We start from the raw sequence: 57,521 nt of genomic DNA on the forward strand, positions 1-57,521 counted from the left end.
ATGCGTATCATTCTGCTGGGCGCTCCGGGCGCCGGTAAGGGCACACAGGCACAGTTTATCATGGAGAAATACGGCATTCCGCAGATCTCCACCGGTGACATGCTGCGCGCTGCGGTGAAGGCAGGCAGTGAGCTGGGCAAACAGGCGAAGGCGATTATGGACGCCGGTAAGCTGGTGACCGATGAGCTGGTTATCGCGCTGGTCAAAGAGCGTATCGCTCAGGAAGATTGCCGCAGCGGTTTTCTGCTCGACGGTTTCCCGCGCACCATTCCGCAGGCGGACGCCATGAAAGAGGCCGGCATCAACGTCGATTACGTGCTGGAGTTTGCCGTACCGGACGAACTGATCGTCGATCGCATCATTGGCCGCCGCGTGCACCCGGGCTCCGGGCGTGTTTATCACGTTAAGTTCAACCCGCCGCAGGTTGAAGGTAAGGATGACGTGACCGGTGAAGATCTGATGACCCGTAAGGACGATCAGGAAGAGACCGTGCGTAAGCGTCTGGTGGAGTACCATCAGCAGACCGCGCCGCTGATTGGCTACTATGGCCAGGAAGCGCAGGCGGGCAACACCCGCTATGTGAAGATCGATGGCACACAGAGCGTCGATCGCGTGCGCGCCGAGCTGGAAAGCGTGCTGGGCTAATGTTGCCGGTGTCACGCGATGAAGCGGCCTGAGGGCCGCTTTTTTGTCGCCGCTATCCGGAGGGCTTGGCCGATGCCAGCGATTGGTGGGACGCCGCCGTTTATCCTTTACAATAGGGGCAAGCAAGTAGGGGAGCAAAGCGATGGTGGCAGAAAAAAATGGGGTACTGCTGGTGAATCTGGGCACGCCGTCGGCGGCGACGCCTGCGGCGGTCAAGGCCTATCTGGCGGAGTTTCTTAGCGATCGGCGGGTGGTGGATCTGCCGTCCTGGCAGTGGCAACCGCTGCTGCGTGGGCTTATCCTGCCGCGCAGGGCGCCGCGGGTCGCTCGCCTGTATCAGTCTATCTGGACGGCACAGGGGTCGCCGCTACTGTACTATAGTCAACGCCTGTGCGATGGGCTGCAGGCGCGCCTGGGTGGGGCGATCCCGGTCGCGCTGGGGATGAGCTACGGTGAGCCATCGCTGGATCGCGCGCTGTCTGCGCTGGCCGAGGCGGGGGTGACCCAGCTGACGGTGGTTCCGCTGTATCCACAGTACTCCTGTTCGACCAGCGCCGCCGTGTTTGACGGCGTGGCGGCCTGGCTGGCGCGCCAGCGGCGCATACCGGCGCTGCGCTTCGTGCGCGACTATGCGCAGCACCCGGCCTACATTGCCGCACTGTGCCAGCGCATCCGCCGCAGCGCCGCTGAACACGGACAGCCTGACACGCTGCTGTTTTCCTACCACGGCATCCCGCAGCGCTATGCCGATGAGGGGGATGACTATCCGCAGCGCTGTCTGGCGACCACGCAGGCGGTGGTTCAGGCGCTGGGGCTGACGCCGTCCCAGTATGCCGTCAGCTTTCAGTCACGCTTTGGCCGGGAGCCTTGGCTGACGCCCTATACCGATGAGACCGTGGTCGCCCTGGCTGCCGGTGGTACGCGCCATTTGCAGGTGATTTGTCCCGGTTTCGCCGCCGATTGCCTGGAGACGCTGGAGGAGATCGCGGTACAGAATCGTGAGGCCTTTTTGGCCGCCGGCGGCCGCCATTTTGCCTATATTCCGGCGCTGAACGATGATGACATGCAGGTAACGCTGCTGCAGCAGCTGGTCACGGTGCCTGCCGCGTAGGATGCCCGCTGACGCGGCCGGGGGGAGTGTGCTATTCTAGCCCGCTCCCTTTTCTTTTTGCCGATAACACAGATGAAATTCCCCGGTCAACGCAAGTCCAAACACTATTTCCCGGTTAATGCCCGCGATCCGCTGCTGCAAAAGACGCAGCATAATGAAATTGATAAAGCCTACGTCGTGGGTATCGATCAGACGCTGGTGGATATTGAGGCCAAGGTGGATGAGGCGTTTATCGCCCGCTATGGCCTGAGCCAAGGGCACTCGCTGGTGATCGAGGATAATGTCGCCGAAGCGCTGTACCAGGAGCTGTGTGACAGTAAGCTGATTACCCATGAGTTTGCCGGGGGCACGATCGGCAATACCCTGCACAACTACTCCGTGCTGGCCGACGATCGCTCGGTTCTGCTGGGGGTGATGTGCGAAAATGTCAAAATCGGCAGCTATGCCTACCGCTACCTGTGTAACACCTCAAGCCGCACCGATCTGGACCACTTGCAGGGCGTCGATGGCCCTATCGGGCGCTGTTTTACCCTGATCACCGATAACGGCGAACGTACCTTTGCCATCAGCCCGGGCATGATGAACCAGCTGCGTCCGGAAAGCATTCCCGAGGCGGTGATCGCCGGTGCCTCCGCGCTGGTGCTGACGGCCTACCTGGTGCGCTGTAAGCCGGGCGAACCGATGCGCGACGCGACCATGCAGGCGATCGCCTACGCCAAAAAGCACCATGTTCCGGTGGTGCTGACCCTGGGCACCAAGTATGTGATCGCCGACGATCCGCAGTTCTGGCGTGATTTCCTGCGCGATCACGTCACCATTGTGGCGATGAACGAAGAAGAGGCCCAGGAGTTGACCGGGCTGTCTGATCCGCTGGCGGCCTCGGACAGGGCGCTGGAGTGGGTGGATCTGGTGCTGTGCACCGCCGGTCCGGTCGGCCTGTATATGGCGGGCTATACCGAAGATGACGGCAAGCGCAAAACCCAGCATCCGCTGCTGCCGGGGGTGATCCCTGAGTTCAATCTGTACGAGTTCAGCCGGGCGATGCGGCGTGCCATGTGCGAAGCGCCGTGCCGGATCTACTCGCACATTGCGCCGTATATGGGAGGGCCGGAGAAGATCATGAACACCAACGGCGCCGGAGATGGCGCGCTCTCTGCGCTGCTGCACGATATCGCGGCTAATGAGTTTCACCGGACCAACGTGCCCAACTCCAGTAAGCATCAGCGTAGCTACCTGACTTACTCCTCCCTAGCGCAGGTGTGCAAATATGCCAACCGCGTCAGCTACCAGGTGCTCAATCAGCACTCGCCGCGTCTGACCCGCGGCCTACCCGAGCGGGAAGACAGCCTGGAAGAGTCCTACTGGGAGCGTTGAACAGCGCCTCTGTCTGCGGGCGGATGAGATGATCTTACGGAGATACGCCGGCGCAGCGCCGGCGTTTTCTTTGATCGGGTACGCTGTCATCTGCGCGGAGCCCGTGGCTAAATAGGACGCGAAAGGCTAGAAACGATCTCATTTACCCTAAGCGGAATACCCCTTTTCACTTTTTGCAAGCGTGCGTATAGAGCAATTTTCTTGATCGGCCGTAATATCATACAAATAAAAAATATGATGTAAAACAATGAATTGATTTCTTTTTTGCATTTGATCAAAATCTATTAAATTTAACTATCTTTAAAATTAATCAATCATTTATTTTTTATCAGTTTTATTGATTTTACTGTTTCCCATCGGACAATTAATCTTTGCGCAAGTTTTCAAATTAATAAAATAAATATTCCTGCTGTAATATCGGCAAGTGAATATATGCCCTGACAATATATTCTATATTGCAATTTGCATTGCGCCATATTAATAGCGCAGTGCCAATTTTTGCTATTTTAAATAAATCCTATTGCCTGTATTGGATTTATGTATTTCGGCATAAAGTCATCATGTTATGAGTTGTCGGGAATAATTTTTTCTCGCTGGCTCGCTATGCGAAATATATTCGCAGCCTCGTTCCGTGCCAACCTAGCGGTCGGATATTTTTAATTGATAAACGGAGTTATGATAATGAAGAAAATTTTACTGCCTGTTATGGCTCTGGCCGCTGCCGCTGTGAGTGGTCAGGCAAGCGCAGCTAACGGTAAAGTTGAGTTTACGGGTGAAATCGTTAATTCCACCTGTCAGGTAAGCAGCGACTCTCAAAATATCAACGTGTACTTGGGTAAATATCCGACCTCCGCGTTTAAAGCGGTTGGCGATAAGTCTGCATCCAAGGCTTTCCAGATCAACCTGGAGCAGTGTGAGCCGGGGAGCTACACCGTACGTTTCGATGGTAGCACCGTTGCCGGGCATCCTGACCTGCTGGCCGTCTCCAGCAGCGGCGCCACGGCGGCGGCGAAAGGCGTGGGTATCGAAATTACGGACGTTAATGGCAAACCGTTCCCGATCGCCGATCAGAGCCAGGGCGATGTGCCCACGGTGACGGTCGTTAGCGATAAGAAGGCGATATTTAACCTGCAGGCACGCTATCGCTCTTATGCCAACACCGTTACAGCCGGTCTGGCCAACGCGACCAGCCCGTTTACCATCGAATATAAATAATTATTCGTCGGAATATTCGGCCAGGGATGGTCCGTATAGAGGAATAAGATGAAACGAATCGTTGCCGCATTATTACTGGTGAGCGCTTTTGCTGCTCATGCAGGAATTCAGGTTGATGCTACTCGCGTTATTTATAATGGCGATGAAAAGTCAGCGTCACTGCCTATCCACAATGACAGCGCGGATGCCTATATGGTGCAGACCTGGCTGGATAAAGGGGATAGCACCAAGGTAGAGAGTAAGTTACCGATGGTGGTGGTGCCGCCGATTGTTAAGCTGGACGCGCAAAAATCGGCAATTTTACGCTTCATCTATTCCGGACAGGGTTTTCCGCAGGATCAGGAGACACTGCTGTGGGTGAACGTGCAGGAGATTCCGCCGACGCCCAAGCAAGAAAACGTATTACAGGTTGCCGTGCGTACGCGGATTAAGCTGTTTTATCGCCCGAGTTCGCTGCATACCACTCTGGATGAGCAGGTGCATAAGTTGCGCTGGCAGAAAGCGGGAAATCAACTGCTGGCCATCAACGACGGGCCGCTACACATCACCTTTGGCTCTGTACAGATGCAGGGCAGCAACGGCAAGCCCATCGCGGTCGATGCCAATATGGTTGACCCCCATAGCCGCCTGGCGATCGCCATTCCGGCGGGGGCTCGCGTCGGCAATACAGTCTCCTTCAGCTACATCAATGACTTTGGAGGCCGGACTGAGGTTAAGGACGCGGTAGTTCACTGACGGAGAGAAGCGGGATGGCGCAACAACAACGGACAGTATCACTGAAGACAGAGCCGACACGCTGGATGTGCCTGGCGTTTGCCGCCGGTAGCCTGTCCTTGGGGTGCAGCGCATCGGCCTGGGCCGAGTTTAACATGTCATTCGTTCACGGCAGCGAAAACGTCAACGCCGCTCAGGCGGTGGCTGAGGGCAACGCGCTGCCGCCCGGAGAGTATCCGTTTGCGATTTACCTGAACAAGCAGCAGGTCGACAACAAAGTTATCCGTTTCACGGCGAAAGAGGGCGCCGCCGCCCAGCCCTGCCTGACGGTGGAAGACCTGCTTAACTATGGGGTGAAGCTGCCCGATACGCTCACGCCGGGCAGCTGCGTTGACGTGGCCGCCGCCGTCAATGGCGCCACGCTCTCCTTCGATCCGGCGGTGCAGCAGCTCGACCTCTCTGTGCCGCAGGTCATGCTGGCGCAGCACGCGCGCGGCGCCATCCCGACGACCCTGTACGATCAGGGGATCAACGCCGCCTTTAGCAACTACAGCCTGAACTATAACCGCAACAGCAGCCAGCGTCAGAGCGGTCAAAACAGCGAATATACCTTTCTGTCCCTGAATAACGGTCTTAACCTGTGGAACTGGCGCCTGCGCAATAACATGACCATGAATAAAGTCAGCGGTCAGTCGGCACAGTGGGACAATATCGCGACCTGGGCGGAGACGGATATCGCGTCCTGGCGCAGCCGGCTGCAGCTGGGGCAGGCCAGCACCAATAATACCGTTTTTAATAGTATTCAGTTTCGCGGCGCCCAGCTTTCCAGCGTGGATGATATGCTGCCCGAAAGCCTGCGCGGCTATGCGCCGGTGGTGCGCGGCGTCGCCTCAACCAACGCCCGCGTCGACATTCGCCAGAACGGCTACGTGGTGTACAGCACCAACGTGGCGCCGGGGCCCTTTGAGATCCGCGATATCTATCCGCACTCCAACAGCGGCGACCTGCAGGTGACAGTCAATGAGGCTGACGGCACGCGTAAGCACTTTACTGTCTCTTACTCCTCCATCGCCAATATGCTGCGCGAAGGGATCTGGAACTACCAGCTGACAGCGGGTCGCTACCAGAACGGCGACACCCGCTATACACCCAACTTTATGCAGGGGACGCTGGCGCGCGGCATCGCCTATGGTCTGACGCCCTATGGCGGGCTAATCGTGGCGGATAACTATCGCGCCGCCGCGCTGGGCGTGGCCAAAAATATGGGCGAGTGGGGCGCCATCTCCATCGATGGCTCCTATTCTGATACGACGTTGGCCAACGGTGAGCGCGCCCGCGGACAGAGCTACCGTTTTCTCTACTCCAAGTCCTTGAACCAGATGGGCACCAACGTACAGCTGGCAGGCTACCGCTATGCGACGTCGGGCTATTATGACTTTGCCGATGCGGTAGAGGAGCGCAGCCGCTGGCGGCAGGGGATATACGAGAACAACTACTATAACCCGGGCGATGAGCAGACCGGGATCCCCGATCTGGACAATCGCAACCAGCATCGCGTGTATACCTCGCGCTATGCCAACAAGCGCGAGCGCGTGGATGTCTCCATTAACCAGCAGCTGTGGCAGGGGGCGACGCTGTATGCCAACGTCAGCAGCCAGAGCTACTGGGGCGGCGGTGGCCGGGATCGTACCGTCCAGCTGGGCTACAACGACGCCATTAAGCGCATTAGCTATGGCGTCTACCTGCAGGATACGCGCAGCCAGTACGGCTACGCCGATCGCAGCATCAACCTGTCGGTGTCGATCCCGCTGAACTGGGGACGCGACAACCATTCGGCCTCGCTGAACGTCAGCGGGACCCACAGCCGTCAGAGCGGAGATAGCTATAACACCGGCATCAGCGGAACGGCGCTGAGCGATCAGCGGCTGAACTACGCCCTGAGCACCGGGCATACCGAGTCGGCGGGGCAGAGCAGCGCGCTGAACCTGGGCTACCGAGGCGCCTATGGCAACCTGGACGGCAGCTATAGCTACAGCAACAGCTATAACCAGCTGGGGCTGGGGCTCTCCGGCGGCGTATTGCTTCACTCTGGCGGCGTGACGCTGTCGCAGCCGCTGCAGAATACGGTCATTCTGGTCGAGGCGAAGCACGCCAGCGGCGTTCGCCTGGATAACCAGAGCGGCGTGGCCATCGATCCCTTTGGCTATGCGGTCGTTCCCTCAGCGACGCCATACCGATTCAACGCGGTGGCGCTGCATACGCAGGACTTTGAGCCGGGCCTGGACGTGCCGGTGGCCAGCAAGCAGGTGGTACCGACGGAGAAGGCTATCGTGAAGGTGCGCTTCGATACGTTTTACGGCGTGAGCCTGCTGATCCATAGCCACCTCAACGACGGCGGCTATCCGGCGGTCGGCGCCAGCGTCTTTAACCAGCAGGGGCGTAACAGCGGAACTGTGGGACTTAACGGCGATCTGTATGTATCCGGGGCGCAGCCGGGCGAGAGGCTGACCCTGCGCTGGGGCAATCAGCCGGGCCAGCAGTGCGCGCTGGCGCTGCCGTCCGATCTGTCGATGCGGAATACCACGGCCGGCTACCAGGAACTCTCTCTCCCCTGTCAGACTCAATAAGGTGACGGATTAATGAAAAGCCTAAGTATAAAACAGGCGCTGGCATTCACGCTGCTGCTGCTGGGTCTCTGCGTCAGCCGCCCGGCGTCTGCGCTCTCCTGTCGGGAGGGCAGTAACGCATCGAGCTGGGTGCCCATCGGGAATATTTATCAGCGTATCGATATCGGGCGGCCGATTATCCTGTCCGCCGCCGACTTTACCGCCGGTAACCTGATTTGGCGTTCGCAGAACTTTACCACCACCTTTACCTGCTGGGATAACTGGAATACCGGAAGGGGAGAGCACGCCTACATTTACTGGAACCCGAAGGATGCGTTTGGGAGCCTGCACCGTTCACTGTCGGTTGGGGTCTCGATCAACGGGATCGACTATGATGCGATTAACCTCAAGCAGAGCGGCAGCCGGCCCAGCGGCCCCGATCTGGGCGAGGGGACATCAAACAGCGGCGGCGGTATTGCTAGACCGCGTACGCTCACCGTCAGCTATTCGGTGTACATCAAGGCCACCGGCATCAAGCCGCCGGCGGGTAACTTCCCGGCGCTGGGGCTACCGTCGCTGTTTCAGATTGACGGCGTGGGCGGCTTGGATGCGCGCCCCAACGGCAACTTTAACGCCTATATCTCCGGGTTGGATAAGATCCAGGTGATCCACTGCAACCCGCAGATCAGCGTGCTGGCGAATAACGGCAACAGCATCGACTTTGGTACGCTGAGCGCCGCTGGCGCCCGCCCGGGCGTTATCGCTCGCCAGATACCGTTCAGCATCAAGGCGACGCTGCTCGGTGGAGAGTGCGGCGGGCAGCAGCTACAGGCCAGCTTCAGCACTTTGAGGCCGGACGTCAGCGATCGATCGCTGATCCTGCCGGATACCAACCCAGGCGTCGGGATTTTCCTGACGAAGGCGGGGGATACCGGCGCGACGCCGATCCCGCTGCAGACCAATATCGATTTCGGCGGTCGGCTGCAGGATAAGCAGAATGAGGTGAGCGAGAACTTTACCGCCAATCTGAAATGGCTGACCAATCGGCCGACGGCGGGGCGCTTCCATGCGACGGCCAACATCGACGTCACCTTTAAATAGCCGGGTGCGCCCCCGTGGCGGGGAGCGCGAATCCGGGTCACCCCCGCGGCGGCTTTTCGGCCGCCGCCCGTCCGATCCTCTCCCTGTTTTAGCATGCGCTGCGTGCAACTCTAGAGCCTTTAATGCATTGTTAGGTGAGTTGCGTCACAATAACTGGCTGATTTACAACATAATCACCGCCTGATTCAGGGTAAGATAAGGGCGTTCGCCGCCGTGCCTTCCCCGTGGCTGGCATGAGCGGCGCGTTATTGTGACAAGGAGAGAGGGCAATGAAATTTACCTATCGGGGTGCCGCCTGCGCGATCGCGCTAACGCTGGCGCTGACGCCAGGCTGGTCGCTGGCCTGGGAAAAAGATAAAACCTATAACCTGACCATTCTGCATACCAACGATCACCACGGCCACTTCTGGCAGAGCGAGCAGGGCGAATATGGCCTGGCTGCCCAGAAAACGCTGGTGGATCGCCTGCGTGCCGAGATCGCCGCCGAGGGCGGCAGCGTGCTGCTGCTGTCGGGCGGCGATATCAATACCGGGGTGCCGGAGTCCGATCTGCAGGATGCCGAGCCCGATTTTCGCGGCATGAACCTGGTGGGCTACGATGCGATGGCCATCGGCAACCACGAGTTCGACAACCCGCTGAGCGTGCTGCGCCAGCAGCAGAAGTGGGCCGACTTCCCGCTGCTGTCGGCCAATATCTATGCGCAGGATAGCGGCAAGCGCCTGTTCCAGCCCTATCAGATATTCGATCGCCAGGGGATCCGCATTGCGGTGATCGGCCTGACCACCGACGATACGGCCAAAATAGGCAACCCTGAATACCTGAAGAACATCGAGTTCCGCCCCCCGGCGGCGGAGGCCAAGGGCGTGGTCGAGCAGCTGCGGGCCAGCGAGAAGCCTGACGTGGTGATCGCCGCGACGCACATGGGCCACTACGACAACGGCGAGCACGGCTCCAACGCTCCGGGCGATGTTGAAATGGCGCGCGCGCTGCCGGCGGGCTACCTCGATATGATCGTTGGCGGCCACTCGCAGGATCCGGTGTGCATGGCACAGGAAAACCGGAAACAGGCGAACTATGTCCCCGGTACGCCCTGTGCGCCGGATCGCCAGAACGGGACCTGGATCGTACAGGCCCATGAGTGGGGGAAATATGTCGGGCGGGCCGACTTTACCTTCCGTAACGGGGAGCTGACCCTGCAGCGCTACCAGCTGATCCCGGTGAACCTCAACCGACAGGAGAAGCAGGCCGACGGTTCGAAGACGCGGATCTACTACACCGAGGCGATCCCGCAGGATACGGCGATGCTGAAGCTGCTGACGCCGTTCCAGGATCAGGGGCAGGCCGCGCTGGCGGTGAAGATCGGCAGCGTAGAGGGGCGTCTGGAGGGGGACCGCAGCAAGGTCCGCTTTGAGCAGACCAACATGGGGCGCCTGCTGCTGGCGGCGCAGATGGAGCGAACCCATGCCGACCTGGGGGTGATGAGCGGCGGCGGGGTACGCGACTCGATGGACAGCGGCGACATCAGCTATAAGGATGTGCTTAAGGTGCAGCCGTTCGGCAACACCGTCGCCTATGTCGACATGAGCGGCGCGGAGCTGGAGAAATACCTGGGCGTCGTCGCCAATAAAAAGCCCAACTCCGGCGCCTATGCGCAGTTTGCCAACCTGAGCCTGACGGCGGACGGCAAGCAGGGCGTCAGCGGCGTGAAGATCGGCGGGAAACCGCTGCAGGCCGATCGGACCTATCGCGTGGCGCTGCTGAGCTTTAACGCCAGCGGCGGCGATGACTATCCCAATGTGACCCAGCATCCGGGCTACGTGAACACCGGTTTCGTCGATGCCGAAGTGCTGAAGGACTATATCCAGCGCCATTCGCCGATCAAGGCGGCGGACTATCAGCCGAACGGCGAGATCGTGTATCGCGATTAAGCGTCAGCGCCTACGCCGCACGTAGCGGTATTCACCTCTATAACGGCATGCGCGGCATGCCGTTCTTGATCGCCGCGAAGCCGGCCTCAGGCCGCGTCGCACTTGGCGATATCGGCAAAGCTTCCCTGCAGCAGGGCGGCGAGATCGGCGGCGGCCAGTTCAATGTCTAATCCGCGCTTGCCGCCGGAGACAAAGATGGTGTCGAACTGACGGGCGGGCGCATCAATCACCGTCGGCAGGCGCTTTTTTTGCCCCAGCGGACTGATGCCGCCGACCAGATAGCCGGTGACGCGCTGGGCCAGCGCAGGGTCGGCCATGTCGGCCTTCTTGGCGCCGAATGCCTTGGCGACCTTCTTGAGATCGAGCTGGGTGGCGACCGGTGTGACGGCGACGGCGAGCTTCTTGCTGTCGCCGTTCAGGGCGACCAGCAGCGTTTTATAGACCCGATCGGCGCTCAGACCCAGCTTGCGCACCACTTCGTCGCCGAAGTTGGTTTCATGGGGATCGTGCTCATAGGCGTGCAGGGAAAAAGCGATGTTATTTTTTTCCAGTAGCAGAACAGCTGGCGTCATTGGGAATACCTCATCATGCGTTTTGCCGCCAGTATATATCATACAAAAACGTTGACCAGCGCCGGACGACGGCATCGCGTGGATCGCGTGCCGCGGGAGAGCGTCAGGATCACTCGGTGGATAAGTTCCGGTGGATAACGGTTGCCAGCGCGGCGTGGCGATTGCTACCCTATACAGAAGACCGGGCCCCCCTGGGGGGACGCCCGGCATAATAATAATATCTGAAGTTCCTCTTTGACTGGCCAATAGCGATATTGGCCTTTTTTATGCGCCGCGCGGGCGGGATCAGGCAAACAGGCTGATGATCAGCACGATGATCAGGCCGACCACCGAGTTAACCAGCTCCAGCAGTCCCCAGGTCTTCAGCGTGTCCTTGACCGACAGATCAAAATATCCCTTAAACAGCCAGAATGAGGCATCGTTGATGTGCGTCAGGGTGTTGGAGCCCGCGGCGGTGGCCAGCACCAGCAGCGCCGGATTAACGCCGACCAGCTGACCCGTCGCCGGATCGAGTATGGCGGCGCTGATGATCCCGGCGGCGGTCATGGCAGAGACGACGCCCTGGCCGGTCGCCAGACGGATCAGCACGGTGATAAGCCAGGCCATGATATAGGGGGAGACATTGCCATGGGACATCAGCATACCGATGGTATCGCCGATGCCGGTATCGATAATCGTCTGCTTCAGCACGCCGCCTGCGCCGATAATCAGGATCACCATGGCAATGCTTTTTACGGCGTTCTCAAAGGCGTTCATCACCCACTGCATGTCGTGACCGCGTGCGGTGCCGAACAGCACAAAGGCGACCAGCATGGCGATAAACATGGCGATGGGCGACGAACCGATAAAGTTGACGACCTCCCAGGCAGGCGTCCCTTTGACCAGCCAGACGTTGGCAATGGTCGTTGAGATCATGATGATCGCCGGGATGAGAGGCACCAGAATCGAGATGCCGAAAGAGGGCAGGTTATCGCGATCGACCGGGACATCCTGCGTCAGAAAGGCCGGCGTCGGACGTTCAAGGTTGCCGAGAAACCTTGGCAGGATCAGACCGGCGCAGATGACGCTCGGAATGGTGACCAGAATACCGTAGATATAGACCATGCCCATATCTGCGCCGTAGGCGTTGACCAGGGCGACCGGCCCCGGCTGCGGCGGAAACAGTGAGTGCGCCGTTGTGGCGGCGGCGACGGCTGGGATTGCCAGCTTCAGGAAGGGGATTTTGGCCTCGGCGGCGATGACGATCACCAGCGGTGCCAGCATGATAAAGGCCACCTCATAGAACATCGCCAGGCCGAAAATCAGGCCAATGATGATCACGGAGAGCTGAACATAGCGCAGCCCCAGACGCGTCAGCAGCGTATGGGCTATCTGATGTGCGGCGCCGGAGTCGACCATCAGTTTACCGATCACGGCGCCAAACACCACGATGATCGCCAGCTCGCCCAGGGTACTGCCGAAGCCGGATTTCATGGTATGCAGCAGCGCCATGAGATCCATTCCGGCGAGCATGCCGACGGAGAGCGCTGCCAGCAGTAGCGCCACCATCGAGTTGATACGAAACTTGAGGTTCAGTACCAGCATCAGTCCGATGCCGAATACGACCCAGAGTATATTGAGAATATGCATAAAATCCCTGTCATTTGGTCAACCAATTTAAATTCGGCCGACATGTTATCTGTTTTTGGTTGACCAATGATGCGACGATTATCACACCACTTTATTTATTATTTAAGTGACTAATAGCTTGCTATATCTTTTGGCGCCGCCGTGGCGCAGTGATTTTTTCCTTTTTATTCAATTGATTGTGTTTTTATCGGGCTCATCAGGCGCGAGAGCTCCGCGATCGCCGTCATATTTTGGCGGGGAGACGACGCGCGGGACGGGATGCGGGCAGCTGAACCGATGTTATTTGATCCGCCTCGTTTTTCCGTGCGCCGCTGGCCACGCCGTCGGCGGGCGGTGGTATAGTTCGACGTTATATAATGGGAGCTGGCGAGTGCTATATGATGAAAGATCACAGGGTGCAACGGCGGCCCTATCAGGAGATCGGGGCGATGATCCGCGATCTGATCGCCCAGACGCCCTATCGTCCCGGTGAGCGCCTGCCGCCGGAGCGAGATATTGCCGAGAGGCTGGGCGTGACGCGTACCGTGGTGCGCGAGGCGCTGATCATGCTGGAGATTAATGGACTGGTTGAGGTGCGGCGCGGCGCCGGGATCTTTGTGCTGGAAGCGCCGGTGCAGAAGGAGAGCGTCTCGTGTAATGACGCCGGGCCCTTTGAGCTGCTGCAGGCCCGGCAGCTGCTGGAGAGCAATATCGCCGAGTTTGCCGCGCTGCAGGCGACGCGTGAGGATATTATCAAGATGCGTCATGCGCTGCAGCTTGAGGCGCTAGAGCTGGCCTCGACCGCGCCCGACGGGCCGGAGTGCGGCGATATGCAGTTCCACCTGGCCATTGCCGAAGCGACCCATAACAGCATGCTGGTGGATCTGTTCCGCCAGTCGTGGCAGTGGCGGGAGCACAATCCGATGTGGATCCAGCTACACCGTCATCTGGCGGATACGCACTATCGTACGGCCTGGCTGGCCGACCATCACCAGATTCTGGCCGCGCTGATCAAGAGGGATGCCCGGGCCGCCAAGCTGGCCATGTGGCAGCACCTGGAAAACGTGAAGCGGCGCCTGCTGGCATTTTCTGACGTCGATGATATCGACTTTGACGGCTACCTGTTCGACTCTTGGCCGCTGGACAGACTGACCCCCTGAGGGGCGGGCTCAGGCCGTTAGCGCATAGGGCGCCAGCAGATCCGGCAGCCCCTGCTCGCCAAACAGGTGCAGTGCGCCCACGGCCACCACATACTCTCCCGGCGGCAGGACGATCAGGCGCTGGCGCCAGGCGCGGTTACGCTGCACCATCAGCACGTCGGCCAGCGCCGGGCAAAAGGTCATCGGCAGCGGCGTCTGCAGCACCGGCGGGGGCGCTAGCCACCAGCCGATCAGCGTCTGCAGCAGGCGGGCATTGTTGTGCCAGTGCCGCAGGGTATCATCCAGCAGATCACGTCCCTGTTCGGGGAGCCGGTACAGCATTTCCAGCTGGGTATCGGCGCCCTCCAGCTCTACGATCGGCCGTTCTGCCCCATGGGCACAGTTCAGCAGCTGGCAGTCGATGCCAAATTCGCTGCACAGCCCCAGCTGTTGCGCTTGCTGCGCCTGCAGCAGCAGCGCGCAGCGCCACAGGGGAAAGTCATCCATGCGCTCGACGGCCAGGCCGGTTTCGCGGCAGCGTTGGCTGAGTGCGTCATAGCGCGCGGCGTCCAGGCGTGCCGACAGCGGCTGCGCCTGGGGCGGGCTGCTGATATCGCTGCCGGGGCGGGTGATATCGGCCTCGACGATCAGCGCCTGAGCCTGGCGCACGCGCTGAAGCAGGGGCGCCGGTAGCGGCGACATCGCGGCGTTGCCCATGTGAATGCTGGCGACCAGATGCAGCCGGGCGCCGTTGCGCAGGTTTACGTCAAGGGCCGGATAGGGGTAGCGTGGCGGCGGGAGCAGCCCGAGACGGGCGGCCAGGTGCCGTAGTCGGTTGAACATGATGCCTCCGGCAGGGCGCGCCGCCGGATTCAGGCAGCCGCCGTTACAGTGTGCGGTAATCTCTTCATGCTACCTGAGGACGAAAAAAAAGCACCGGCTTCCGGTGCTTTTTGTCTTCAGAGGTCGTTTAGTCCTTCGGGGTAAAACGCAGCAGGCGGTTGGCGTTGCTGACCACCGTGATGGAGGAGAGCGCCATGGCGGCGCCGGCGACCACCGGGCTGAGCAGGGTGCCGGTCAACGGGTAGAGTACCCCGGCGGCGATCGGAATACCCAGCGTGTTATAGACAAACGCGCCCAGCAGGTTCTGCTTCATATTGCGCAGCGTGGCCCGCGACAGCGCCACCGCATCAGCCACGCCGCTCAGGCTATGGCGCATTAGGGTGATGGCCGCCGTCTCGATGGCGATATCGCTGCCGCCGCCCATGGCGATGCCGACGTCCGCCTGCGCCAGCGCCGGGGCATCGTTAATACCATCGCCGACCATGGCGACCTTATGCCCTGCCTGCTGTAGCGATCTGATGGCCTCCGCCTTGCCCTCCGGCAGCACGCCGGCGATCACCTGATCTATTCCCGCTTCGCGCGCGATAGCCTGGGCGGTGAGTGGATTGTCCCCCGTCAGCATCACCAGCCGGTAGCCCATACCGTGCAGACGCTGCAGGGCGGCGACGCTGTCGCTGCGCAGCGGATCGCGAATCGACAGCAGCGCCGCGGCGCGACCGTCGACCGCCAGCAGCACCGGCGTGGCGCCCTGGCTGGCCTGCTGCGCCAGCAGCGTATCCAGGGCGTGGGTGTCGACCCCTTGCGCCGCCATCAGCGCCGCGTTGCCCAGCAGCAGGGTATGGCCCTCGGCTTCACCGCTGACTCCCAGCCCGCGCAGGGTGCGAAACTGGGTGACCGGCGGCAGCGTTTGCCCTTCGGCCCGGGCGCTGACGGCGCGCGCCAGTGGGTGGTTGGAGCCACTCTCCAGCGCGGCGGCCCAGCGGAGGGCCTGCGTTTCGTCGATGCCCTCCAGCGTATGGACGGCGATCACCTTGGGCATCCCTTCGGTCAGGGTGCCCGTTTTATCGAAGACCAGCGTATCCAGCTCGCTGGCGTGCTGCAGCGCATCGGCGTCGCGCACCAGCACCCCCAGCTCGGCGGCGCGGCCGACTCCGGAGATGATGGACATCGGCGTCGCTAGCCCCAGCGCGCAGGGACAGGCGATGATCAGCACCGTCGTGGCGACCACCAGGGTATAGACCAGCTGCGGCTGCGGGCCGAAGAAGAACCAGATCAGCCCGCTGATGACGGCGATGGCGACCACCGTCGGTACAAAGACGGCGGAGATGCGATCCGCCAGCTGGCCGATGGCCGGCTTACTGCTTTGGGCCTGGCGGACCAGCTTAATGATGCGCGCCAGCGTGGTCTGGCTGCCGATGGCGGCGGCGCGGAACAGCACGCTGCCATCGGTGACGACGGTGCCGGCGTGCACCCGATCGCCGGCGCCCTTTTGCTGCGCGATGGGTTCGCCGGTCAGCATGGCCTCATCCAGCCAGGCCTCGCCGGAGAGGATCTCACCGTCGACCGGTACCCGATCGCCGGTGACCAGACGCAGGGTCATTCCCAGCTGCACCTCGGCTAACGGCACGTTCTTCTCGCCCTCGTCCGTCACCAGGCGAGCGGTCGGCGGCGTCAGATCCAACAGTCGTTCCAGGGCGCTGGAGGAGCGTTGGCGCGCCCGCGCCTCCATCGCATGCCCCAGGTTGATCAGGCCGATGATCATCGCGCTGGCCTCATAGTAGAGGTGGCGCGCCTCCGGCGGAAAAATCTGTGGCCACAGGTTGACGCTGATGGAGTACAGCCAGGCGGCACCGGTGCCCAGTGCCACCAGCGTATCCATGGTGGCGCTGCCGTTGAGCAGGCTACGCCAGGCGTTGCGATAGAAGTGGCCGCCGGCACCGATCATCACTGCCAGGGTGGCGATCCCGACGATAAGCCAGGGGATCTGGCTGTGCTCGGTTAAGGTCATCGAACCGCCGAACAGCCCCCAGGCCATCAGCGGCAGACCGAGCCCCAGCGCCACGGCGGCCTGCCAGCGGAAGGCGCGCACGGCTTTCTGCGCGCTCTCATGCTGACGGGCGCGGCGCAGCGCCTCATCTTGGATTATCTCCGCGCCGTAGCCGGCCTTCTGCACGGCGCTGACCAGCGCCTGCGGATCGCCGTGGCCGCTGACCAGCGCGCTGCGTTCGGCTAGGTTGACCCGGGCATGCGCTACGCCGGGCACCGCCTGCAGAGCGTTTTGCACTTTCAGCACGCAGCTGGCGCAGCTCATGCCGTCGAGCAGCAGCTGCACGCTGTCGTCGTCATCGCCGGCGCGCGGTGCGGCGTCGGCGGACGCGGTGGCTGCCGGAGTGGGATCGAGAGCCGCTGCCTGGGTTTCCGGCATCGCAACATCAGTGCTGGGCAGCGGCTCAGATTTTGGGTATGCACCCTCCACGGCCTGCGCCTGGTAGCCTGCCTGCTGCACGGCGGCTACCAGCGCTGCGTTGTCCGCCTGGCCATAGATGTCGGCTTGGGTGAGGGTCACCATGGCGGCGTCAACGCCGGGCACGGCCTCCAGCGCCTGGGTGACGCTGGCGATGCAGTGGCCACAGCTCAGGTCGCTGAGGCTGAGGCGGACGTCGGCATCGCCGGCCGGCGCGGCCTGGTAACCCGCCTGCTCGACGCTGTGAATAATATCAGCGGCGCTGGCGCTGCCGATCACCCGGGCATAGCGCGGCGTATTGACGATGGCCTGCTCGACGTCGGGGCGGGCCTCCAGCGCATTTTTTACTTTTTTAGCGCAGTTCATGCAGGAAAGCCCCTGCAGGGCGAATAGCTGTGTCTGTGACATGATGAGACCTCTCTCGTAAATGGTTACGCTCAGGGTGCGGCGCGATAGCCTGCCGATTGGCGTCGTCCTCAATTACGGTTAAGCTTAAACCTTCCCGCAAGGTTAAGGTCAAGGGGGACGGGTGAATATTAGTGAAGTGGCGAAAAAAACCGGCCTGAGCAGCAAGGCCATTCGCTTTTATGAAGAGAAAGGGCTGGTGACGCCGCCGCTGCGCGGGGAGAACGGCTACCGCCACTATGCGGCGACCCAGCTGGAGGAGCTGACGCTGCTGCGTCAGGCGCGCCAGGTCGGTTTTACGCTGGAGGAGTGCCGGGAGCTGATGGCGCTGTTCCACGACGAGCACCGCCACAGCGCCGAGGTAAAACAGCGCACCCTGCAAAAGGTGGCGGAGATCGAGTCACACATCCGCGATCTGCAGGCGATGCGTGACCGGCTGGCGGCGCTGGCACAGGCCTGCCCCGGTGACGATAGCGCCGATTGCCCGATCATTAACGATCTGGCCGGCTGCTGTCGCGGGGCGGGGCACAGGGGATAACCTCCAGCGTGATGCCGCTGACGGCGCGCACCTGAACGCACTGTCCGGCGGGCAGATCCTGTGCACAGGTGACGCGCCAGCTGCTGTCACCGAGGCGCAGGCGCCCATGGCCGTTGACCAGGGGCTGCTCCAGGAGCGCCCGTTGACCGATCAGCTGGCGACCGCGCTGGTTGAGGACGCTGTCCGCGCCCTCTTCCGCGGCGCCGCGGCGCTGCCAGCGCCACCACAATAGGGCGCTGATCACCGTCAGCAGGGCGAACAGGGTGAGCTGAGCCTCCCAGCCAAACGGCCACAGCCAGTGCAGCAGGCCGACCAGCAGGGCGGCGCAGCCGCTCCACAGGGCATAGCCTCCGGCGCCGAGCAGCTCGGCGGCCAGCAACAGTCCCCCCAGCGTGAGCCACAGACCGTGAGGGTTCTGCAGCAGATAGGCCATCATGGCTGGCAATCCTTGCGGCTGTCTGAACGCAGCAGTTCGCTGATCCCGCCGACGGCGCCCAGCAGGCTGCTGGCCTCCAGCGGCATCATGATCACCTTGCTGTTATTCGACTCGCCGATACGCTGCAGCGCTTCGGTATACCTCTGTGCGACAAAATAGTTGATGGCCTGCATGTTCCCGGCGGCAATGGCCTCCGACACCATGGCGGTGGCCTGCGCTTCGGCCTGGGCGGCGCGCTCGCGCGCCTCGGCCTGCAGGAAGGCGGACTGACGCTCCCCCTCCGCCTTGAGGATCTGCGACTGTTTCTCCCCCTCCGCGCGCAGAATCGCGGCCTGACGCACCCCCTCGGCCTCCAGAATATCAGCGCGCTTGGTGCGCTCGGCCTTCATCTGGGCGTTCATGGAAGCGATCAGCTCGGCCGGTGGGCGTACGTCGCGGATTTCAATACGGGTCACTTTGATCCCCCAGGGGTTGGTGGCTTCATCGACGATCTGCAGCAGGCGGCTGTTGATCAGATCGCGCTGGGAGAGCATCTCATCCAGCTCCATGGAGCCGAGCACGGTACGGATGTTGGTCATCGTCAGATTGATGATCGCCAGATCGAGGTTGCTCACCTCATAGGCGGCACGTGCCGGATCGATCACCTGAATGAAGCAGACGGCATCGATGGTGACGTTGGCGTTGTCTTTGGAGATCACCTCCTGGGAAGGGATGTCCAGAACTTGTTCCATCATGTTGATTTTACGGCCAATGCGATCCATGAACGGGATCACCAGATTCAGCCCCGGCATCAGGGTGCGGGTGTAGCGGCCAAAACGTTCAACGGTCCACTGATAGCCCTGAGGGACGATCTTTATCGCCGACCAGACGATAACCAGGGCGACGATCACCAGTACCGGAAAGACTGTGAGCATGTGTTTCTCCTTGAGTTGGCGGGCTGAGGGCGCGGCGGAGGGCCGCGCGGCTTAGTCCGGGAACGCCGTCAGTTCAAAAACGCCCAGCTGGCCGTGGCCGCGAATATCCACGCTGTGTGTCTGCGGGCAGGGCGTTTGCAGGATGGCGCTGTCATAGCGCGCCAGCTGCAGCGATGCCGTGGCGCCGAGCGGCGTCAGCGACAGGTCGCCCTGGCGGCAAAACAGCAGGATCGTGCTGGCGTGACAGCGCAGCGGGGGCATGGTGGGGCGAATATCCAGCCACTGCAAACGCGCGCCGTAGTGGCGCGGGTCGTAAATCAGGTTGAGATCGCGCACCGGGCCATCGCTCAGGTGACCGCTGACCCGGCTATCGCCGGAGAAGCGCACGATGTCATTGCCGCATAGCGGCGGCTGGGTTGAGCCGTCAATGGTCAGCGTCAGCCCTGACCCCTCGAGCAGCGATAGGATCCGCTGATAGCCGCCGTAGGCGGAGAAGGGGGCATCGCGGGTGACATCGGCCATTGAGAGTCGCCAGCGAAAGCGGGAGCCGCTGGCGTTGTCCTCCCGCATGATTTCACGCGTGGTGCCCTGACCGTTGTGCCAGGGCATGCTTTGGTAGTCGCTTAACCGGTGAATCTGCCACGGGGTCATCGCTGTCTGTCCTGTAAACGGGCCGCACGGCGGCATAACTGTAGTCTGTGGAGCGCCCTCGGCGCCCATCCATGCCCATCTATAATGTATAGCTATTTTGTGGGCAATGGCACGCGACAGGTCAAATAGTTGTGTCCGATAGCTGCGTTTATCGCGGCCGATGAGGCGGCGGCGGTTTGGCGTGCGCGGGGAAATCTGCCACAATGCCGCCCGTCCGAGGCGTCCTCAAACAAGGCAGAACACGATGCAGTATCCGATCAATGAAGTATTTCAGAGTTTACAGGGCGAAGGTTTTTATACCGGCGTTCCGGCGATTTTTATTCGTCTGCAGGGGTGCCCGGTCGGCTGCAGCTGGTGCGATAGTCAGCACACCTGGCATCAGCGCCCGGAGTGTCAAGCCGATCTGGCGCAGATCGTTGAAAAGACGGCGGAGAGCGAAGCCTGGGCCAGCGCCGATGCGGCGGCGCTGGTTGCGCTGTTACGGCAGCGGGGCTATCAGGCCCGCCACGTAGTGATCACCGGCGGCGAGCCCTGTATGTACGATCTGCTGCCGTTGACCACGGCGCTGGAGCAGGGCGGCTATCGCTGCCAGATAGAGACCAGCGGAACCCACCCGGTGCGCTGCAGCGCACAGACCTGGGTGACCGTATCCCCCAAGGTGGGGATGCGCGGAGGGATGGAGGTGCTTACCGACGCGCTACGCCGCGCCAACGAGATAAAACACCCGGTTGCGCGGGCGCGCGATATCGAGGCGCTGGATGCGCTGCTGGCGCGTTTGGACGGTGAGTTGCCGCCGGTGGTGGCGCTACAGCCGATCTCCTGTAAGGAAGAGGCGACCCGCCTGTGTATTGAAACGTGCCTGGCGCGCAACTGGCGCCTGTCCATGCAGACTCATAAATACCTGAATATCGTCTGAGTAGCGCGCCCCGCCGGAGAGCGGCGGGGCGCGTTGGCACTAGCGTCGGGCCGCGGGCGCCGAGCGCCGCGGCGTGTGGAGACCGACCGGTTGGGTCGGCGACGTCGGTTGGCGCTCCGGCCTGAGATCCATCTCAATCATCCATAGCTGCTCATTGATCTCCTCCTTGCGGGCATCGATCTGACGATAGTCTGAGTGAGGGCTTTGCGTCACGGTATACGCTCCTGATGGATTATTTGCCGGCGCATCATAGCGCGTCGGCGCCAGAGAGAAAGCAGGTAATGTCTGAAAACCGTATGCGTTCTCATTTCTTCTCTTTTTCTGCGCCGTCGGGCGCGGCGATAACGTCGAATAATCGTTTGCCTGGGGCCCGGGGGATGGCTAAAGTAGGCGGCTATTTTCACTGTGGGCGGGAAGTCAGCGAGGCAATATGCGCTGGCAAGGAGAGGATATGCTGCCATCAGCGGGCTGGTTAGGGCTCAGTTACTTTACCTATTTTTTCTCATTCGGCGTCTTTCTTCCGTTCTGGAGCCTGTGGCTGCAGGGGCAGGGGATCTCGCCGGAGTCCATCGGCATTCTGCTGGGCGCCGGGATGGGCGCCCGCTTCGTCGGCAGCCTGTTCATTACCCCGGCGGTCAAGAGAACCTCGCAGCTGCTGGTGGCGCTGCGTCTGGTGACGCTGATCGCCCTGTTCTGCGGCGTCGCCTTCATGCTGGGCAGCGCCTGGGCCTGGCTGATGGCGGTGATGGTGGGGTTCAGCCTGTTCTATGGTCCGCTGGTGCCGCTGACCGATGCGCTGGCGGCGACCTGGCAGCGCCAGATTGGGCTGGACTACGGCAAGGTGCGCCTGTGGGGATCCCTGGCCTTTATCGTGGGCTCGGCGGCGACCGGCGAGCTGGTCAACGCCTTTGGCCATCAGGCTATTCTGTATAGCCTGCTGGGGGGACTGCTGGCGATGCTGCTGGGCATGCTACCGCGCCCGGCACAGCCGCCTCAGGATGGCCCCGCCCATCAGACGGCGCAGGTCACCCCCTGGTCTATTTTGCTGCGGGAGCGTTCGGTGTGGCGTTTTTTGCTGTGCTGCGCGCTGTTGCAGGGGGCCCACGCCGGCTATTACGCCTTTAGCACCCTTTTTTGGAGCCGGGCCGATTACTCTGCGTCGCTGGTAGGATACCTGTGGTCGCTGGGGGTGGTGGCCGAGGTGATTATCTTTGCCCTGAGCAATCGCCTGTTTCGCCGCTGGACGGTGTCTGGCCTGCTGCTGCTATCCTGCCTTTGCGCGCTGCTGCGCTGGGTAATGATGGGGGCGACGACGGCGCTGCCGTGGCTGGTGGTGATGCAGATCCTGCACGCCGGCACCTTCACCGTATGTCATCTGGCGGCGATGCGCTTTATCTCGGCGCGTCAGGGCGGCGATGTGATCCGCTTGCAGGCGGTCTATTCGGCGCTGGGCATGGGGGGAAGCGTGGCGGTGATGACGGTGCTGGCAGGGGTGGTATATCAATACAGCCCCAGTGGCATGTTTTATCTGATGGCGCTGCTGGTGACGCCGGTGCTGTTCCTGCGCCCCGGCGTCCGCTGATCACTGGCCGCGGTAGGTGCAGCCGGCGGTGCAGGTCTCTTTGACTCGCACCGCGCTCAGCAGCGGCAGGCTCGGCTTGAGCTGATCCCAAATCCAGCGGGCCAGCACCTCGCTGGTCGGGTTTTCCAGCCCGGCGATCTCATTGAGATAGTGGTGATCCAGCTGATCATAGATCGGTTGGAAGCGCGCTTTCAGATCGGCAAAGTCCATTACCCAACCGGTGTAGGGGTCGACCTCACCGGTGATCTCTATGCGCACCAGAAACGAGTGGCCGTGCAAACGGCCGCACTTGTGTCCCTGCGGTACGTGCGGCAAACGGTGGGCCGCTTCAAACTGAAACTCTTTAAACAGGGTGGTTGTCATGGTGACGCCTCATAACCAAAAGAAGCGCATGGTAGCGCAAAGCGGCGCAGGGGGGTAGTTTGCGCCGTAGATCGGCCCCGATTGTGTTATTTAGCCTGCATTGTTGTGTTTTTTATTTGTTAAATTGAGGCGACCAACACTATGCTGGACGGCACCCTATTCCGCCGTCACAGGAGTGATGCCATGCCCTTTTCTCGCCCCGTCCCACCGGCCGAGATGCTGCTGTCCCAGCTGCGCGCCATCGCAGGCCCCGCCCGAGTATTAAGCGATACGCGCAAAATGGCGCGCTACTGTAAAGGCTTCCGCTCCGGTCAGGGCAGCGCGCTGGCCGTGGTGTTTCCCGAGACGCTGCTGGCGATGTGGCGGATCTTCAAGGCCTGCGTCGAGGCCGATCGCATCATTCTGATGCAGGCGGCCAATACCGGCCTGACCGAAGGGTCGACCCCCAGCGGCGACGACTACGATCGCGAGCTGGTGATCATCAATACCCTGCGTCTGGGCGGCGCTCAGCTGTTGGACGAGGGGCGCCAGGTGGTGGTGCTGCCCGGTACCACCCTGTGGCAGCTTGAGCGGCTGCTGAAACCGCTGGAGCGGGAGCCCCACTCGGTGATCGGCTCCTCCTGCATCGGCGCTTCGGTGATCGGCGGCATCTGTAACAACTCCGGCGGCGCACTGGTGCAGCGTGGTCCGGCCTATACCGAAATGGCGCTGTATGGACGGGTCAATGAACAGGGAGAGGCGGAGCTGGTCAACCATCTGGGCATTGCGCTGGGCGAGACGCCGGAGGCCATATTGACGAATCTGGCCCAGCGACGCTACGGCGATGCGGATGTCCAGCATGATGCGCGCCGGGCCTCCGACCACCAGTATGCGCAGCGCGTCAGGGCGGTGGATGCTGCCACGCCGGCCCGCTTTAACGCCGACGAGCGGCGCCTGTTTGAGGCCTCCGGCTGTGCCGGAAAGCTGGCGGTGTTCGCCGTGCGTCTGGACACGTTTCCCGCCGAGCCGCACCAGCAGGTGTTTTATATCGGCACCGATCGACCTCAGGTGTTGACCGAGCTGCGGCGGCATATACTGAGCCACTTTACCCACCTGCCGGTGGCCGCGGAGTATATGCATCGCGATACGTTTGATATCGCCGAGCGCTATGGCAAAGATACCTTTTTGATGATCGAAAAGCTGGGGACGGATCGGATGCCGTTCTTCTTCAACCTGAAGGGGCGGATCGACGCATGGGCGGAGCGTGTGCCACTGCTGCCGTCCCACCCGGTCGATCGCGCGATGCAGGCGCTGAGTCGTCTGTGGCCGGGGCATCTGCCGCCGCGCATCAGGCAGTACCGCGATCGCTACTCGCACCACCTGCTGCTGAAGATGGCCGGTGACGGGATCGAGGAGGCACAGCGGTGGCTGAGCGACTATTTTTCCCAGGCCGACGGCGACTTTTTTACCTGCACGCCGGAGGAGGGGAGCAAGGCGTTTTTACACCGCTTCGCCGCCGCCGGGGCGGCGATACGCTATCAGGCGGTGCATGATCAGCAGGTCGAAGACATTCTGGCGCTGGATATCGCCCTGCGGCGCAACGACGCGGAGTGGTTTGAACAGCTGCCGCCGGAGCTGACGCAGGATCTGTCGCACTGCCTGTACTATGGTCACTTTATGTGTCACGTATTCCATCAGGACTATATCGTGCGCAAGGGGGCCGATGCGGCAGCGATTAAGGCGAAGATGCTGGCGCTGCTGGATGCGCGCGGCGCGGAGTATCCGGCGGAGCACAACGTGGGCCATCTCTACCGCGCTAAGCCGCAGCTGGAGGCCTTTTATCGCCATCAGGATCCCACCAATACTCTCAATCCCGGCATCGGCAAGACCAGCAAGTGCCGCGGCTGGGGCTGCGACGGCGGCCACTAGGATGCGCCTCGCGGCCGTGTGCGCCAGCGACGCCCAGGGCCCGTTACGGGGTACGCCCTAGGCCGGCTTTTCATCCGTCGGCGAGCAGTACAGGCGGTGCAGGGTTTCCAGCAGGGTCAGCGTGCGCGGATCGTCAATGCGGTAGACGATCTGTTTGCCTTCGCGTCGAGTGGTGACCAGCGTCAGGCGGCGCAGCACCCCAAGCTGCTGAGAGAGGGTCGGCTGTAGGATCCCCGTCGCCGCCTCCAGCTCGCCGACGGCCGCCTCGCCCTGACTGAGGCGGCACAGCAGCAGCAGGCGATCCGGATTGGCCAGCGCGCGCAGGATCCGCGATGTGTCTGCCGCCGCCCGCTGCATCTGCCGGTGCATTTGAGATGTCGCCATCGTGCACTTCCTCACCAACGCTTTCTTATTTAATATTATATATTATTGTATAATGATGAGGGGAAGCTGGCAACGCCGAGCCGGGTCGCTGCCGGTCTGATAATCGGATTCGATGAGGTGAGCAGATGAAAATCGTAATTGTCGGCGGGGTTGCCGGTGGCGCATCCGCCGCGGTCAGGGCCAGAAGGCTGTCTGAGACGGCGCAGATCATCGTGCTGGAGCGCGGGGAGTATGCATCGTTCGCCAACTGTGGCCTGCCCTATCATATCGGCGGTGAAATCCCGCAGCGCGATAGCCTGCTGTTGAGGACGCCGCAGGATTTTCGCCAACGTTTCAACGTTGAGGTACGGGTGCGTCACGAGGTACTGTCCATTGATCCCCAGGGAAAAACCGTGGAGGTGCGCGATAGCGCCAGCGGGAAAACCTACCGTGAATCCTACGATCGCCTGCTGCTGAGCAGCGGCGCAGCACCGCTGGTGCCGCCGCTGCCGGGGGCGACGAGCCCGGGGGTATTTACCCTGCGCAGCATTAACGATATGGATGCCATTCTGGCGCATATTGCGGCGCGAGCGCCGCAGCATGCCACCGTGGTCGGCGGGGGCTTCATTGGCCTGGAGGTGGCCGAGGCGCTGCGTCAGCGCGGACTGGCGGTCACCCTGTTGGAGATGGGGCCTCAGGTGATGATGCCGGTCGATGGCGAGATGGCGGTGCCGCTGCACCAGACGCTGCGCCGCCACGGGGTGGATCTACGCCTGCGGACGGCGCTGCAGGCGATCGCCGCCGACGGAGAGGGCATGGCCTTGACCCTGAGCGACGGCAGCGTACTGCAGAGCGGGCTGGTGATCATGGCGATCGGGGTGAGGCCGGAAAGTCGCCTGGCGCAGGACGCCGGCCTGGCACTGGGCGCCAGCGGCGGTATTTGGGTGGACAGCGCGATGCACACCTCCGCGGCGGATATCTACGCGGTAGGCGACGCCGTTGAGGCGCCGCCCTTTGACGACGCCATGCCGCCGCTGGTTCCGCTGGCCGGGCCGGCCAACCGCCAGGGGCGCATTGCGGCCGATACCATGCTGGGGCGTGACAGCCGCTACCGCGGTAGCCAGGCGGCGGCGGTGTGTAAGGTCTTTGATATGACCGTCGCCAGCGTGGGGCTGAGTGAGAAGCTGCTGCAGCGCCAGCAGAGGGGCTATGAGAAGGTGTATGTGCATGGGCCTAACCACGCCGGCTACTACCCCCACGCGACGCCCATCAGCCTGAAGCTGCTTTTCGATCCGACCGATGGCGCCATTCTGGGCGCCCAGGCGATAGGTCAGGAGGGGGTCGACAAGCGCATTGATGTGATCTCTGTTGCCCAGCGCGCCGGGCTGAAGGTGGAGGATCTGGAGCACCTGGAGCTGTGCTATGCGCCGCCCTATAACAGCGCCCGGGATCTGGTCAATCAGGCGGGGATGCTGGCGGCCAACGTATGCTGCGGCGATACCGCTATTTGCCATGTCGTCGACGTACTGCAGCGCGATCCGGCGCACCAGTGTTTGCTGGACATCCGCACGCCGCAGGAGCTGAAGGCGCATGGAAGCTATCCGCAGGCGCTGCACATCCCGCTGGATGCGCTGCGCGAACGTCTGAATGATCTACCGCGGGATAAGGAGATCCTGATCGGCTGCCAGTCGGGTCTGCGGGGTCACGTGGCCTACCGTATGCTGGTTCAGCACGGCTTCCGCGCGCGTAATCTGAGCGGGGGCTATATCACCTTTGCACGGACGCTGGCGGCGCAGGCATAGCGCAGCGCATCGGGATTGTCCGCCTGGCGGACGATCCCGGCTTAGCATCGGCGCAGGGCGAAGCAAAAAGCGTGTTTTTTCAATGAGTGTATTTACTCACAAAAATAACCCCTGTGCGTTCAGGTTAAGTTTTATTTATCGATCTATTCATGGCGTTAGCCTAGACGCAATCACCGTTCTTTCCTTTCAGGCTGACGCTGAACTTCATGACTTATTATTCTGCGTTATCCCCCTTGCGCCGCCGGAGCGAGATAAGTCATGCCTACACGCAGACAGTCCATTATTAATCTGGATCTGGATTTATTACGCACCTAGGTCGCGGTGGCAGAGACGGTATGTCGTACCCTGCCGGTGGTCAGTCTAACGATAGGACAGGAGCGTCTAGCGGGGGCAGTCCATTAACGGCTCTAAGGTGTCTAGGGGGGCCCCGTAAGGGTACCCGACGGTAACGCGGAGCCAAAAGCGCATAATCAAGGCGGAGGCTGGCCTATATTTAAGCCCGACAATGCAAAGCATCCACTCCTGGCACGCGTCTCATAGGGCTGGGGCCAATTTCCCCCATTACGGCGTTACTCATCACGGTGCATTTTGGTCTAAAACCTCGCTGCTCGGGCCTTGCCCTGGGCTAAAATGACCGTCAGCGACACTCACGGCCCGTAACGGGACACGCCCTAGACTCCCGGTGACGATTGAGAATGTCTGACAATTTCACCTATCCGTTCTAGCAGAATGGCTAATGTGAATATATTTATCTTAACCGTATTGATTGTATGGTTTTTGATTACTACAGTTTTATTATCACTGTAGATGGCTATAGTGATACTTAAGCTTATATAAAAGGAGTCATCGAGATGAGTATTTCTTCGGTTTTACAAAAACATGCGTCATGTATGTATGAAACAAGTAATCATATGACTTTTTCTTCAACGGGTGATTCTCTCGCGCAAGCGATTTTACCTGATGTATATAAGTCAAATGTTGTAATGGTTAATAGCTTGATTAGCAGTGTCTTAGATAGTAAATTACCGACATTGACATTGCCACCTAATAATTGGAGTGAGTTTTGCAAAACCTATATTGAGGCGCAGTCAGATGCATTAGTCTGGGTGAACCAAGTTGTAGCCCGACTTGATAATGTTCCTCAAGATGTGCAAAGTTATCATCAAGATATTACCAATTTATTTGATGATGCTATTAGCATGGTAAAATGTATGGTTAATAATCCAGAGCGCCGCTCTATATATGTATCACTGCTTAACCAAGATTTAACCATTATAGATAATAAATTAAATATGGTCTTTGGTTTTGTTAAAGGAACTGTGGATGCTTTAGTCAACTTTAAAAATATTTTGCCTGAAATGGCTCAGCGGTTACAAAACTTAGCTGATCTGGCGAGTCAAGAGGAGAAGGTTGATCAACAAAAAATCGCAGAATTAAAAAAAGCAATTGATGAATTGAATAATGACATTCGTGGACTAACTGCCAGCATTGTTGGCTTAGGAATTGCGGATGCTGCGGCAATTTCTCTAGGGACTCTTGCTACAATCGTTGCATTCCCCATTGGTTCTGTAGTATGGCTTTTTTGTGCGCCAGCAATAGCTGTTGCAACAACTTTTATTATTTTAGACTCTTTAAAGATCAAAGAGGATAAAGCAAAGATTGAAGCTAGCCAAAGAGAGATGGATCAACGAACACAAGATGTATCAACGTTACATTTATTGGCTCAGAATTATTCTGAGTTAGCTAAATCAGCTGAATCTGTTCAAGATAATCTAGAGCAGATTTTAGATAATTGGAGTGAGCTAACTGGTGATTTTTCTGAATCAATAAAAAATGTCCAAGAGGCGGCTTTAGATGCAAAAAACTGTAACGATAATGAAATTATTAATGATCTAACACTGGCTAATAGCTGTTGGCAACAGGCTTACAAAGATGCAGGTAGTCTGACAATTAAACTTAACCATTCTGATGCTGTAATTGAGATAGGTATGAGTCAGGACGATATTAAAAAAGAATACCAATCAAGTAATGTTGTGGATATGGTGACTTATTTTAATAAGTATTCACAAAAATAAAGTTGAGGTTGATTTGTGATGTTTTTTTATGAAGGATAGACGGATTATAAAGGCGTGCTGGAACAGAGTACGCCTTTTTTATATAGAGGTGGGCCGACTGACGAGTTCTATATAAGTGTTTTCTGCTATATTTAGTTGGCTTAATTAATTGACAATATTGATATTTGATCATTTTGACATTATATTTATAAAATCATTTCAATTTGTTAATATCCATGCTGTGGCGTGTCGCTGGATGAGTTTATATTCATCTCTATTATAATTGTTGATTTCAATGATGTAATTTTAACGCTATGAGTTTTATGTTTAAAATAGCATGCTATCATCCTGCCGCAGGCGTTCCATATGATTGGAGTAGCATATTGTGAATATTAATGCCCCCCAATTTATTCCTGCATCAAGACAGTATCTCGTATGCATCAATGCCGTTTAACACCTATCATTGTGGGGGTTTATCCCATATTTCCTCTCTCCTTGGCCTCTGCTTGTAATGCAGGCCGAAAAGATAACAGAAAGTTTAATAATGTGGGGGGAGGCATTTTGCTAGGCTGCCGGAGGGACGACATAACATAGGAGCCCAGTGATGAAAAAAATGCTTTTACTTACCGCGATGTTATCTGCGATCGGCGCGGCGGCACAGGCCGCCCCGGTGGGCACGCTGAGCGTGCATATCCTGAATCAGCAGACGGGAAAGCCGGCCCCCGGGGTGGCGGTGATGCTGGAGAGGCAGGATGGCAGCGCGTGGCGTGAGATCGCCCGCGCCGCGACGGATGACGATGGTCGCGTCCGCTCGCTGTACCCGGCGGCGGCCGATATGGACCCTGGCGTCTATCGGGTGACCTTTAAAACGGGCGCCTATTTCCATGAGCGGGGCCAGGATACCTTTTTCCCGGAGGTGCCGGTTTTATTCCGGGTAACGCAGCAGAATGAAAAGCTGCATGTGCCGCTGCTGCTGAGCCAGTATGGCTACGCCACGTACCGCGGCAGCTAGCGTCGCCCGCGCGGCGTTCCGCCGCGCATTTACAATCTCCGGCGTGAGTATTATCCTGCCGCTGGATTAACCATGGGTTAATTACAGTATTTTGATGAGTATATGACTCGGGGTGCCCTTCTACGTGAAGGCTGAGAAATACCCGTATTACCTGATCTGGATAATGCCAGCGTAGGGAAGTCACGGTGTCTGACCGCGCCGCCTTCTTCACGCCGGTTGAGAGAGACGCCATGTTGACGCAACCCACTCCCCTGCCTGATGCGCTGTGCGCCCAGGCGCTGATGACCTTACGCCAGCGTACGCCGCTGGTTCACTGCCTGACCAATGAAGTGGTGCAAAGCCTGACAGCCAACGTGCTGCTGGCGCTGGGCGCCGCCCCGGCGATGGTGGTGCAGACCGAGGAGGCCCGCCAGTTTGCGGCGCTGGCCGATGCGCTGCTGATCAATATCGGTACGCTGTATGACGCGCGCGCCGACAGTATGCTGGCGGCGATTGAGGCGGCCAATCTGGCAGGAACCCCCTGGGTACTGGATCCGGTGGCCGTCGGTGCGCTGTGCTATCGCAGCGATTTCGCCCATCGTCTGCTGCGGTTGCGCCCGGCGGTGATTCGCGGCAACGCCTCTGAAATCCTGGCGCTGGCCGGCGCCCCTTCGCGCGGGCGCGGCGTCGATAGTCAGGATGATGCGCTGGCGGCGCTGCCGGCGGCGGCTGCGCTGGCGCGCGATAGCGGTGCGGTGGTGGCGATTACCGGTGCCAGCGATTACGTGACCGATGGACAAAACAGCTACCGGATCGACGGCGGCGATCCGCTGATGACCCGGGTCGTCGGTACCGGCTGCGCACTGTCGGCGGTGGTGGCGGCCTTCAGCGTATTGGACGATCGCCTGACGGCGGTGGCTAGCGCCTGCCGGGTGATGGCGCTGGCGGGTGAGCGGGCGGCGGCGCAGGCCAGCGGTCCCGGCAGCTTCACGCCCCATTTCCTGGACGCCCTGTATAGCCTCCAGCCCGCCGTCATCGCGGGGGAGGCGGCATGAGCATGAGCGCAGAACGGATTAATGCCCTGACCATCGCCGGCACCGATCCCAGCGGCGGCGCCGGGATCCAGGCCGATCTCAAAGCCTTTTCCGCGCTGGGCGCCTATGGCACCAGCGTCATCACCGCGCTGGTAGCCCAGAATACCCGCGGCGTACAGTCGGTTTACCCTATCGACGCCGGGTTTGTCCGGGAGCAGCTGGACTCCGTGCTGAGCGATGTGCGCATCGACAGCGCGAAAATTGGCATGCTGGCGAGCGCCGATATCGTCGCCTGCGTCGCCCAGACGCTGACGCGCTACCCGCTGCCGTACGTCGTTCTGGATACGGTCATGGTGGCCAAAAGCGGCGATGCGCTGCTGGCGCCGCAGGCCGTCAGCGCGATTCGCGAGCAGCTGTTGCCGCAGGTCTCGCTGATCACCCCCAACCTGCCGGAGGCCGCCGCGCTGCTGGGGGGCTCGGTGGCGGAGGATGAGGCGGCGATGGTTGCCCAGGGCGAAGCGCTGTTGGCGCTGGGGTGTCAGGCGGTGCTGATGAAGGGGGGGCACCTACGGGGCGGGGAGAGCCCCGACTGGCTGCTGACCCGCGACGGCGCCGCCGAGCGCTTTAGCGCGGCGCGCGTGGCGACGCGCCATACTCACGGGACGGGCTGCACCCTGTCCGCGGCGCTGGCGGCGCTGCGCCCGCGTCATGAGGACTGGCGCGCTACCGTTGCCGCCGCGAAGGCGTATCTGCAGGGGGCGTTGATGGCCGCGGACTCCCTGCAGGTGGGACAGGGCATTGGCCCGGTGCACCACTTTTACCGCTGGTGGTAAGCGGGGCTAGGCGGCGTGCTGCGCCGCCAGCGCATTCAGCACGGCGAGCCGCTGCAGGTGCTCGGCGTCGAAACGGTTGAGGGTGAAAAACGGCATCTCCGCGTCCGGGCGCAGCGCCAGCGCCAGCGCCGGTTTATCCTCCGCGCCGGCCAGCCAGCCGATCAGATAGCTGGCCTGACGCTGCGGGCTTTTCCAGCTCAGCAGCAGCGAGGGCCACGGGTTGGATTCGCTGGCGGCCCGCGTGGCGATGAACAGGCCATCGTACCAGCGCCCGGCGTAGTCACCGTCGTGCTCCAAGGTGTGCGGATCGCGCTGGAGCCACTGGTGCAGGCTGTGGATCCCGTCGCAGCTCAGGCTGCGCTCCAGCGCCTGCCACTGCGGATAGCCATGGCTATGCTGCCAGCAGGCGATGCCCAGATAGTCATTGATCTCCGCCCACCAGCCCGTCATCTGCTCGCGTAGCGTGGCATCGCGCACGGCGCGGTAGGGGACCAGTCGCCGATCGCCGGCGGCCAGATCCTGCAGGGCAACCAGCGGCAGGGTTTTCGGTTTACTGCGCAGGGTGGCCCACAGCAGCAGCTTAGGAATGCGCGGCGTAATGGTCTGCACGCTGAAGCGATACGCGTCGCCGACGGAGAGGACAACGCCGCTGGAGGTGCCGCGTTTGTCCTGATAGTTACGGATGATGACCAGCGGATTGAACGCCATCCAGCCGGTCAGGTAGCTCTCCTGCGGGCGATCGGCGTGGCCAAATGCGTCGACCCGCTGGCGGATGGCGGAGCAGTCCAGCGCATCAAGCGCGCCGGCGCTGGCGGCATCGTAGCGCTCGCGTGCGAGGGCGGGCAGCGGGGGAAGGGTAATCATATCGCTCATAGTGTGGTATCCAGAAAAACGTGGGCGGGCCAAGCTTACCCTAAAGCCCGGCGGCGGGGCCGATGCCAAGGTACTTTTCTGCTATAGATCAACTTTTTCAGATTGAGAATGACTGATAAAAATAGTAAATATTTTATTTATGAAACAGCTGCGGCGTAAATAAATGACGGTGCCGCGACCTAACTGAAGGAGTTACCATGAAAACGATCGCCGGGGCGCTGGCCGCCCTTCTGTTGGCCTACGGAGCGCCGGTAATGGCCGATGAGGCTATTCCGCCCTCGTTATCTGAGCTGATGGCCCAGCCGTCGTATCAGCAGAGCTGGAAGCAGGCGCTGCAGGGCGAGAAGGATCTGCCGTTGTGGGTGCGCAGCGGACAGGGAACCTCTGCGCCGCCGCAGACGCTGACCTGGCAGGGTAAGGCGTATCAGGTCGGCATGGTCTGTCAGCCGCACAACTGCGGCAACCGGCAGCTGTTTATCGCCTTCAGCGCTGATCGACGCCAGGCCTGGGCGCTGCGTGTAACGCTGCCGGACAGCGATGCTGCGATGCTGCAGCCCGCCAAGTATGCCCGCTTTCAGTGGCTGGGCAATCCGGACGCCTCCCTGAAGGCGCTGCTGATGCAGCAGGTAACGTCGCAGCCGGATTGGAAATAGCGCGCGTCACGCGTGCGCTGCCGCTGTATCAGCGTGTAATCCGGTGTAATTAATCGTAAATCCGTACGGCGTTCGCCGTGTGGAATGCTACTCTGCGCACAAGTTGACTTGATACGGTAAAGTGATGATGAAAACGAGACTCTTCCAGGCCGCCGCCGGCCTGCTGGTACTGTGCTCTGTTGCCGCTCAGGCTGCTGGGTATCAGGAAGGAAAACAGTATACCGACATGCCGAAAGCCGTGCCCGGCGCACCGGCGGTCGTCGAATTTTTCTCTTTCTATTGCCCGCCCTGTAACCAGTTTGCCAACGTTTACCGCATCGGTGAGGCAGTAAACGGGATCCTGCCGCCGGGGGAGAAGGTGGTGAAATACCACGTGAGCTTCCTGGGGCCGCAGGGAGCGGCGTTGACGGAGGCGTGGTCCGTCGCGCAGGCCCTCGGCGTATCGGATAAGGTGGAGAAGCCGCTGTTTGATGCGGTGCAGGTGAAGCGCAGCATTAACTCTCCGGCGGATATCCGTCAGGTATTTGTCGACTCCGGCGTTGCGGCGGCGGAGTACGACGCGGCGCTGAACAGTTTTGTCGTGAAATCGCTGACCGCGCGGCAGGAGAATGCGGTGCAGGCCTTTGGCGTGCGCGGCACCCCGTCGTTCTATGTCGCGGGTAAGTACCAGATTAAAAATGATGGAATGCAGGCGACCAGTATTGATGGCTATCGCAGCGAATATGCGGACGTGGTGAAGTTCCTGCTGGCTCAGGGTAAATAACGCTCCCCTCTGCCGATAAACGCCTGGGCCAGGAGCCCGGGCGTTTTTTTTGGGGCGTTTGCAGCGCGCCAATGGCGCAGGGGGGCGGGGTAAGACCCTAAAGACCCATGCCCCATACCGCCGCGTCCCCTTCTCTTTCAGCTCAGCGCCTCCGCGAGCCGCCGCTGGCGACATGAGCGGGCGGCATCGCGGCGGTGGCGGCGGAGCGCCTCAGGACAAGCCGGGGAAGGTGCCAATCTGGCCATATTCCCGCGCGGATGCCATTCGCATGGGGGCTATTTCGCCCCGCATCGGGATAATACCCTAAGTCCAGGGATATGACGTGCACGGGATGGGATGATTCGGGGATGCCTTTTTCCCGCGCGGGCAAAGCGGGGACGGGCGTCTTAATGGATTAATCGGACGCCGTCGCATTGTTTTTTATCAATGTCGCCGGCCTTCAGGTTGGCGCTGCTGCGCTGCATTTTAACCCTATCGCTTATTATCATAGGATATATCCGTATCGACAACGCGATAAGCCGGTTAACCGACGGGGGCGGACATCAACGCACCCGCGGGGCGCTGTCTATCTCAGCCTAGGCGCCCTTACGCTGAGAGGAGGATTCCCCTGCGGCACTCATTGCCAATCGCCGGCGTTATATCTTAATCGCTCGCCTTAATGTGACGGCCCCCTGACGCCCGTACGCGCTATTGTGCATCGTGCGCGGTTATGCACCATAGTATACATTTATTAAATAAATAGTAGGTGACAAATACTTGATATATATGCTTAGCGCCGGTGTTTTATCAGAAGAATACGATTTATCTCGCTGTTATGACTGAGTCTATTGAGTTATCAGTGTGAATGTATAAGCTGTCCTGAAATGGTCGATATAAAGAATGCCATTTAAAACATAAGGATAGTGTATTTGTATGGAGCGTTCTAATCACAGTAATTTATTGCATTTAAAGGGCTTCGATCTCAATCTGCTGACCGTATTTGAGATGGTGTTTTTACACAGCAGCGTCAGCCGTGCGGCGGCGGCGATGGGCACCACCCCCTCGGCGGTGAGTCAGTCGCTGCAAAAGCTGCGTCAGCACTTTGACGATCCGCTATTTATCCGCGCAGGCAAGGGGATTTCGCCAACGGCGTTGGGCGTTTGCCTGCATGATCAGATCGCCCAGGGGCTGTCGCTGATTGAAAATACCCTCAACGCGACGCTTTCCGCCAAGCAGCGCCGCAAGTTTGTCGTTTTCGCCCCCTGCTGCGTGGCGCTGCAGGTGCTGCCCGCCGCTGTGAGCGCCCTTGAGCGTCTTGGCGTCGGGTATGAGCTGCTGCACTACAGCGAGTATGCGGATTATCATCCGCATACCATTGCTGAGCAGCTGCTGAATTTTCGCAAGGCCGACGTGGTGTTCAGTACGACGCCGGTGACGACGCATGCGGTGCACTGCCTGCCGTTTACAAACGAACCGCTGGCGTTGGTATGCCGCGATGGACATCCGCGCCTCGGGGAGACGTGCAGCGAGGTTCAGCTGAGCGGGGAGCGGTTTGTGATCCTGCAGCGCGCCCATAGCGACGGGGATCGCTTTGCATTTCTACACGGCGGCCGGGTAGTTCTGCGCTCGGACTCCTTTATCTCGATACTGGGGGTGGTCAGCCATAGCGATTTACTGACGGTTTTACCGCGGGAGGTCGCGCTGCGCTACGGTGCGTCCTTTAATCTGCGGGTGGTGGAGACGGCATTTGCGATCCCGCCGATTCCGCTCTATCTCACCTATAACAAGCTTTCCCTACGCAACCCCGAGTTCCGTAACCTGCTTGACGTGCTGACGGACACCGTCTCCCTGGGGAGCATGGTGCCTCTGACGGCGTGAGCCGATACGCTCGTCTAGCGCCGCGCCAGCCCGTGATAAGGACCCACCCCGTAGGCCTATTTTTAGCTGAACGGATTCAGTTATTCCTGATTATTTCTACATGGCGTGATAAATAAGTAATCAGTAGCGATTGTTTTTTTAATTGGTTAGATACGAAATATCGATGAATATATTTCGTTGTAGGCTAAAGAGAATAGATGATTCATCACGTCGGCGCGGCCACATGATTTTTTTCATTAAAAATCATGTGGTTGAAATTATTTTGCCCGAATGGGATTATTCTTTGAAAAAAAGAAAACCAGCCCAAGGGAGATTGGGCCGGCAAGGAGGTGGTTCCTAGTATTGCTATTTCGTTATTGCTTTTTGTGTGGCAATAATAACCATGACGAGGTTACTTTAGTGTGATCGTCATCGGGTATTATCAAAAAAATAAAAAAAGCCGGAGTGATTCCGGCTGGGGCTGAACATTATTGGGCGTGAGGGTTACGGGTACTAGTGCCCTGTAGGTTACGCATGAGCAGGGCATAGGCCAGATCGATCTCCGCCGGTAGCGGAATATAGACTGTATGCCCGTTGCCCGGCGCGACGTCGGTCGGCTGGCCCTGCCTGTCGCGCAGATCGTCCAGGGTGAACTGAATATTGCCCTGCGGCGTCATCAGCTCCAGGCTGTCGCCGCGGGAAAACTTGTTTTTCACCAGCACTTCGGCATAGCCATCGCGGCGCTCACCGCTGAGCTCGCCGACGAACTGCTGGCGATCGGAGACGGAGTAGCCGTAGTCATAGTTCTGCTGATCTTCGTGTACGTGGCGACGCAGGAAACCTTCGGTATAGCCGCGGTGCGCCAGCGACTCCAGGGTGGTCAGCAGGCTGGGATCGAAAGGCTTGCCGGCCACCGCATCATCGATCGCTTTGCGGTAAACCTGCGCCGTGCGGGCGCAGTAGTAAAACGACTTGGTGCGCCCCTCAATTTTCAGCGAGTGCACCCCCATCTCCGTCAGACGTCCCACGTGCTGAATGGCGCGCAGATCCTTTGAATTCATAATATAGGTGCCGTGCTCGTCTTCAAAGGCGCTCATATACTCACCCGGGCGCATGCTCTCTTCCAGCATGAAGACCCGGTTGGTCGGCGCACCGATGCCTAGGGTGGGTTCGACCTGCTGCACCGGGATCGGCTGGTGCTGATGCACAATGTTGCCGACCTCGTCCTCTTTGCCTTCCTGCACCTTGTATTCCCAGCGGCAGGCGTTGGTGCAGGTGCCCTGGTTGGGATCGCGCTTATTGATATAGCCTGATAGCAGGCAGCGTCCGGAATAGGCCATGCACAGCGCGCCGTGGACGAACACCTCCAGCTCCATCTGCGGTACCTGTGCGCGGATTTCGGCGATCTCCTCCAGCGACAGCTCTCGCGACAGGATCACGCGAGTCAGCCCCATCTGCTGCCAGAATTTTACCGTTGCCCAGTTGACCGCGTTAGCCTGTACCGATAGATGAATCGCCATCGACGGAAACGCGTCGCGCACCATCGAGATCAGGCCAGGATCGGACATGATCAGGGCATCCGGCCCCATATCGATGACCGGCCTAAGATCGCGCAGAAAGGTTTTCAGCTTCGCGTTGTGCGGCGCAATATTGACCACCACGTAGAACTTCTTGCCCAGCGCATGGGCTTCCTGAATACCCAGCGCCAGGTTTTCATGGTTGAACTCGTTGTTGCGCACGCGCAGGCTATAGCGCGGCTGGCCCGCGTAAACCGCGTCGGCGCCATAGGCAAAGGCGTAACGCATGTTTTTCAGCGAACCGGCCGGGGACAGTAATTCCGGAGTAAACATAGATGACTCTCTTGTTCTGATCACAGGTCAGGCTGCAGCGTAGGGCGTGCCTCATCGTCATCCGTGCGCGCTGACGCCGCGCGCGGAGCGGAGAGCTGCCCCAGAGGCTTGCAGTAAAGGCGGGCATTATAGAGAGTTGGCGCGGGCAGTACAATCAAGGCCCCGCCGTGCCCGGAGCCTTGTCGGTGCAGCGCCCGGCAGAAAAGGGCCGGAGTGGTCTCCCGTCACTGCCCGCGGCTCAGATCGCGGATGTCGCGGGTCTGGGCATTCTTTTTAACGGACTGGATCCCTTTACGGGCGGCGCTTTCAGAGCTGTAGTGCTCGCTGTGGCCGATCACCTGATGGTTCTTGGCCTTGAGTAAAAAGTAGGGTTGCTCCCCTTCACAGCACAGCTCATACTGCGCCTCCTCGGCGGCGTTGGCCTGCACGGAGAGAATGCCGTTTTCGACCGAGGCGTGGGAGGCGTACATTTCACTGCTGAGGATCACCTCGCCGTTACCGGCCTTGAGGTTGAAATGAAACCGCCCATTAAGGGTGCGTTTGATCTCGTAATAGCCCATTGTCATGGGTATCTCCTTGCCTGTGTTACGATAACGAATCCGCCATCGCCGCGTGGCGAATGGCGGATTATGGCGGGATACTGTCCATAGTAGTATAGCGTTCATCAGCACGGCCGGCGGCGCAGGTGCCGAAACCGCATGTATCGCCGCGGCGGGGGAGGCCTCAGGCGATGACGCGGCAGGGGGCCCCTTCCCAGCGGTAGCCGACGCCATACACCGAGCGGATGAGCGGCTCGTCGCCCTCGACAGGTTCAAGCTTGCGTCGCAGATTTTTGATGTGGCTGTCGACGGTGCGGTCGGTGACCACCCGGTAGTCGTCATACAGGTGATTGAGCAGCTGTTCGCGGGAGAGGACGCTGCCCGGCTGGGTCGCCAGGGTCTTCAGCAGACGGAACTCCGCCTGGGTCAGATCCAGCGGCTGCTGGCGATAGCTGGCCTGAAAACGGCTTTCATCGATGAGCAGCGGCGCCGGCTCGGACAGGGTATCCTGCAGCCCGCAGCGGCGCAGGATCGTCTTCACCCGGGCGACCACCTCGCGCGGGCTATAGGGCTTGCAAATATAGTCATCAGCGCCGATCTCCAGCCCCAGCAGACGATCTATCTCCTCGATCTTGGCGGTGACCATCACGATCGGTACCTCTGAGGTGCGGCGGATCTCGCGGCACAGCGTCAGGCCGTCGACGCCCGGCAGCATCAGATCCAGCAAAATCAAATCGCAGAGATGCTCCTGCAGGTAGGGCAGCACCTCATCGCCCCGGCTCAGCCAGTGAGGGCGATAGCCGGCGGCGATCAGATAGTCGATCAGCAACTGACCCAGCTTGGGCTCATCTTCAACGATCAGGACGCGCGCCCCCTGCGGCTCGGGCATCAGCGGGGTGGTGGCAAGCATATTCATCGGTCTACTCCCGGTTAGGCATCATCAGGTTAAGGCTCGAACGGCGCCGGTGCACCGGCCAGGGGCATCGCGCCGCCGCCGGTGGCCGTATGGCTTTTACGGTGGTTCAGGTCTGCGGCTCCAGCGGCAGGGTTACGGTCATCGCGACGCCGCCCAGCGGCGAATGGCTGGCGCTCAGGCTGCCGCCGTGGGCGGCGACAATATTCTGACAGATGGACAGCCCGAGCCCCGAGCCCCCGCTGGCGCGGCTACGCGAGCCCTCCGCGCGGTAAAAGCGCTCAAAGATATGCTGCAGTTGCTCCGCGCTGACGCCCGGCGCGCTGTCCTGCCAGCACAGCGTCAGCGTATCGCTACTCTTTTGGCCCACGATCTGCAGCTCGCCGCCGCTATCGGTGTAGCGTAGGCTATTTTCCAGCAGGTTGTTAAACAGCTGCAGCAGACGGTCGGGATCGCCGAACACTCGGGCCGCGTCCGGCAGCCGCAGGGTCAGACGGATCCCTTTGGCGGCCAGCCGATCGCGAAACGCGCCGGCGGCGGCCTGCACTAGGGCGCTCGCCTCGATGGGGCTTTTACGGTAGGCCAGGGCGCCGGCGTCGGAGAGCGACAGCTGGTGCAGATCGTTGACCAGCTTGGTCAGGATGCTGACCTCCGCCTGCAGCGAGGTCAGCGAGTCGGGAGTGAGGCGTCGTACCCCATCCTGCAGCGCCTCCAGCTCTCCGCGCAGCACCGCCAGCGGCGTGCGCAGCTCGTGGGAGACGTCGGCCATCAGCGCCCGGCGGATCTGTTCGTTGCGCTCCAGCGTGATGGCCAGCTGATTGAAGTCCTGCGCCAGCCGCCCCAGTTCGTCGCGGCTGCTGACGTCGACGCGGGTGGCAAAATTACCGGCGGCCAGCTGGTGCATGGCGTCGATCAGCCGTTTGACCGGCGCCAGCATGCCGCGCGATAGCAGCAGGGTCACCGCCGCCGCCAGCAGGGTCGCCAGGGCGACGATAAACCAGCTGGTGCGGCGCTGCTGGCGATCAAAGTTAATATCGGTGTTGCGTGTCAGGCGCTCGGGCGGGGTCGTCAGCACCCAGCCGACGTCGCGCCCCTGATAGCGTATCGCGCTACGGATACCGTCGCTCGGCAGGCTCCCCTGCGGGCCGACCAGGCGCCGTCCTTTGGCATCGATGACCCAAAACGGGGTGCGCCAGCCGTGGGGGGGCAGGCTGCCGTGCAGATTGCTGCTCTGCTCGATATCGCGCATGATTCTAAAGATCATCCGCTCATTGTGACGCAGAAAGTTCCAGTTTCCTTCGCGGGCGTACAGGGTTTCCAGTTCGCTGGCCATCAGCTGCACCCGCTGCTCATTGCCGTGACGGATATAGTCGATAAAGCCGCGCTCAAAGCTGACGCGCACTCCCCAGTGCATGATGATCAGCACCAGAATACAGGTGGACAGAATGGCCAGAAAGAGTTTGGCGGAAATACCCAGTCTCATGATTTCTCCTCAGGGGGACATCGGTGACGCTGGCGCCGGCGCCGCTGGCCGTTTGCCGCCGGGGCCAAAAGCGGCGTCGGCCAGGCGATAATAACGGCGATAGCCCGATAGACCAAGATAAAGGCGCGCCGGACGAGCGGCACGCCCGCGGCGTGGCGGACGCCGAGTGATCACCGTCCGTGTGTGGAGCCCCGTCGGCGGCCGCGCGGTCTGCCGTCCACGGACGGATACGCGGCGTTCAGGCATCGCGCTCCGCCTTCGCGGGCTCAGTGCACCAGCGGCGACAGGGCTTTCTGCCGGCTGACGCGGGCACGCAGCCTCTCCATATACAGGTAGACCACCGGGGTGGTGTACAGCGTCAGGATCTGGCTGACCAGCAGGCCGCCGACGATGGTGATGCCCAGCGGCTGGCGCAGCTCGGCGCCGTCGCCGTAGCTGAAGGCTAGCGGCAGCGCGCCGAACAGGGCGGCCAGCGTGGTCATCAGAATCGGACGAAAGCGCAGCTGACAGGCCTGATAGATGGCGTCGCGGGCGCTTAGATGCTGCTCTCGCTCCGCCGTCAGGGCAAAGTCGACCAGCAGAATGGCGTTTTTCTTCACCAGCCCTATCAGCAGCATGATGCCGATCAGCGCGATCAGGCTGAAGGGCGCGTTGAACAGCATCAGCGCCAGCAGGGCGCCGACCCCGGCCGACGGCAGGGTCGACAGGATGGTCAGCGGATGGATATAGCTTTCATACAGTATGCCCAGCACGATATAGACCGTGGCGATGGCGGCCAGGATCAGGAGCAGCTGGCTGCTCTGCGCCTGCTGAAACAGCAGGGCGGTGCCGGCAAAGGTGCCGCGCAGGGAGGGCGGGGCGCCCAGGGCGGTCATGGCGCGCTCAATGGCATCGCTGGCGTCGGAGAGCGAGCCGTCCGGCGGCAGGTTGAAGGAGATGGTGGCCGCGGCGCTCAGCCCCTGATGGTTAACCGACAGCGGCGCGTTGGCCGGCAGCCAGCTGGCGAACCCGGACAGCGGGATCGGCTGCCCGGCCTGATTGATGATAAACATCTTATCCAGCGCCCGCTCATCCTGGGCGTAGCGCGGATCGACCTCCATCACCACGTGGTATTGGTTAAGCGGCTGGTAGAGGGTGGAGATTTGGCGCTGACCAAAGGCATTGCTCAGCAACGTGTTGACCTCGCTGACGTTGATCCCCAGCCGCGCCATGGTCGGGCGATCGTAGGTCAGCAGCATCTCTGCCCCCTTGTCCTGCTGATCGGTGCTGACATCGGTCAGCTGGGGCAGGGCGGCGAGCGCCTTGCGTATCTGCGGCTCCCAGCGGCGCAGGACGGCGAGATCGTCCGACAGCAGGGTGTACTGATAGCTGGCGTTGCCCTGGCGACCTCCCGCCCGAATATCCTGCACCGCCATCAGAAACAGGTTCGCGCCCGGCTCGTGGGCCAGCTTAGCGCGCAGACGGGCGATGACCTGTTGGGCATCCTGTTTACGCTCTCCCTGCGGCTTAAGGGCGATAAACATCATTCCGCTGTTGACGCGGGCGCCGCCGGTGAAGCCGGTGACGTTGTCTACGTCGGGATCGGCGCGCACGATGCGCATAAAGTCCTGCAGCTTACCGCGCATGGCCTGAAACGAGATGCTCTGATCGGCCTGAATAAAGCCCATCAGTCGCCCGGTGTCCTGCTGGGGAAAGAAGGTTTTTGGAATGCTGATATACAGCCAGATGTTTAACCCGATCACCGCCAGCAGCATCAGCAGAACCCAGCGGGCGTGGTCCAGCGTCCAGCTCAGGGAGCGGGCATAGCCCCGCTGCAGCTGTGCCGACAGGCGGCGTAGGAGGGTCGGGCGCGCACCACCACCGTCGCGGCGTGGGCGCAGCAGGCGAGCGCACATCATCGGCGTCAGGGTCAGCGCGATCAGCAGTGAGATGGCGATGGAGACCGACAGCGTGATGGCGAACTCATGAAACAGGCGTCCGGGAATACCGCCCATAAACAGCAGCGGAATAAAGACGGCGACCAGCGACAGGCTGATGGAGAAGACGGTAAAGCCCACCTCGCGTACGCCGACCAGCGCGGCGCGGCGGGGGTGCAGGCCGTTCTCGATGTGGCGGGCGATGTTTTCCAGAACCACGATGGCGTCATCCACCACGAACCCGCTGGCGATGGTCAGGGCCATCAGCGACAGGTTGTTCAGACTAAAGCCGCACAGATAGATGGCGGCGCAGGTGCCGATAAGCGAAACCGGCACCGTGACCGCCGGGATCAGCGTGGCGCGGGCGGAGCGTAGAAACAGGAACACCACCAGGATCACCAGGCCGATGGCGATAGCCAGCGACTGCTCGACCTCGCGCAGGGAGGCGCGGATGGTCGGGGTTCGCTCCTGTGCGATATCCAGGGAGACCCCGCCGGGCAGCAGCGCCCGCAGCGCCGGGAGGTCGCTGCGCAGCCGATCGACGGTTTCAATGATATTGGCGTCGGCGCTGCGGCGGATCATGATGAGGATCGCCGGCTGGCCGTTGCTCATTCCGGCGTTGCGGACATCCTCGACGCCGTCGCTGATCTGGGCGACATCCTGCAGCCTGAGCGCCGCGCCGTCGCGGTAGCGGATGATCAGCGGACGGTACTCCTGCGCCGTCATCAGCGCATCGTTGCTCTGCACCTGCCAGCGGCGCCCGTCATCGGCGACGGCGCCCAGCGGGCGGCGGACGTTGGCGCTGGCGATGGCCTGACGCACCGTATCCAGCGAGGTTCCCTGATTGAATAGGGCGTCGGGATTGAGATCGATGCGTACCGCGGGCAAGGAGCTGCCGCCGACCGAGACATCGCCGACGCCGTCGATTTGGGCGATTTTCTGCGCCAGACGGGTGGAGGCCAGATCGTAGAGATCCCCCTGGGTATACTGCGTCGAGGTCAGCGTCAGGATCGCGATGGGCGCATCGGAGGGGTTGGCCTTGCGGTAGCTGGGGCGCGCCGGCATGCCGGAGGGCAGTAGGCTCTGGGCGGCGTTCAGTGCGGCCTGGACATCGCGCGCCGCGCCATCGATATTTCGGTCGAGATTGAACTGTAAAATGATGCGGGTGGTGCCCAGGCTGCTGCTGGAGGTCATCTCATTGACCCCGGCGATGCGCCCCAGCGCCCGCTCCAGCGGAGTCGCGACCGAGGCGGCCATGGTCTCTGCCGAGGCGCCCGGCAGGGAGGCGCTGACCATGATCACCGGGAAATCCACCTGCGGCAGCGGGGCGACCGGCAGCAGGCGCAGGCCGAGCAGCCCCGCCAGGGTGATCGCCAGCGCCAGTAGGCTGGTGGCCACCGGACGGTTGATAAACAGGGCGAAGCCGCTCATCGCGCCGGGACTCCCCGCGCCGGGCGACGGGTGTTACGCGCCAGGCGATCGAAGGCCAGGTAGATGACCGGGGTGGTGAACAGGGTCAGGATCTGGCTGACGATCAGCCCACCGACCATGCAGATCCCCAGAGGCTGACGCAGCTCCGCCCCGACCCCCTGGCTGAACATCAGCGGCAGGGCGCCCAGCAGGGCAGCCAGGGTGGTCATCAGAATCGGGCGAAAGCGCAGCAGGCAGGCCTGATAGATGGCGTCGCGCGGCGCCATGCCCTGCGTGCGCTCCGCCGCCAGGGCGAAGTCGATCATCATGATGGCGTTCTTCTTCACGATGCCGATCAGCAGGATGATACCGATGATGGCGATCACATCCAGCGCCTGCCCGCTCAACATCAGCGCCAGCAGGGCGCCGACCCCGGCCGACGGCAGGGTCGAGAGAATGGTGATCGGGTGAATAAAGCTTTCATACAGAATCCCCAGCACGATATACATCGCCACGATGGCCGCCAGAATCAGCCACAGCGTGCTGTCTAGCGCGCTCTGGAACGCCAGGGCCGCGCCCTGGAAGTGCAGCGTCATGTCGGCCGGCATCCCGATAGCGCGTCGGGCGGCGTCGATTTCGGCGATGGCCTGCTCCAGCGTGTAGCCGTCGGGGACGTTGAAGGAGAGGGTCGCCGAGGGAAACTGGTCGAGGTGGTTTATCGCCAGCACGCCGTGGCGCTGCTCAACGGTGGCGATGCTGGCCAGTGGAATGGCGCTGCCGTCGGCGGCGGTCAGGTAGATGCGCTGCAGCGCCGTCAGACCCTCCTGATGGGCGCGCTCCTGCTCCAGCACCACCCTATACTGGTTGGACTGGGTATAGATGGTGGAGATCAGGCGCTGGCCAAAGGCGTTATACAGGGCGTTGTCAACGTCCTGCATCGCGATGCCAAGGCGGCTGGCGCTGTCGCGGTTGACGTTGACGTACGCCACCAGCCCCTGATCCTGCCAGTCGCTGTTCACCTCTTTCAGCATCGGCGACTGGGCGAGACGCGCCTGCAGGCGCGGCACCCAGGTCTGGAGCTCATCCAGCGACATGGCCTGCAGGGTGAAGGGATAGCGGGCGCGGCCCGGCAGGGTATCGATGGTCATGTCCTGTACCGGCTGTAGATACAGCGAGATGCCGCCGACCCGGGCCGCCAGCGCCTGCAGGCGGGGGATGATGCGATCGATGCGATCGCGGCGGTCGGCCAGCGGTTTTAAGACGATCTGCAGCCGCCCGCTGTTGAGAGTCGGGTTGACGCCGTCGACGCCGACGAAGGCGCTGACGCTGGCCACGTCCGGATCGCGCAGCAATGCTTCGCTCAGCTGACGCTGGCGCTCGGCCATGGCGCTGAAGGAGATCGACTGCGGGGCATACACCGTGCCCTGGATCAGGCTGTTATCCTGCTGCGGGAAGAACCCCTTGGGGATGATGAGGTAGAGCAACACCGTCAGCATCAGGGTGGCGACGGCGACGCCCAGGGTGAGCCGCGGATGGCGTAGCGCCAGGCGCAGCGCGCGGCCATAGCCCGCGATCAGGCGCTGGAATTGCCGCTCGCAGGCCAGCGAGAAGCGGTTTTGGCGCCGCAGGCTCTCCTGGCTCAGCAGACGGGCGCACATCATCGGCGTCAGGGTCAGGGAGACGACGGCGGAGATCAGAATGGCGACCGCCAGCGTGACGGCGAATTCGCGGAACAGCCGACCGATAATATCGCCCATAAACAGCAGCGGGATCAGCACGGCGATCAGGGAGAAGGTCAGCGAGATAATGGTGAAGCCGATTTCACCGGCGCCTTTCAGGGCGGCGCGCAGGGGCGGATCGCCGTTCTCCAGGTGACGCTCGATGTTTTCGATCACCACGATGGCGTCGTCCACCACGAAGCCGGTGGCGATGGTCAACGCCATCAGCGTCAGGTTATTGATCGAAAACCCCAGAAAATACATCGCGGCGAAGGTGCCGATCAGCGACAGCGGAACGGCGACGCCGGGGATCAGGGTCGCGGGCAGGTTACGCAGGAACAGGTAGATCACCATCACCACCAGCGCGACGGCCAGCAGCAGCTCGTGGCGCACGTCGCTGACGGAGGCGCGGATGGTCTGGGTGCGGTCGTTCAGGACGCTGATTTTGACCGAGGCGGGCAGGCTTTCGCGCAACTGCGGCAGCTGGGCCAGCACGGCATCGGCCGTGGCGATGACGTTGGCGCCGGGCTGGCGCTGCACGTTGATGACGATGGCCGGATGATTATTGGCCCAGGCGGCCAGCTGGGTGTTTTCCGCCCCTTGCTCGACGCTGGCGATATCGCGCAGGTAGACCGGTGCGCCGCTGCGGTAGGCGACGATCAGGTTCTGGTACTCCTGCGCCGATCTCAGCTGATCGTTAGCGTTCAGGGTGATGGCTCGGGTAGGGCCGTCCAGGCTCCCCTTGGGCGAATTCACGTTGGCGCTGGCGATGGCGCTGCGGACAGCCTCGCTGCTGAGGCCATAGGCCGCGGCGGCCGTGCCGTTCAGACGCACGCGCACGGCCGGGCGCTGGCCGCCGGCCAGGGTAACCAGCCCGACGCCGCCGACCTGCGCGATCTTCTGGGATATTCGCGTCTCCACCAGATCTTCGACCTGTGGCAGGCTGAGGGCATCGGAGACCACCGCCAGCGTCAGGATCGGCGGATCGGCGGGGTTGACCTTGCTGTAGATCGGAGGATAGGGAAGATCGTTCGGCAGCAGATTGGTCGCGGCGTTGATCGCCGCCTGCACCTCCTGCTCCGCGACGTCCAGTGCCAGCGACAGCTGGAACTGCAGCGTGATCACCGATGCGCCGCCGCTGCTCTGCGACGACATCTGCTGCAGGCCGGACATCTGGCCGAACTGGCGCTCCAGCGGGGCGGTGATCGCCGAGGCGGTCACGTCGGGGCTGGCGCCGGGATACAGGGTGACCACCTGAATGGTCGGGTAGTCGACCTGCGGTAGCGCCGACACCGGCAGGGCGCGGTAGGCGACCAGGCCGGCCAGCAGAATGGCGATCATCAATAGCGTGGTGGCGACCGGGCGCAGAATAAACAGGCGCGAGGGGCCGCCGCCGCGCGGAGCCGGGGAGGCGGGTGTCTGGCTCATGGCTGCGGGGTATCCCCGTGGTCCGCGGCGGCGTCATGGCGCTGTGCGGCGATGATGTCGACCTGGCCTCCCTCCGTCAGCCGATCGATGCCGTCGGTGACCACCTTGTCGCCCGCGTCGACCCCCTGTTGCACCACCAGCGCGTCGCCGTCGCGCGCGCCGACGCTGAGGCTGCGCTTATGCACCCTGTTCTCGGCGTCGACCACCCAGACAAAGCGCCCCTCGCGGCCGGTCTGTACCGCCGCCGCGGGAACCAGCAGCACCGGCGCCTGGCTGGCGACCTGCAGGCGCAGGTTGACGAACTGATTGGGGAACAGGCGATCGTCCTGATTATCGAAGCGGGCCTTGATCTTCAGGGTTCCGGTCGCGGTGTCTATCTGGTTGTCCAGGCTGAGCAGGTGGCCCGTCGCCAGGCGCTGGCGATCGCTGCGATCCCAGGCCTCGGCAACCAGCGTTCCCTGGCGCTGCAGCGCCTGCTGCAGGCGGGGAATATCCCCTTCCGGCAGGGTGAACAGTACGTCGATGGGGTGGGTTTGGGTCAGCACCACCAAGCCATTGGTGTCCGCGCTGCTGATATAGTTGCCCTCATCGACCTGACGGAGGCCGGCGCGGCCATCGCCCGGCGCCCGGATACGGCTGTAGTCCAGCTGTAGCTGGGCGCTATCCACGTTGGCCCGATCGCTGACCAGACTGGCCTGTGTCTGGGCGACCAGCGAAGCCTGGGTATCCAGCTCCTGGCGCGAGACCAAATTATCTTTGGCGAGACGCTGGTAGCGCGCTAGATCGCGTCGGGCGTTGTCCAGCAGCGCGGTATCGCGCGCCAGCGCTCCCTGGGCCTGCTGCAGCTGGATCTGGAACGGACGCGGGTCGATTTCAGCCAGCAGATCGCCGGCTTTCACCTGCTGCCCCTCCGTGAAGTGCAGCTTCATCAGCTGGCCATCGACCCGGCTGCGTACGGTCACGGTATTGGAGGCGGTGACGGTGCCCAGCCCGTTGAGGTAGCTGTCCTGCGCGGCGCGGCGTACGGCCGCCGCCTGCACGGGAACGCTCTGCGCCATGCCGCGCCCCGGTCTGGCGTCGCGCTGGCGCACCGGACTCTCGCCGGCGGACGGCGCAGAGGCGATATGCTGCCAGGCGAACGCGCCCAGCAGGAGCAGCAGAATCAGAATCAAGAGCCCGCAGAGCTTGGCGCGCCGGGAAGAGAGTGCGGATAGGACGCTCATGTGACGGTAATTCTCCTGCAGGCGCCCGATGGGCGGTATCCATGATGAAAAAGAGGCCGAGCGGGGCGTCGAGCGCAGCCCCGCATGACTGTAAGTGTATTGTAGCCGTTTGCGGCGGCGGCAAAATGGAGGAAATATGAAAATCGTGCGCCTCGCAATGGAAAACCGTCTCGCATCGGCGCTTTTTTAGCCGATCGTCGCGCGCGCCCGCGCTGGCGATCGCACCCTGAAGAAACGGCGCGTGACAGTCCCCGTTTTTTTGACCAAGATGAGACGACTACTCACGTTAAAGAGGCCACACTATGCTGAATGTTAATGAGTATTTTGCAGGGAAAGTGAAGTCGATTGGCTATGACAGCGGCAGTATCGGCCGCGCCAGCGTGGGAGTAATGGAAAAGGGCGAGTATACCTTTACCACGGATCGACCGGAGGAGATGACGGTGGTGACCGGCGCGCTGCGCGTGCTGATCCCCGGTGCGCCGGACTGGCAGGTGTTTACCCCGGGAGAGACCTTTTTTGTGCCGGGGCACAGCGAGTTTAACCTGCAGGTCGCGGAGCCCAGCGCCTACCTGTGCAAGTATCTGAGCTGATCGCCTGTTCATCTGACCCAGACGGCGGCATTCGCCGCTGGGTCGTATCCTATGCGCGCCAGCGCCGCTCACGCTCGGTTACTGCACCTGTCCTAGAATCCCATCTCACCATAGTGACCGTGGCGAAACTCCGTCAGCACCCGGCGTACGTAGGGCAGGGTCTCCTGCGGCAGCGCATCGGGGGCGAACCAGCTCAGCGCGGCGCACTTGTGCGGCTCCCGGTTATCGATGACGGCGTCGTCGTCCGCCAGATAAAACCACTGGTCGACATAGGTGCGATCGGCGCTGCGGCGGTGCAGGGTATAGACATGGCGCAGCGCGGCGGGATCCCGCGTCAGTCCGATCTCCTCCTGCGCCTCGCGCGCCATCGCCTGGCGCGCGGATTCGCCCGCTTCGACGTGCCCGGCCGGCAGCGACCAACAGCCATCGGCAAAGCCGGTATTGGCGCGGCGGGCCAGCAGAAAGCGGCCGTCGCGCTCCAGGATCAGGTATACCGCATGGTAGATCATCGCATGTTCAGACACGGTTGCCCCCCGGCGTTTACTGCGCCGCCTCACCGCCCAGGGCGGCGATCAGTTCGTCGATCAATACCGCCAGCTCGCCGGTCATCAGGGCGAAGTCGGCGTCAAAGCGCAGGGCGGCGTCCTCGCGATCGATATCTTCATTCTGATCGCGCAGGGTTTCCGAGAACTTCAGGCGCTTAATGGCGCCGTCGTCGGCCAGCACCAGCTGAATGCGTTCGCGCCAGTCCAGCGCCAGCTTGGTCACCAGCTTTCCGGCCTCGATATGCACGGCGATCTCGTCGCACACCAGTGCCTGCTGTTTGCAGCGGATAACGCCGCCCTCTTCTAGGATGGCCTTCAGCTCGGCCTCGTCCTGTAGGCTGAAGCCCGCCGGGGTGTTGCCGCTGCGCACCCATTCGGTCAGGGTCATCTCGATGGGTTTATCCAGCGTCAGCGGCACGACGGGCAGTGAGCCCAGGCTCTTGCGCAGCAGCGCTAGCACATCTTCCGCCCGCTTGGCGCTGGCGGCGTCCAGCATGATTAGATTGTTGACGCTGTCGATCCACAGCCAGGTCTGGTTAAAACGGCTGAAGGCGCGCGGCAGCAGGCTGTGCAGTACCTCATCCTTCAGCGCGTCTTTTTCGGTTTTTTTCAGCTTGCGGTGCTGTTCACCCTCTAGCCTCTCGATTTTGGCCTGCAGCGCCTGCTTCAACACCGGCGCCGGCAGGATCTTCTCCTCTTTGCGCGCACACAGCAGGATCTGCCCGTTGGCGCAGTGGGTCAGCGCGTCGCTGCCGCCGCCGAGGGGGGGAACCCAGCCGGTGCGCGACATATCCTGACTGCCGCAGGGGGTAAATGCCATGGCGCTGAGCTGGGACTCCATCTCTTGCGCCACCAGCGGAATTTCACGGTTCAGACGGTAAATTAACAGGTTCTTAAACCAGAGCATGAGGCATTTTTCCGGAAAAAAAGGTGGGAGTTAGCGGCGTCAATGATAGCGAATTCTCCCCGTTTCTTCACGGAAAAACTCCGCTACTATGGGCGACGGATGAGTGATACAGGAGAGGCCGATGCGTATCGGGATTGATTTGGGCGGCACCAAGATTGAGGTGCAGGCTTTGGGGGAGCGCGGGGAAACCCTGTTTCGGCGGCGGGTTGCCACCCCGCGCTATGACTATGCGGCGACGCTGGCGGCGATCGCCCAGCTGGTGGCGGACGCCGAGGTGCACTGCGGCCGGCGCGGCTCGGTCGGGGTCGGTATTCCCGGTACGCTGTCCCCGTTTAGCGGGCGGGTAAAGAATGCCAACTCGACCTGGCTGAACGGCTCGACGCTGGACGCCGACCTCTCCGCCCTGCTGAAAAGGGAGGTGCGACTGGCCAACGATGCGAACTGTCTGGCGGTATCGGAGGCAACCGACGGCGCGGCGGCCGGCGCCCGGGTGGTCTTTGCCGTGATTATCGGCACCGGCTGCGGCGCGGGGATTGCGCTGGATGGTCGAGTACACGCCGGCGGTAACGGCATCGCCGGCGAGTGGGGGCATAATCCCTTACCCTGGCAGGATGAGGCCGAACGGGCGGCGTCAGCGGCGGCGCCCTGCTACTGTGGCAAACAGGGCTGCATTGAAACCTTTGTCTCCGGCAGCGGATTCTGCGCCGACTACCGACGCCACGGCGGCGCGGCGCTTGACGGGACGCAGATCATGGCGCAGGCCGACGCGGGCGATGCGTCGGCCCTGGCGGCCATTGCCCGCTATGAGCAGCGTCTGGCGCGTGCGCTGGCGCAGACTATTAACACGCTGGATCCGGACGTGATCGTGCTGGGCGGCGGCATGAGCAACGTGAGCCGTCTGTATCGCACCCTGCCGGATCTGATCACCCCTTGGGTGTTCGGCGGCGAGTGCCACACCCCGATTCGTCCGGCGCAGCACGGCGACGCCAGCGGGGTACGCGGCGCCGCGTGGCTGTGGCCCGCGTAACGGCGGGATGGCCGGAGAGTTGCCATACTGGCAGGGGCGCCGCCGTGGCGCGAGAAGAGGGGAGACGATGGGTATGCCGGTCAAGATCGTGAGTCTGGCGGCGCAGCCGCTGTTCGCCCTGCGCGTGCGGGGGCCGTTTGCGCAGTCGTTGGGGCCGGGATTTGAGCGGCTGATGGCGTGGTCGACGCGTCATGGCCTGCGGGGGCAGTGGATGGCGCTGTACTATGATAATCCCCGCGAGGTCGCGCCAGACGCGCTGCGGGCGGACGTCGCCCTGACGACGGCGACGACGACGCTCCCGTCGGATGGCGAGGCGTCCGGGATCCGTCGGGACGTTCTGGCCGGGGGACTGTATGCGCTGGCGCAGGTGCGGGTCATCGATAATGACTTTGCTACGCCGTGGATAGCGCTGTTTGACCAGGCGCTGCCCGCCAGCGGCTATCGTCCGGACGGCGGCCCCTGCTTTGAGCGCTATCTGAGCGATGGCCGAGCCAGCAGTGAGTGGCTGCTGGAGCTGGGTGTGCCGGTCAGAAAAAGCTGAAAATGCCTCGTTTCCACCGCCGGGGCGCCGGAGCGACGCCCCGGCAATTGTAGTTTCGCCGCGGACGCGCGAATATAGGCGGACTTTGTCACAGTTTATTGCAATTAAATGAAACAGACCCTGATCTGCGATGGTGCATTGGCGCTGGCGCTGCCGTTCTGTCTGTTGACGCCCCATCCGCTGTGGTGTTGGCTGGCGTTGGTGAACCTGTGGACCCTGCTGATGTACGGCTATGACAAGCTGGCGGCGGTGCAGGCGCGCTGGCGTGTTCCCGAGCGCACGCTGCTGCTCGGCGGCGTCCTCGGCGGCTGGCCGGGGGGGCTGCTCGGCCAGGCGCTGTTCCATCATAAAACCCGTAAGGTGGCGTTCCGCAACGCCTTCATGCTGTCGGTGGTGGCCAACCTGGCGCTGCTGCTGATCCTCTGGTACTGGCTGTACGGGCGCTGGCTGCTGTAGCGGCACGCCGGCGTCCGCGCCGGCTTATGGCTCTCCGTCACCGCTGACGCGATAGCGACGGTCGAGGCGGCTAAAGCCCAGCCCGTTGATTTTCTTCACCCGGATCTGTAGTGGAATCCGCTCCTTCATCGCCTCGACGTGGCTGATGACGCCGATGGTTTTGCCGCTGGCGTTCAGGGTATCCAGCGCGTCCAGCGCGGTATCCAGCGTTTCGGCATCCAGCGTGCCAAATCCCTCATCCAGAAACAGCGAGTCGATGCGGGTCTTGTGGCTGACCAGATCCGATAGGGCCAGGGCCAGGGACAGGCTGACCAGGAAGCTTTCGCCGCCGGAGAGGGTGCGGGTATCGCGCCGCGCATCCGCCTGCCAGGTATCGACGACCTCCAGTTCCAGAGTGTCCCCCTCCCGGCGCAGCAGCTGGTAGCGCCCGTGCAGGCGCATCAGCTGGCGGTTGGCCAGATAGACCAGGTGATCCAGCGTCAGCCCCTGGGCAAACTTGCGGAACTTGTCGCCGCTGCTGGAACCGATCAGCTGATTGAGGTAGCTCCAGTCCTGATACGCCCGTTCGCGCTGAGCTATCTCGGCCAGCCAGCCCCGCTGGCTGTGGCGTCGCTGGGTGTCGCTGTGCAGCTGCTGCTGCAGTTCGCCCTGCTGCAGGCTGTGCTGGCGCAGCTGCTGCGTCAGCGCGCTACAGCGCTGCTCCAGCCATGGGTCGGCGTCGTCGGTGTGCAATTTCTGCGGGCGGGCCGCTTCCCCCTGGGCAACGGCCTGCTGCGCCAGCGCCAGCAGGGCCGCGCTTTGCTGGCGTTGGCGCTGGGCGTCGTCGCGCAGCGCCGTAAGCTGCCGCTGCTCCTCTTCCGTTAGCATCGCGGCCAGCAGAGCGGCGGCGTCGTCAAAGGGGGAGTCGGCCAGCGCGGCCTGCCAGCGCTGGCGCAGCGGCAGCAGGCGCTGGGTCAGCGTCTGCTGCTGCTGGCGGGCGGCGTTCAGCTCGCCCTCCAGTCGCTCATACTGCTGCTGCCAGCGCTGACTCTCCGCCAGCGCGGCGCTCTGGCGCTGCTCCAGCGCCTGCTCCTGGCGCAGCAGCTCGGCCTGAACGTCCGCGATCGGGCGGCCGTCGAGCAGGGCGCGCCGCTGGGCCAGCAGAAGGGCCCGTTGTTCATCCAACGCCTGGCGCTCGTGCGTCAGCGCCTCGTGGTGCCGCGTCTGCGTCGTCAGCTGCTGTTGCAGCAGGTGTAGCTGCTGCTCTACGCTGAGCGACTGGGTCTGCAGCTGCTGGTGCTGCTCCTGCGCCTGCTGCCAACGCTGCCACTCGTCGCGCCGCGCCGCCAGCCAGCGTTCGCTCTGTGCGGCGTCGGGCGCCGTCAGTCCGCCGGCGGCCAGATCGTCGTTTATCTGCTGTGTCAGACGCTGCTTTATCTGCTGTGTCAGACGCTGCTGCGCCTGTTCGGTCTGTTGCCACTGGAGCTCGCACTCCGCGCGGCGGGCCTCCTGGGTTTGCAGCGTCTGCAGCAGCAGGCTTTGCACATGCTGCTCCTGGCTCAGTCGCCCGCTGGCCTGGGTCAGGGCATCGCGCGCCAGCTGCAGGCGCTGTGCCCGGGCCTCTCCCTGGGCCTGCAGGCTGTCTAGCTCGCGGCGCCGCTGGGCGCAGCGCTGCAGGTAGTCGGCGAGGGCCGTCTCATCCTCCAGCGTCAGGGCTAGCCCCAGCGCGTCACAGCTCTGCTGCCAGCGCGCGCGCTGCTGGGCCAGCGTCTGCTGCAGCTGCTGGGCTTCGCTGTCCAACTGGGCGCACTGCGCCGTGGTATGGGCCACGCGTTCGCTCAGCGCGCCGCCCTCCCGTCCCAGGCGCTCGACCTCCTGGCTGAGGCGATCGCGGCGCCGTTGGCTGTCGCTGAGTGCCGGGGGCTGGTAGCTGGCCGCCAGCGGGTGATCGCGTGCGCCGCACAGCGGGCAGGGCTCGCCCTCGCGCAGGCTGGCGCGCTCCGTCTCCAGGCTGATCAGTCGCATCTGCAGCGCTATCTGCTGCTCCAGATCCTGTAGGTGCTGGCGCTTGTCCGCGTACTGACGCCGCTTCTCCGCGAGCTGCTGCTCCAGGATCAGCCGCTCGCGCTGCAGCGCGCCATCGCGCGCCTGCAGCGCCTGTATGCGTGCCATCTCCTGCAGGGCCAGCGGCTGCAGCGCGATCAGCTGCTGGCGATCGTCATCGCCTTGCTGCAGGGTCGTACGCGCCTGCGCGACCTGTTCGGCGGGGTGGTGGCGCTGCCACGCCAGCAGCTCGGCCTCCTGCGTCTCCAGCGTCTGACGCAGGCGCTGCTCGTCCTGCTGCAGGCCAAGCAGGGTCTCCTGGCGCGCATCGCGCTGGTGGCACAGGCGTTGTATCTCCTGCTGCAGCCGCTTCCGTTCGGCGGTCAGCCGTAGCCCGTCGTCGCTGAGTACGCCGCGGCGTTCCAGCAGCATCTGCCAGCGCGGCAGCCGTTCGCCCCACAGGGCGTGCTGCCGGTCGGCGTCCAACTGCCGCTGCAGCGTGGCCTGCTGCTGTCGCTGGGCCGTCTGCTGCGCGCTGAGCTGCTGTTGCTGCGCCTGCAGATCCTGCCGCTGGCGCTGACTCTCCTGCCACTGCTGCGACAGCCGCTGCTCGGCCTCCTCCTGTTTGCCCAGCGCATTGTCCAGTGGCAGCACCCGCTCGGCGATCAGCGCCTGCGTTTCGTCACGGCGCTGGCGCAGCTGCTGCCAGGCGAGCTGGGCCTGCTGTAGCGCCTGCTGCAGCGGATCCCGCTGGGCGGCCGCCGTCTGTAGGCGCGCCTCCAACTGCTGCTGTTGGGCGTCTGCCTGGCGCAGATCCTCCTCGGCCTGCGTCAGGCTTTGGTAATACGGCCGCAGCCGCAGCGCAGGTTCGGCGTGGGTCAGTTGCAGCAGCTGCGGCTGAAGGGCGAGCCAGTGTTGCTCGGCCTGTGCGGCCTGCGTCTGCGCCTGGCTCAGCGCCTGGCGCCGCTCCTGCTGGCGCCGTAGCCAATCCTGCTGTTGCTGTGCCTGCGTCAGCTGGGCGCGCAGCGTCTGCTCCTGCGCTTGGGCGTGGCTCAGACTGGCCTGCAGCGCCTCGCGCTGGGCCTCGCTAAGCAGCTCAACGCCGGCGGCGCGCTCGCGCAGTGCATCCAGATCGCTCTTGGCCTGCTTAAAGCGGGCGAAGACCGCCTCGGAGAGGCGCCCGTAGATCTCGGTGCCGGTCAGCTCCTCCAGCAGTTCGGCGCGTTTGCCCGCATCGGCGTTGAGGAACGCGGCGAACTCTCCCTGCGATAGCATCATCGACTTGGTAAAGCGGCCAAAGTCCAGGCCGGTCAGCTCAGCGATGGTTTTTAGCTTATCGCTGATTTTATCGCACAGGATCGTACCGTCATCCAGCCGCGCTAGCTCGGCGCGTATCGCCTGCAGCTTGCCGTCGGGGCGGTTGTTAGCGCGGCGCTGGCTCCAAAAGGCGCGGTAGCCTATCCCCTTTACCTCAAACTCCACCTCGGCCAGGGACTCGGCGGTGCCGCGGGTCATCAGCTCATTCTGGCTGGCGGAGATGGTGTCCAGACGCGGGGTTTGGTGGTACAGCGCCAGGCAGATGGCGTCCAGCAGGGTGGTTTTTCCCGCGCCGGTGGCGCCGGTAATGGCGAACAGTCCGCTATCGCAGAAAGGGGGGGCGCTGAAGTCAATTTTCCACTCGCCGCGCAGCGAGTTGATGTTCTTAAAGCGTAGGCTGAGGATCCTCATGCCTGCGTCTCCTCTGTATCGGGGTCCTGCGTTATCTCCTGCAGCACCTGCTGGAACAGCCGCTGCGCCCGCGCCTGTTGCTGGGGATCGCTCTCCTGCTCCAGCGCCAGGCGTCGGCTAAATACGTCGTCGGGGGTCAGCTCGCTCAGGGTCTCGCCGGCCTGCATGGTCAGGGCGCGCTGGCGCTGCTCACGGCTGCGCCGCAGCAGCAGGATCTCCACCGGCAGCGTCTCCGCCTGCTGCTGCAGCGTGCGTTCGCTTTCGCTGAGCCAGCCGTCGCTGTCGATCTCGATGTCCAGCCAGACCGGCTTGTCCGTCGCCAGGGGGCGCAGGGCCTCCATGGCCGCGCCAATCTCCGCCAGCGAGCCCTTGAGCAGGCGCATCGGCTGGCTCTGGGGGACGGGCAACTGGGTTATCTGCGGCGCGCTGCCATAGGCTAAGGTCACCAGGCAGACGCTTTTGCTGCTGCCCAACTCGTCAAAGCTCAGGGGGATCGGGGAGCCGCTGTAGCGAATATGCTCCGCGTGACCGACCCGCTGCGGGCGGTGAATGTGTCCCAGGGCGATATAGTCTGCCGGGGGAAAGGCGCTGGCCGGCAGGGCATCCAGCGTGCCGATATAGATATCGCGCACCGATTCGGAGCCGCTGACGCCGACGGTGGTCAGGTGGCCGGTGGCGACGATCGGTAGCGGCTGCGCCAGCGAGGCCTGCAGCGCCAGCGCACGCTGATACAGGGTGTGGTAGTGATCGCTGATGGCCTGCTGCAGCGCCTGCTGCTTCTCCGCGGCGGACTGGCCGGCGCGGCTTTGCAGCAGGTCGCGCGGTCGCAGAAAGGGAACGGCGCACAGGATGGCGCCGGGGCTGCCGTCGCGTCGTCGCAGCAGCAGCGGCGCATCGTCGGCGTGGGCGCCTGCGATCACCTGGGTATGCAGGCAGGCCAGCAGCTCGCGGGACTCGTTGAGGGTCGCCACCGAGTCGTGGTTACCCGCC

At 62.0% G+C, this 57,521-nt stretch carries 47 protein-coding genes and 1 riboswitch (1 of these 48 cut by a window edge); of the genes, 25 read left to right on the forward strand and 22 right to left on the reverse strand.

Annotation, left to right across the window (positions count from 1 at the left end):
- From adk to ushA, 8 genes are all read left to right on the forward strand, one after another.
- Complete coding sequence (gene adk, locus ETEE_RS13450; RefSeq protein ID WP_034163629.1) at window positions 1–645, forward strand: adenylate kinase; 645 nt, start codon at window positions 1–3, stop codon at window positions 643–645.
- Window positions 646–787: 142 nt separating this feature from the next.
- On the forward strand, window positions 788–1,756 hold the full coding sequence (gene hemH / locus ETEE_RS13455) for a ferrochelatase (RefSeq protein WP_034163628.1): 969 nt from the start codon (window positions 788–790) through the stop codon (window positions 1,754–1,756).
- A gap of 72 nt (window positions 1,757–1,828) precedes the next feature.
- A complete protein-coding gene (locus ETEE_RS13460; protein WP_034163627.1) occupies window positions 1,829–3,130 on the forward strand; it encodes an inosine/guanosine kinase in 1,302 nt (433 codons plus the stop codon).
- A 681-nt stretch (window positions 3,131–3,811) separates the two neighbouring features.
- A complete protein-coding gene (locus ETEE_RS13465) occupies window positions 3,812–4,345 on the forward strand; it encodes a fimbrial protein (protein ID WP_034163626.1) in 534 nt (177 codons plus the stop codon).
- Window positions 4,346–4,393: 48 nt separating this feature from the next.
- Window positions 4,394–5,080: a fimbrial biogenesis chaperone gene (locus ETEE_RS13470; RefSeq protein WP_034163625.1), complete on the forward strand. Its 687-nt coding sequence runs from the start codon at window positions 4,394–4,396 to the stop codon at window positions 5,078–5,080.
- Window positions 5,081–5,094: 14 nt separating this feature from the next.
- Window positions 5,095–7,686 (forward strand): fimbria/pilus outer membrane usher protein, encoded by a 2,592-nt coding sequence (locus ETEE_RS13475; protein WP_034163623.1) that lies wholly within the window; start codon window positions 5,095–5,097, stop codon window positions 7,684–7,686.
- A 12-nt stretch (window positions 7,687–7,698) separates the two neighbouring features.
- Entirely contained in the window at window positions 7,699–8,766 is a 1,068-nt protein-coding gene (locus ETEE_RS13480; protein ID WP_034163622.1) for a fimbrial protein, read from the forward strand.
- Window positions 8,767–9,035: 269 nt separating this feature from the next.
- Window positions 9,036–10,694 (forward strand): bifunctional UDP-sugar hydrolase/5'-nucleotidase UshA, encoded by a 1,659-nt coding sequence (ushA, locus tag ETEE_RS13485; RefSeq protein WP_034163620.1) that lies wholly within the window; start codon window positions 9,036–9,038, stop codon window positions 10,692–10,694.
- Window positions 10,695–10,780: 86 nt separating this feature from the next.
- Here ushA and ybaK read toward each other — a convergent pair whose 3' ends face one another.
- A complete protein-coding gene (gene ybaK, locus ETEE_RS13490; protein ID WP_034163618.1) occupies window positions 10,781–11,266 on the reverse strand; it encodes a Cys-tRNA(Pro)/Cys-tRNA(Cys) deacylase YbaK in 486 nt (161 codons plus the stop codon).
- Window positions 11,267–11,551: 285 nt separating this feature from the next.
- Window positions 11,552–12,895: a gluconate permease GntP gene (gntP, locus tag ETEE_RS13495; RefSeq protein WP_034163616.1), complete on the reverse strand. Its 1,344-nt coding sequence runs from the start codon at window positions 12,893–12,895 to the stop codon at window positions 11,552–11,554.
- Between the two features lie 380 nt (window positions 12,896–13,275).
- Here gntP and uxuR point away from each other — a divergent pair, with 380 nt between their 5' ends.
- On the forward strand, window positions 13,276–14,034 hold the full coding sequence (gene uxuR / locus ETEE_RS13500) for a Uxu operon transcriptional regulator (RefSeq protein WP_034163811.1): 759 nt from the start codon (window positions 13,276–13,278) through the stop codon (window positions 14,032–14,034).
- A gap of 9 nt (window positions 14,035–14,043) precedes the next feature.
- Here uxuR and ETEE_RS13505 read toward each other — a convergent pair whose 3' ends face one another.
- Both ETEE_RS13505 and copA read right to left on the reverse strand, forming a co-directional pair.
- Entirely contained in the window at window positions 14,044–14,856 is an 813-nt protein-coding gene (locus ETEE_RS13505; protein WP_034163614.1) for a TraB/GumN family protein, read from the reverse strand.
- A gap of 127 nt (window positions 14,857–14,983) precedes the next feature.
- Window positions 14,984–17,728: a copper-exporting P-type ATPase CopA gene (gene copA, locus ETEE_RS13510; RefSeq protein ID WP_034163613.1), complete on the reverse strand. Its 2,745-nt coding sequence runs from the start codon at window positions 17,726–17,728 to the stop codon at window positions 14,984–14,986.
- A gap of 121 nt (window positions 17,729–17,849) precedes the next feature.
- Here copA and cueR point away from each other — a divergent pair, with 121 nt between their 5' ends.
- Window positions 17,850–18,263 (forward strand): Cu(I)-responsive transcriptional regulator, encoded by a 414-nt coding sequence (cueR, locus tag ETEE_RS13515; protein WP_034163611.1) that lies wholly within the window; start codon window positions 17,850–17,852, stop codon window positions 18,261–18,263.
- Here cueR and ETEE_RS13520 read toward each other — a convergent pair.
- Genes ETEE_RS13520 through ETEE_RS13530 form a run of 3 tightly spaced genes read right to left on the reverse strand, consistent with a single transcriptional unit; the run spans window position 18,217 to window position 20,264 of the window.
- The gene (locus ETEE_RS13520) at window positions 18,217–18,699 is read right to left on the reverse strand and encodes an NfeD family protein (protein WP_034163610.1); all 483 of its coding nucleotides are present in this window, start codon (window positions 18,697–18,699) and stop codon (window positions 18,217–18,219) included. The two genes, cueR and ETEE_RS13520, sit on opposite strands and share 47 nt — an antisense overlap.
- Window positions 18,696–19,613, reverse strand: coding sequence for an SPFH domain-containing protein (locus ETEE_RS13525; protein WP_034163609.1), 918 nt, complete (start codon window positions 19,611–19,613; stop codon window positions 18,696–18,698). Before ETEE_RS13525 ends, ETEE_RS13520 begins: the two co-directional genes overlap by 4 nt.
- A 51-nt stretch (window positions 19,614–19,664) precedes the next feature.
- Window positions 19,665–20,264 (reverse strand): HutD/Ves family protein, encoded by a 600-nt coding sequence (locus tag ETEE_RS13530; RefSeq protein ID WP_034163608.1) that lies wholly within the window; start codon window positions 20,262–20,264, stop codon window positions 19,665–19,667.
- 244 nt (window positions 20,265–20,508) lie between these two features.
- Between ETEE_RS13530 and queE the strand changes: the two genes are divergently transcribed.
- Entirely contained in the window at window positions 20,509–21,180 is a 672-nt protein-coding gene (gene queE / locus ETEE_RS13535; RefSeq protein WP_034163607.1) for a 7-carboxy-7-deazaguanine synthase QueE, read from the forward strand.
- A 39-nt stretch (window positions 21,181–21,219) separates the two neighbouring features.
- Here queE and ETEE_RS21625 read toward each other — a convergent pair whose 3' ends face one another.
- Window positions 21,220–21,393 carry a hypothetical protein gene (locus ETEE_RS21625; RefSeq protein ID WP_167549809.1) on the reverse strand — a complete coding sequence of 58 codons (174 nt, stop codon included), beginning with the start codon at window positions 21,391–21,393 and terminating at the stop codon, window positions 21,220–21,222.
- 238 nt (window positions 21,394–21,631) lie between these two features.
- On the opposite strand from ETEE_RS21625, the gene ETEE_RS13540 reads away from it, so the two are divergent.
- Window positions 21,632–22,762: a 3-phenylpropionate MFS transporter gene (locus ETEE_RS13540; RefSeq protein WP_034163606.1), complete on the forward strand. Its 1,131-nt coding sequence runs from the start codon at window positions 21,632–21,634 to the stop codon at window positions 22,760–22,762.
- Here ETEE_RS13540 and queD read toward each other — a convergent pair whose 3' ends face one another.
- Entirely contained in the window at window positions 22,763–23,125 is a 363-nt protein-coding gene (gene queD, locus ETEE_RS13545) for a 6-carboxytetrahydropterin synthase QueD (RefSeq protein WP_034163605.1), read from the reverse strand. It abuts the gene before it with no gap.
- 183 nt (window positions 23,126–23,308) lie between these two features.
- Here queD and dld point away from each other — a divergent pair, with 183 nt between their 5' ends.
- Window positions 23,309–25,033, forward strand: coding sequence for a D-lactate dehydrogenase (gene dld, locus ETEE_RS13550; RefSeq protein WP_034163604.1), 1,725 nt, complete (start codon window positions 23,309–23,311; stop codon window positions 25,031–25,033).
- 57 nt (window positions 25,034–25,090) lie between these two features.
- Here the strand turns inward: dld and ETEE_RS13555 are convergent, their stop codons facing one another.
- On the reverse strand, window positions 25,091–25,417 hold the full coding sequence (locus ETEE_RS13555) for an ArsR/SmtB family transcription factor (protein WP_225865144.1): 327 nt from the start codon (window positions 25,415–25,417) through the stop codon (window positions 25,091–25,093).
- A gap of 125 nt (window positions 25,418–25,542) precedes the next feature.
- On the opposite strand from ETEE_RS13555, the gene ETEE_RS13560 reads away from it, so the two are divergent.
- The 5 genes from ETEE_RS13560 to thiD all read left to right on the forward strand — a co-directional run bounded on the left by ETEE_RS13560 (window position 25,543) and on the right by thiD (window position 32,110).
- Window positions 25,543–27,198, forward strand: coding sequence for an FAD-dependent oxidoreductase (locus tag ETEE_RS13560; protein WP_034163602.1), 1,656 nt, complete (start codon window positions 25,543–25,545; stop codon window positions 27,196–27,198).
- Window positions 27,199–28,049: 851 nt separating this feature from the next.
- A complete protein-coding gene (locus ETEE_RS13565; protein ID WP_144242827.1) occupies window positions 28,050–29,273 on the forward strand; it encodes an enterotoxin (HBL) in 1,224 nt (407 codons plus the stop codon).
- A 583-nt stretch (window positions 29,274–29,856) separates the two neighbouring features.
- Complete coding sequence (gene uraH / locus ETEE_RS13570) at window positions 29,857–30,264, forward strand: hydroxyisourate hydrolase (protein WP_034163600.1); 408 nt, start codon at window positions 29,857–29,859, stop codon at window positions 30,262–30,264.
- Between the two features lie 98 nt (window positions 30,265–30,362).
- Window positions 30,363–30,459, forward strand: a riboswitch (TPP riboswitch).
- 35 nt (window positions 30,460–30,494) lie between these two features.
- The gene (gene thiM / locus ETEE_RS13575; RefSeq protein WP_034163599.1) at window positions 30,495–31,298 is read left to right on the forward strand and encodes a hydroxyethylthiazole kinase; all 804 of its coding nucleotides are present in this window, start codon (window positions 30,495–30,497) and stop codon (window positions 31,296–31,298) included.
- Window positions 31,295–32,110 carry a bifunctional hydroxymethylpyrimidine kinase/phosphomethylpyrimidine kinase gene (gene thiD / locus ETEE_RS13580; RefSeq protein WP_034163597.1) on the forward strand — a complete coding sequence of 272 codons (816 nt, stop codon included), beginning with the start codon at window positions 31,295–31,297 and terminating at the stop codon, window positions 32,108–32,110. The genes thiM and thiD overlap by 4 nt, the downstream gene beginning before the upstream one ends.
- Before the next feature lie 6 nt (window positions 32,111–32,116).
- On the opposite strand, the gene ETEE_RS13585 is transcribed toward thiD, so the two are convergent.
- On the reverse strand, window positions 32,117–32,983 hold the full coding sequence (locus ETEE_RS13585) for a hypothetical protein (RefSeq protein ID WP_034163596.1): 867 nt from the start codon (window positions 32,981–32,983) through the stop codon (window positions 32,117–32,119).
- 197 nt (window positions 32,984–33,180) lie between these two features.
- On the opposite strand from ETEE_RS13585, the gene ETEE_RS13590 reads away from it, so the two are divergent.
- The 3 genes from ETEE_RS13590 to ETEE_RS13600 all read left to right on the forward strand — a co-directional run bounded on the left by ETEE_RS13590 (window position 33,181) and on the right by ETEE_RS13600 (window position 36,256).
- Window positions 33,181–33,636, forward strand: a complete 456-nt coding sequence (locus ETEE_RS13590) for an inhibitor of vertebrate lysozyme family protein (protein ID WP_034163595.1) — start codon at window positions 33,181–33,183, stop codon at window positions 33,634–33,636.
- Between the two features lie 124 nt (window positions 33,637–33,760).
- Window positions 33,761–34,399: a DsbA family protein gene (locus ETEE_RS13595; RefSeq protein ID WP_081854055.1), complete on the forward strand. Its 639-nt coding sequence runs from the start codon at window positions 33,761–33,763 to the stop codon at window positions 34,397–34,399.
- Window positions 34,400–35,311: 912 nt separating this feature from the next.
- Window positions 35,312–36,256 carry a LysR substrate-binding domain-containing protein gene (locus ETEE_RS13600; protein ID WP_034163594.1) on the forward strand — a complete coding sequence of 315 codons (945 nt, stop codon included), beginning with the start codon at window positions 35,312–35,314 and terminating at the stop codon, window positions 36,254–36,256.
- A 467-nt stretch (window positions 36,257–36,723) separates the two neighbouring features.
- Here the strand turns inward: ETEE_RS13600 and trhP are convergent, their stop codons facing one another.
- From trhP to ETEE_RS13635, 7 genes are all read right to left on the reverse strand, one after another.
- Complete coding sequence (trhP, locus tag ETEE_RS13605; RefSeq protein ID WP_034163592.1) at window positions 36,724–38,085, reverse strand: prephenate-dependent tRNA uridine(34) hydroxylase TrhP; 1,362 nt, start codon at window positions 38,083–38,085, stop codon at window positions 36,724–36,726.
- Between the two features lie 224 nt (window positions 38,086–38,309).
- Window positions 38,310–38,651: a YegP family protein gene (locus ETEE_RS13610; protein WP_034163590.1), complete on the reverse strand. Its 342-nt coding sequence runs from the start codon at window positions 38,649–38,651 to the stop codon at window positions 38,310–38,312.
- 157 nt (window positions 38,652–38,808) lie between these two features.
- Window positions 38,809–39,540, reverse strand: coding sequence for an envelope stress response regulator BaeR (gene baeR / locus ETEE_RS13615; protein WP_034163589.1), 732 nt, complete (start codon window positions 39,538–39,540; stop codon window positions 38,809–38,811).
- A gap of 106 nt (window positions 39,541–39,646) precedes the next feature.
- The gene (gene baeS, locus ETEE_RS13620; protein WP_034163588.1) at window positions 39,647–41,020 is read right to left on the reverse strand and encodes an envelope stress sensor histidine kinase BaeS; all 1,374 of its coding nucleotides are present in this window, start codon (window positions 41,018–41,020) and stop codon (window positions 39,647–39,649) included.
- 266 nt (window positions 41,021–41,286) lie between these two features.
- Window positions 41,287–44,367, reverse strand: a complete 3,081-nt coding sequence (mdtC, locus tag ETEE_RS13625) for a multidrug efflux RND transporter permease subunit MdtC (protein WP_034163587.1) — start codon at window positions 44,365–44,367, stop codon at window positions 41,287–41,289.
- A complete protein-coding gene (locus ETEE_RS13630; protein ID WP_034163586.1) occupies window positions 44,364–47,492 on the reverse strand; it encodes an MdtB/MuxB family multidrug efflux RND transporter permease subunit in 3,129 nt (1,042 codons plus the stop codon). Before ETEE_RS13630 ends, mdtC begins: the two co-directional genes overlap by 4 nt.
- Entirely contained in the window at window positions 47,489–48,715 is a 1,227-nt protein-coding gene (locus ETEE_RS13635; RefSeq protein WP_034163585.1) for an MdtA/MuxA family multidrug efflux RND transporter periplasmic adaptor subunit, read from the reverse strand. Before ETEE_RS13635 ends, ETEE_RS13630 begins: the two co-directional genes overlap by 4 nt.
- A 302-nt stretch (window positions 48,716–49,017) precedes the next feature.
- Between ETEE_RS13635 and ppnP the strand changes: the two genes are divergently transcribed.
- Window positions 49,018–49,305 carry a pyrimidine/purine nucleoside phosphorylase gene (gene ppnP / locus ETEE_RS13640; protein WP_034163584.1) on the forward strand — a complete coding sequence of 96 codons (288 nt, stop codon included), beginning with the start codon at window positions 49,018–49,020 and terminating at the stop codon, window positions 49,303–49,305.
- Window positions 49,306–49,397: 92 nt separating this feature from the next.
- On the opposite strand, the gene ETEE_RS13645 is transcribed toward ppnP, so the two are convergent.
- Both ETEE_RS13645 and rdgC read right to left on the reverse strand, forming a co-directional pair.
- Window positions 49,398–49,829: an NUDIX hydrolase gene (locus tag ETEE_RS13645; RefSeq protein ID WP_225865145.1), complete on the reverse strand. Its 432-nt coding sequence runs from the start codon at window positions 49,827–49,829 to the stop codon at window positions 49,398–49,400.
- Window positions 49,830–49,845: 16 nt separating this feature from the next.
- On the reverse strand, window positions 49,846–50,757 hold the full coding sequence (rdgC, locus tag ETEE_RS13650) for a recombination-associated protein RdgC (protein WP_034163581.1): 912 nt from the start codon (window positions 50,755–50,757) through the stop codon (window positions 49,846–49,848).
- 121 nt (window positions 50,758–50,878) lie between these two features.
- Here rdgC and mak point away from each other — a divergent pair, with 121 nt between their 5' ends.
- The 3 genes from mak to ETEE_RS13665 all read left to right on the forward strand — a co-directional run bounded on the left by mak (window position 50,879) and on the right by ETEE_RS13665 (window position 52,781).
- Entirely contained in the window at window positions 50,879–51,784 is a 906-nt protein-coding gene (mak, locus tag ETEE_RS13655) for a fructokinase (protein ID WP_034163580.1), read from the forward strand.
- Between the two features lie 73 nt (window positions 51,785–51,857).
- The gene (locus tag ETEE_RS13660; protein WP_034163804.1) at window positions 51,858–52,325 is read left to right on the forward strand and encodes a GyrI-like domain-containing protein; all 468 of its coding nucleotides are present in this window, start codon (window positions 51,858–51,860) and stop codon (window positions 52,323–52,325) included.
- A 108-nt stretch (window positions 52,326–52,433) separates the two neighbouring features.
- Window positions 52,434–52,781 carry a DUF1294 domain-containing protein gene (locus ETEE_RS13665; RefSeq protein WP_034163579.1) on the forward strand — a complete coding sequence of 116 codons (348 nt, stop codon included), beginning with the start codon at window positions 52,434–52,436 and terminating at the stop codon, window positions 52,779–52,781.
- Window positions 52,782–52,805: 24 nt separating this feature from the next.
- Here the strand turns inward: ETEE_RS13665 and ETEE_RS13670 are convergent, their stop codons facing one another.
- On the reverse strand, window positions 52,806–56,531 hold the full coding sequence (locus ETEE_RS13670) for an AAA family ATPase (protein ID WP_034163578.1): 3,726 nt from the start codon (window positions 56,529–56,531) through the stop codon (window positions 52,806–52,808).
- Window positions 56,528–57,521: the 3' portion of an exonuclease subunit SbcD gene (gene sbcD / locus ETEE_RS13675; RefSeq protein WP_034163577.1), read on the reverse strand. Its footprint extends 239 nt past the window's final position; only the last 994 of its 1,233 coding nucleotides appear in the window; the start codon falls outside the window, past its right edge; the stop codon is at window positions 56,528–56,530. Before sbcD ends, ETEE_RS13670 begins: the two co-directional genes overlap by 4 nt.

The sequence above is a fragment of the Edwardsiella anguillarum ET080813 genome (genome assembly GCF_000264765.2).
GTDB lineage: Bacteria > Pseudomonadota > Gammaproteobacteria > Enterobacterales > Enterobacteriaceae > Edwardsiella > Edwardsiella anguillarum.

What these genes read in the sequence shown, in the direction of transcription:
- adk (WP_034163629.1), top strand. Translation starts at nt 1, where the DNA reads ATGCGTATCATTCTGCTGGGCGCTCCGGGCGCCGGTAAGGGCACACAG.
- hemH (WP_034163628.1), top strand. Translation starts at nt 788, where the DNA reads ATGGTGGCAGAAAAAAATGGGGTACTGCTGGTGAATCTGGGCACGCCG.
- ETEE_RS13460 (WP_034163627.1), top strand. Translation starts at nt 1,829, where the DNA reads ATGAAATTCCCCGGTCAACGCAAGTCCAAACACTATTTCCCGGTTAAT.
- ETEE_RS13465 (WP_034163626.1), top strand. Translation starts at nt 3,812, where the DNA reads ATGAAGAAAATTTTACTGCCTGTTATGGCTCTGGCCGCTGCCGCTGTG.
- ETEE_RS13470 (WP_034163625.1), top strand. Translation starts at nt 4,394, where the DNA reads ATGAAACGAATCGTTGCCGCATTATTACTGGTGAGCGCTTTTGCTGCT.
- ETEE_RS13475 (WP_034163623.1), top strand. Translation starts at nt 5,095, where the DNA reads ATGGCGCAACAACAACGGACAGTATCACTGAAGACAGAGCCGACACGC.
- ETEE_RS13480 (WP_034163622.1), top strand. Translation starts at nt 7,699, where the DNA reads ATGAAAAGCCTAAGTATAAAACAGGCGCTGGCATTCACGCTGCTGCTG.
- ushA (WP_034163620.1), top strand. Translation starts at nt 9,036, where the DNA reads ATGAAATTTACCTATCGGGGTGCCGCCTGCGCGATCGCGCTAACGCTG.
- ybaK (WP_034163618.1), bottom strand. Translation starts at nt 11,266, where the DNA reads ATGACGCCAGCTGTTCTGCTACTGGAAAAAAATAACATCGCTTTTTCC.
- gntP (WP_034163616.1), bottom strand. Translation starts at nt 12,895, where the DNA reads ATGCATATTCTCAATATACTCTGGGTCGTATTCGGCATCGGACTGATG.
- uxuR (WP_034163811.1), top strand. Translation starts at nt 13,276, where the DNA reads ATGAAAGATCACAGGGTGCAACGGCGGCCCTATCAGGAGATCGGGGCG.
- ETEE_RS13505 (WP_034163614.1), bottom strand. Translation starts at nt 14,856, where the DNA reads ATGTTCAACCGACTACGGCACCTGGCCGCCCGTCTCGGGCTGCTCCCG.
- copA (WP_034163613.1), bottom strand. Translation starts at nt 17,728, where the DNA reads ATGTCACAGACACAGCTATTCGCCCTGCAGGGGCTTTCCTGCATGAAC.
- ETEE_RS13520 (WP_034163610.1), bottom strand. Translation starts at nt 18,699, where the DNA reads ATGATGGCCTATCTGCTGCAGAACCCTCACGGTCTGTGGCTCACGCTG.
- ETEE_RS13525 (WP_034163609.1), bottom strand. Translation starts at nt 19,613, where the DNA reads ATGCTCACAGTCTTTCCGGTACTGGTGATCGTCGCCCTGGTTATCGTC.
- ETEE_RS13530 (WP_034163608.1), bottom strand. Translation starts at nt 20,264, where the DNA reads ATGACCCCGTGGCAGATTCACCGGTTAAGCGACTACCAAAGCATGCCC.
- queE (WP_034163607.1), top strand. Translation starts at nt 20,509, where the DNA reads ATGCAGTATCCGATCAATGAAGTATTTCAGAGTTTACAGGGCGAAGGT.
- ETEE_RS13540 (WP_034163606.1), top strand. Translation starts at nt 21,632, where the DNA reads ATGCTGCCATCAGCGGGCTGGTTAGGGCTCAGTTACTTTACCTATTTT.
- queD (WP_034163605.1), bottom strand. Translation starts at nt 23,125, where the DNA reads ATGACAACCACCCTGTTTAAAGAGTTTCAGTTTGAAGCGGCCCACCGT.
- dld (WP_034163604.1), top strand. Translation starts at nt 23,309, where the DNA reads ATGCCCTTTTCTCGCCCCGTCCCACCGGCCGAGATGCTGCTGTCCCAG.
- ETEE_RS13555 (WP_225865144.1), bottom strand. Translation starts at nt 25,417, where the DNA reads ATGGCGACATCTCAAATGCACCGGCAGATGCAGCGGGCGGCGGCAGAC.
- ETEE_RS13560 (WP_034163602.1), top strand. Translation starts at nt 25,543, where the DNA reads ATGAAAATCGTAATTGTCGGCGGGGTTGCCGGTGGCGCATCCGCCGCG.
- ETEE_RS13565 (WP_144242827.1), top strand. Translation starts at nt 28,050, where the DNA reads ATGAGTATTTCTTCGGTTTTACAAAAACATGCGTCATGTATGTATGAA.
- uraH (WP_034163600.1), top strand. Translation starts at nt 29,857, where the DNA reads ATGAAAAAAATGCTTTTACTTACCGCGATGTTATCTGCGATCGGCGCG.
- thiM (WP_034163599.1), top strand. Translation starts at nt 30,495, where the DNA reads ATGTTGACGCAACCCACTCCCCTGCCTGATGCGCTGTGCGCCCAGGCG.
- thiD (WP_034163597.1), top strand. Translation starts at nt 31,295, where the DNA reads ATGAGCATGAGCGCAGAACGGATTAATGCCCTGACCATCGCCGGCACC.
- ETEE_RS13585 (WP_034163596.1), bottom strand. Translation starts at nt 32,983, where the DNA reads ATGAGCGATATGATTACCCTTCCCCCGCTGCCCGCCCTCGCACGCGAG.
- ETEE_RS13590 (WP_034163595.1), top strand. Translation starts at nt 33,181, where the DNA reads ATGAAAACGATCGCCGGGGCGCTGGCCGCCCTTCTGTTGGCCTACGGA.
- ETEE_RS13595 (WP_081854055.1), top strand. Translation starts at nt 33,761, where the DNA reads ATGATGAAAACGAGACTCTTCCAGGCCGCCGCCGGCCTGCTGGTACTG.
- ETEE_RS13600 (WP_034163594.1), top strand. Translation starts at nt 35,312, where the DNA reads ATGGAGCGTTCTAATCACAGTAATTTATTGCATTTAAAGGGCTTCGAT.
- trhP (WP_034163592.1), bottom strand. Translation starts at nt 38,085, where the DNA reads ATGTTTACTCCGGAATTACTGTCCCCGGCCGGTTCGCTGAAAAACATG.
- ETEE_RS13610 (WP_034163590.1), bottom strand. Translation starts at nt 38,651, where the DNA reads ATGACAATGGGCTATTACGAGATCAAACGCACCCTTAATGGGCGGTTT.
- baeR (WP_034163589.1), bottom strand. Translation starts at nt 39,540, where the DNA reads ATGAATATGCTTGCCACCACCCCGCTGATGCCCGAGCCGCAGGGGGCG.
- baeS (WP_034163588.1), bottom strand. Translation starts at nt 41,020, where the DNA reads ATGAGACTGGGTATTTCCGCCAAACTCTTTCTGGCCATTCTGTCCACC.
- mdtC (WP_034163587.1), bottom strand. Translation starts at nt 44,367, where the DNA reads ATGAGCGGCTTCGCCCTGTTTATCAACCGTCCGGTGGCCACCAGCCTA.
- ETEE_RS13630 (WP_034163586.1), bottom strand. Translation starts at nt 47,492, where the DNA reads ATGAGCCAGACACCCGCCTCCCCGGCTCCGCGCGGCGGCGGCCCCTCG.
- ETEE_RS13635 (WP_034163585.1), bottom strand. Translation starts at nt 48,715, where the DNA reads ATGAGCGTCCTATCCGCACTCTCTTCCCGGCGCGCCAAGCTCTGCGGG.
- ppnP (WP_034163584.1), top strand. Translation starts at nt 49,018, where the DNA reads ATGCTGAATGTTAATGAGTATTTTGCAGGGAAAGTGAAGTCGATTGGC.
- rdgC (WP_034163581.1), bottom strand. Translation starts at nt 50,757, where the DNA reads ATGCTCTGGTTTAAGAACCTGTTAATTTACCGTCTGAACCGTGAAATT.
- mak (WP_034163580.1), top strand. Translation starts at nt 50,879, where the DNA reads ATGCGTATCGGGATTGATTTGGGCGGCACCAAGATTGAGGTGCAGGCT.
- ETEE_RS13660 (WP_034163804.1), top strand. Translation starts at nt 51,858, where the DNA reads ATGCCGGTCAAGATCGTGAGTCTGGCGGCGCAGCCGCTGTTCGCCCTG.
- ETEE_RS13665 (WP_034163579.1), top strand. Translation starts at nt 52,434, where the DNA reads ATGAAACAGACCCTGATCTGCGATGGTGCATTGGCGCTGGCGCTGCCG.
- ETEE_RS13670 (WP_034163578.1), bottom strand. Translation starts at nt 56,531, where the DNA reads ATGAGGATCCTCAGCCTACGCTTTAAGAACATCAACTCGCTGCGCGGC.